Here is a 55,228-nt window from a genome sequence, read left to right as displayed (position 1 = left end):
GGTGGTGGAGGAGCGGATCAAGCAGCTGCGGCTGGAGATCGACTTCGTCCGACGGCACTTGGCCGCCGTCGACGCCGCCACCACCGCTACCAGCACCGCCGCCAGCACGAGCAGCAACAGCACCACCTTCAGCGGGAACGGAAACGGGGGAACCGCGTGAGAAGGGTGCTGATACTCGCGGGGGCGGTTGCGGTGGGGGCCCTGGTGCTCGCCGGCTGCTCGGGAGCGCGCAGCGACGACGCCTCCTGCCCGCCCCTGGTCGGGCCGCCGGCACCGAGCCCGTCGGCCGCCGTACCGACCGTTCCCGCCCCTCCCGCCGCTCCCGCCGTCCCCGTGGCGCCGCTCGCCACGGCGACCCGGGGGCACGCGACGGCGGGGCCGGGGGCGGGGGCCTCCGTCGCGCGCTCGGCGTACGAGTCGTACGAGCCGACGGCCGGGGACGGCACGATCCAACTCGCCAAGGGGTCAAGCGGGTCGAAGGGCTCGTCGGGCTCGTCGGGCTCGAAGGGATCCGGGTCCGGATCCAAGGGCTCCAAGACGGGGCGCACCGTGCACCACCACATCGACCGCTACGCCTCGGACGACAACGTCGGCAACGCACACAGCCACTGCGCCGGCGTCCCGACGCCGATCCCGACGCCAACGCCGACGCCGCCCCAGGCGCTGCCCCCGACACTGCCCACGCCGCCCGCGCTGCCCACGCCGCTCAAACCGTCAGCCATCCCGGCCGTCCCTGCGGTACCGGCCGTGCCGACCAAGCGTTGAGAGTTCGGTCCCTCGGTCAGTCCAGGACCGGGTCCAGTCCCAGGGCCCGGTCCTGTTCCGCCTCCGCCTCGCGGCGGACCAGCCGGAACCACATGAAGACCACGAAGCCCGCGAAGACGAACCACTCCAGGGTGTAGCCCAGGTTCTGGAACGCGCGCAGGGTGAGCCCGTCGCCGCCCTGCGGCTGCACGGTCGGGACGGGGGTCAGGCCGGCGGGTGCCGCGTCGGCGGCCACCCAGCCGTCGTACCAGCCGTCGTACTCGAGCACGTTCAGCAGCGAGGCCCGGTTGATCATGCCCAGCTGCCCGGCCGGCAGCCCGCCGGCCACCGCGCCGTTGGCGCCCACGGCCTCGTTGGCCTGCAGCCGCCCGGTCACGGTCACCTGCCCGCCCGACGGCGCCCCGGCGCTCGCAGCCGCGCTCGCAGCCGCGTCCGCGCCCCCGCCCCCGCCCGGCGGCCCGGCCGCCCAACCGCGCACCACCGCGACGGCGTGCCCGTCGGCGGTGCGCAGCGGGGTGAGCACGTAGTAGCCCTGCTTGCCGTCGACGACCCGGTTGGGGACGAGGAGTTGGTGCTCGGTGTCGTAGCTGCCGGTCACCGTGACGGACTTGCCGACGGTCTCCGTGGTCACCTGCGGGGTCGCCTGGTTGAGCAGCGCGTCGATCGGCCGGGCCTCACCCGAAGTGGTGACGGCGTTCTTGGTCTCCTGGTGCGTGGACACCCGGCCCTCGAACCGGCCGAGCTGCCAGGAGCCCAGCCACACGCACACCGCCACGGCCGCCACGGCCAAAGCAGTGCCGCCCAGCCAGCGCGGAGTCAGGAGGAACCGGTACACACCCCCCACGGTAACCACTCCTCACACCCGCTCCGCCCCCAGGGGCCGCTGCTGACGCCTTCAGGCCGCCCGCCCCCGAACGAAGGTACGCCGATCGCGACGCGCAACCAGCAACGAACCCGGCTGCGAACCCGCCCGCGAACCCACGCCTCACCCCGCCGAAGTCGTGCCCGACGGCTGGGGCGCCGGGCTGCCGACCGGCTGGACGCCGCCGCGGTAGAGGGTGCCGCTGCAGGTCAGGGGCAGGGTCGTGGTGGCGGCGGCGGGGCTGCCGGGGGCGGGGGTGTGGGCGATGGTGGCGGTGGGCGGCTGGGTGGTGGGGTTGGTGGTCGCGCTGGCGGTGGGGCTGGGGGCGCCGGTGGGGGCCGCCGAGGGGGACGCGCTGATCTGGGGGTTGGCGCTGGGTGCGCCGGTGGCGCGGGAGGCCGGGGCGCCCGAGGCGGAGGCGGGGGCCTGGGAGCTCTTGGACATCTGGTTGGCGCCGGTGGGCGCGCTGGTGGCGCCGCCGGGGCCGGCGCAGCCCTGGTCGGGGATCCAGGCGAACGGCACCCGGTACCCGGTCTGGGGGGCGAGCACCGGCGGCTCCGTGTCCATCGCGGTCAGGCCGCCGGCCGGGTCGCCCGAGCTGTGGTCGGCGGTGCGGATGCGGCCGCGGTCGGTGCCGCTGACGTCGGTGACGGCCACCGCGCCCGGGCCGCCGACGCGGCAGCTGTGCCCGGAGACGTTGTAGACGGTGAACGAGCCGTAGACCCGTCCCGTCGCGTCGGGCGCGCCGACCTGTGCGGTGCCGCCGCCGAGGTCGGTCCGGGTGCAGAGCGGGACGATGCCGCCGTCGCCGGCGGCGGAGGTGCCGGTGGGCGAGGCGGTGCCGTCGGCGCGCGAGGCTTCGGCTCCGGGCGGGTGCGAGGTGGCGGCCGTCCCGACGGTCGGTGCGGCGTCGCCGGGGCCGCTCACTCCGGCGTGCGAGGCCGGACCGGCGCTGCTGGTGCCGAGGGCGGTGCCGCTGGGGGCCGTGGTCACCGGGCTGACGGTGTCGGCCGATCCGGGGCCGCCGGAGAGCCCGAGGTGCTCCCCTTCGTGCAGGACCGGCAGGACGATCGCGACGGCGAGCGCGAGGGCGGCGGCGCCGGTCCAGGCTCCGCGCCGGGCGGCCCGTCGGCGGGGTACGGCCCGCCGGATCCGGGGCAGTCCGCCGGCCGCGGGCTGGATCCCGGCGACGGCGTGGTGCAGCAGCTCCCGCACGGCGCGCTCGTCGGACGACAGCGCGTGCAGCCCTGAGAGCTCCGAGGACTCCGAGAATTCCGAGAGCTCCGAGGACTCCGAGGACTCCGACAGCTCCGCGAGCTCCCCGTCGGCGCCGTCCACGGGCGGCTGCCAGGCGCCGTCAGCCTCAGCCATGTCCGGCCTCCATCTGGGTGCGGAGGGCGGCGAGTCCCCGCGAGCCGTAGGCCTTCACCGAGCCGAGCGAGATGCCCAGGGTGTCGGCGACCTGCGCCTCCGTCATGTCCACGAAGTAACGCAGCACCAGAACCTCCCGCTGACGGCGTTGCAGACCACGCAGCGCGGCCTTCAACTGGTCGCGCTCCAGGGCATCGTAGGCACCTTCTTCTGCACTGGCCATGTCAGGCATGGGCTTGGGCAGCAGCCGGAGCCCGAGGATCCGTCGGCGCAGCGTGGAGCGGGACAGGTTGACGACCGTCTGCCGCAGGTAGGCCAGGGTCTTCTCGGGCTCGCGCACCCGGCGGCGGGCGGCGTGCACCCTGATGAACGCCTCCTGGACGACGTCCTCGCACGTCGAGAGGTCGTCGAGCAGCAGCGCCGCGAGCCGCAGCAGCGAGCGGTAGTGCGCCTGGTACGTCTCGGTGAGCAGGTCCTCGCTGGTACCCGCGTCGGTACCGGCACCGGAGCCCGCCGCACCCGGTGTGGCCGCCGTCATCTGGTCGTCTTCCGGCCTACTCGAAGGCCACGGGGTGTGCGACGGGAACGACACCGCGACCCTCGCCGGGATGCCCGGCCTTGCCCCCACCATCACGTTCGCCACGCCCGTTGGACACTCGATCCCCTGTCATGGTTGCCCAGCCCGGGGCCTATTCTTCCGCATGGGCGGAAGCCGCCTCCAGGGGATTCCCCCGGGATTCCGGACAGATTGTGTCGAGGAGCGGACACAGGTATGGACACAAGCTGACACATCGGGAGCGCGAAAGCCTGCCGAAGCCCTGGCGGCTACCCCCGCCCTACTACTCCACCGTCAGCTGACCGGCCACCGACTCGGCGATCTGCCGCAGGTTGAGCGCCGCCCCCTTGCGCAGGTTGTCCCCGCACAGGAACAGGTCCAGCGCGTCCGGCTCGTCCAGGGCCCGGCGCACCCGTCCGACCCAGACCGGGTCCGTGCCGACCACGTCGTTCGGCGTCGGGAACTCCCCGGCGGCCGGGTCGTCGTAGAGGACGACACCGGGGGCGTCCCGCAGGATGTCCTGCGCGTGCTCCTGGGTGACTTCCCGTTCGAACCGGGCGTGCACGGCCAGCGCGTGGGTGCGGACGACCGGGATGTGGACGCAGGTCGCGGAGACCTTCAGGGCGGGCAGGCCGAGGATCTTGCGGGACTCGTCGCGGATGGCCATCTCCTCGGCGGCCCACCCGCCCTCACGCAGCCCGCCGGTCCAGGGCACGGCGTTGTACGCGAGCGGGGCGGCGAACGGCCCGTGGTCGGCGATCACCGCGCGCAGGTCACCGGTCTGCCGGCCGACCTCGGTGCCGGCCACCAGCTGCCGGCCGGCTTCGGTGGCCGCGACCAGCGCGGTCTGCTCGCGCAGCGCCGCCTCGCCGGCCCGGCCCTCGCCGCCGGCGGCCTGGTAGGAGGCGACCACGAGTTGCACCAGCCCGTACTCGGCGTGCAGCGCGCCGACCGCCGCGATCATCGCGAGGGTGGTGCTGGCCGGGCTGGCGACGATGCCGCGCGGACGGATCCGCAGCGCGGCCGCGTTGATCTCGGGGACGACCAGTGGAACGTCCTCGGAGGTGCGGAAGGCGGCCGAGTCGTCGACCACCACGACGCCCTTGGCCGCCGCGATCGGCGCCCACTGGGCGGAGACCGTGTCGGGGACGGCGAACACGGCGAGGTCGATCCCCGTGAAGGCCTCCTCGGCGAGCGGGACGACCTCGACGGTCTCCCCGCGCACGACCGCCTTGCGGCCGGCCGAACGCGGGGAGGCGACGAGTCTGATCTCGCCCCAGACGTCCTGGCGGAGGGAGAGCAGGCCGAGCAGCACCTCGCCGACCGCGCCGGTGGCGCCGACGACGGCGAGGTTCGGCCGCCGGGTCATCGCCCGGTGCCCCGGCTCCGCTCCCTGGTCATCGCCCGGTGCCGCCGTAGACGACGGCCTCGTCCGACTCGCTGTCCAGGCCGAAGGCGCTGTGGACGGCGCGGACGGCCTCCGGCACGTCGTCGGCGCGGGTGACGACCGAGATGCGGATCTCCGAGGTGGAGATCAGCTCGATGTTGACGCCCGCGGCGGACAGCGCCTCGAAGAAGGTCGCGGTGACGCCCGGGTTGGAGCGCATGCCGGCGCCGACCAGCGAGATCTTGCCGATCGCGTCGTCGTAGCGCAGCGACTCGTAGCCGATGCCCTCCTTGACCCGGCCGAGCGCGTCGATGGCCTTCTGGCCCTCGCTCTTGGGCAGGGTGAAGGAGATGTCGGTCAGACCGGTCGACGCGGCGGAGACGTTCTGCACCACCATGTCGATGTTGACCTCCGCGTCCGCGATCGCGCGGAAGATGCGGGCCGCCTCACCCGGCTTGTCGGGCACGCCGACGACGGTGACCTTGGCCTCGGAGGTGTCGTGGGCGACTCCGGAGATGATGGCCTGCTCCATCTCGCCCCCTTCGGGCTTGTTCGGGTTGTCGTTGCTGACGATCGTCCCGGGGAGACCCGAGAAGGACGAGCGTACGTGAATCGGGATGTTGTAGCGCCGGGCGTACTCCACACAGCGGTCGAGCAGCACCTTGGAGCCCGAGGACGCCAGCTCCAGCATGTCCTCGTAGGCGATCCAGTCGATCTTGCGGGCCTTCTTCACCACGCGCGGGTCGGCGGTGAACACGCCGTCCACGTCGGTGTAGATCTCGCAGACCTCGGCCCTGAGGGCGGCGGCGAGGGCGACGGCGGTGGTGTCCGAGCCGCCGCGGCCCAGCGTGGTGATGTCCTTGCTGCTCTGGGACACCCCCTGGAAACCGGCCACGATCGCGATGTTGCCCTCGTCCAGGGCGGTGCGGATGCGGCCCGGCGTCACGTCGATGATGCGCGCCTTGTTGTGGACGGAGTCGGTGATGACACCGGCCTGGCTGCCCGTGAAGGACTGGGCCTCGTGACCCAGGGATTTGATCGCCATCGCCAGCAGCGCCATGGAGATGCGCTCTCCAGCGGTCAGCAGCATGTCGAACTCACGGCCGGCAGGCAGCGGTGACACCTGCTCGGCGAGTTCGATGAGCTCGTCCGTCGTGTCGCCCATCGCGGACACCACGACGACGACCTCATGGCCGGCCTTCTTGGCGTCAACGATTCGGCGGGCTACGCGCTTGATGCCTTCGGCATCCGCAACGGATGAGCCGCCGTACTTCTGCACGACAAGGCCCACGTGCGCTCCTCGACTTGTGTCGTTTTTCGGGGGCGCCAGGCCCCCGTACCCCCCGGGTGGAGGGGGGTGTGCGGTCTGCGCCAGTCTACCGAGCAGGGGTGCCCCGACCGGCGCTTTCCACATGATGAGACGACTGTTTCAGCAGGTGGTCGGCGGGACCGGGGGTCGACGGGGGCCCCACCGGCAGGTCTGCGGGCGATTCGGTGCGGGCCCGAAGAAACAGCCGACCGGGCGGCGGCGATCCAGCCGGATTTCCTTTCCGGGCGGACCGCTGAGGCGTTCGTCACAACCCGGCAATCGCCCCCGGGAGCCCGGGTGCCAACAGCCCGGAAGTCCGGAAGCCCGCAAGCCCGGTGCCCGCTACCCGGCACTTCGGCACCTCGGCACACGCACCCCCGCCAAGGCGGCTGCTACCGCCCCAACCCCAGCTCGGCCGCCATCAGGTCGCCGGCCTGCTGCTCCAGCTGCTCGTCCGTGAGCCCGTCGTCGTCGGTGTCCGCGCCGTCCGGCGCCGCGCCGATCGGGCTGTCCAGCCGGACGTGCGCGATCAGCGACTGCAGAGCCCGCAGCACGGCCGTGCAGGTCGTGCCCCAGTTGGAGAGGTACGAGAACTGCCACCACCACAGCGCCTCGCTGACGCGGCCCTCCCGGTAGTGCGTCAGCCCGTGCTGGAGCTCGCCGACCACACCGGCCAGGTCGTCCGAGATGCGGAAGGCGTTGGGCTTCTCCGGCGGGCCGTACGGGTCGAAGACCTCGTGGTAGACGTCGATCGGGGCGAGCAGCTCGGCCAGTCGCTCGCGCAGCTGCTCGCCGTCCGGCTCGGGGCCGGTGTCCGGCTCGAAGCGGTCCTCCGGGACGACGTCCTCGATGGCGCCCAGCCGGCCGCCGGCCAGCAGCAGCTGCGAGACCTCCAGGAGCAGCAGCGACACCGCGCTGCCCGGCTCGTCGCCCTTGGCGACCTCGGTGACGGCGAGCACGAAGCTCCCCACCGAGTCGGCGATCTGCACGGCGAAGTCGTCCGGCTCCGAGCCGTGCGCGTGGGGGTGCTGCGGGTTGGTCGTCCGGTCAGACATCGAGCAGTCGTCTCCCTTCGAAGGCGCGGCCGAGGGTGACCTCGTCCGCGTACTCCAGATCCCCGCCGACGGGCAGGCCGCTCGCCAGACGGGTCACCCTCAGGCCCATCGGCTTGCAGAGCCGGGCCAGGTAGGTGGCGGTCGCCTCCCCCTCCAGGTTGGGGTCGGTGGCCAGGATCAGCTCGGTGACCGTGCCGTCCGCGAGGCGCGCGAGCAGCTCGCGGATGCGCAGGTCGTCCGGGCCGACGCCCTCGATGGGGCTGATCGCGCCGCCCAGCACGTGGTAGCGGCCGCGGAACTCACGGGTGCGCTCGATGGCGACGACATCCTTGGGTTCCTCGACCACGCAGATGACGGCGAGGTCGCGGCGGGGGTCCAGACAGACCCGGCACCGCTCGGCCTCCGCGACGTTGCCGCAGACCGCGCAGAAGCGGACCTTGTCCTTGACCTCCAGCAGCGCGTGCGCGAGCCGCCGCACGTCGGTCGGGTCGGCCTGCAGCACGTGGAAGGCGATCCGCTGGGCGCTCTTGGGCCCGACGCCGGGCAGCCTGCCCAGTTCGTCGATCAGGTCCTGAACCACGCCCTCGTACAACGTCGCGCCTTCCTTCGGATGGTCGGTGGTGCACCGGTGCCATCATCCAACGAACCGGGCGTCGGGCGCATGGCCCGACGCCCGACCCCCACATAAATCACATGGGTCCACCGTCTGAACTTCAGAGCGGATGGGTCCGTCCACATCGTTCCCGATGGGCCCGTCGACTCGTTCCCGGTGGGCCCGTCGGCGCGGACCCGTCGTCCCGGTCGGTTCAGAACGGCAGGCCGGGGATGCCCCCGCCGAGGCCCTGGGTCAGCGGACCCATGCGCTCGGACTGCATCTTCTGCGCGGTCTGGTTCGCGTCCCGGACCGCCGCCAGGATCAGGTCCGCCAGGGTCTCGGTGTCCTCCGGGTCGACCGCGGCCGGGGCGATGGCCAGCGCCACCAGCTCACCGGCACCGGTCACCGTCGCCTCGACCAGGCCGCCGCCCGCCGTACCGGTCACCTTCGTCTCGGCCAGCTCCTGCTGGGCCTTCGCGAGATCCTGCTGCATCTTCTGCGCCTGCTTCAGCAGCTGCTGCATGTTGGGCTGGCCACCACCGGGGAACACGGCTCTCTCCTTGCTGTCATCGCTGTCGCTGCGGTGAGTCCTTCGTCACCGCCGAGCCTACGTGCTGCGCCCCGCTCAGGTACCCCGGTGGTGGATCTCCTCCAGCACCGTCGCACCCAACTCGCGGATGATCAGCTCCTGACCGGAGAACGCCTCCTCGTTGAGGTCCGGGTCGTCCTCCTCGGGGATGTCGTCCTCCGGGGCCACCGACCGCACCGGACGGACCGGCGGCGCCGCGGCGGGCGGCGGGGCCTGCACCGGCGCGGAGCGCACGGCCGGGGCCTGCACCGGCGGGGGCGCGACCGCGGGCGCGGGTGCCGGCACGGGGGCGGGCGCCGAAACAGCCGACGGAGCGGCGGCCGGACGGGCCGGGGCTCCCCAGCCGCCACCGCCCTGGGCACCTCCCTGGGCACCGCCGGGCGGGGCAGCGGCCGAGGTGGCTCCGGTGCCCCCGGACGGGTCGACGATGCACTCGACGCGCCAGTCCACGCCCAGCGCGTCGGCCAGCGCGGAGCGCAGCACGTCATCGCTGTTGCTGCCGACGAAGCTGTCCCGGGCGCCGGCGTTGATGAACGAGACCTGCAGCACGTTGCCGTCGAACCCGGCCACCTGGGCGTTCTGGCTGAGCAGGATCCAGGTGAAGCGGCGGCGGTTCTTCACCGCCTCCAGGATCTGCGGCCACAGCTGGCGGATCTGCGCGGCACCCTGCTGCGCGGCGGCCGACGGCTGCCCGCCGGGTGCGGCGGCCGCAGGAGCCGGGGCCGGCACGGGGGCCGGGGCAGGGGCCTGGGCTTGGACGGCCTGCGGCTGCGGTGCGGCAGGCACCGCGGGAGCCTGGGGAGCAGGGGCGGGGGCGCCCCCGGCGGGCGGGAAGCTGCGCGGGATCGGCCAGGCCCCCGGCGCCGGCCCGGCGGGCGCGGCCGGAGGCGGCGGAGCCTGCACGGGCGCTGCCTGCACCGGCGCGACCGGTACAGGCGGTACGGGTGGTACGGACGCCGCGACCGATTCCTGCCCCACGGACGCGGCCACCGGGCCTGCCGCCGGGACTACCCCCGGGTCGGCCACCTGCGCGGCCGTCGGCACCGCGGCGGCGAACCCGCCCGCCGCCGCCCGCCGCTCCAGCTTGTCCAGGCGCGCCTGCAGCGACAGCTCGTCGCTGTACGCCCCGGGCAGCATCACCCGGGCGCAGATCAGCTCCAGCTGCAGCCGGGGCGCCGCGTTGCCGCGCATCTCGGTCAGCCCGGTGTTGACGAGGTCCGCGGCCCGGCTCAGCTCGGCCGCGCCGAACGAGTCCGCCTGCGCCTGCATCACCGCGACCCGGTCCGCCGGGGCGTCGATCAGCCCCTTCTCCCCGGCGTCCGGCACGGTGGCGAGGATCACCAGGTCGCGCAGCCGCTCGAGCAGGTCGGTGACGAAGCGGCGCGGGTCGTGCCCGCCCTCGACCACCCGGTCGACCACCTGGAACACCGTCGCCCCGTCGTTCACGGCGAAGGCGTCCACCACCTCGTCCAGCAGCGCCGAGTCGGTGTACCCGAGCAGCGAGGTCGCCATCTGGTAGGTGACGCCGGCCTCGGCGGCCCCGGCCAGCAGCTGGTCCATGACGGACATCGAGTCACGCACCGAGCCCGCCCCGGCCCGCACCACCAGCGGGAACACCGTGTCCTCGACCTGGATGCCCTCCCGCCCGCAGACGTCCGCCAGGTAGTCGCGCAGCGTGCCGGGCGGGACCAGCCGGAACGGGTAGTGGTGCGTCCGGGACCGGATCGTCCCGATCACCTTCTCCGGCTCGGTGGTCGCGAAGATGAACTTGAGGTGCTCCGGCGGCTCCTCGACGACCTTCAGCAGCGCGTTGAAGCCGGCCGAGGTCACCATGTGCGCCTCGTCCAGGATGAAGATCTTGTACCGGCTGTGCACCGGCGCGAAGAAGGCCCGCTCCCGCAGATCGCGCGCGTCGTCGACACCACCGTGCGAGGCGGCGTCGATCTCGATCACGTCGATCGACCCGGGGCCGCCGGTCGCGAGGTCCCGGCAGGACTGGCACTCCCCGCAGGGCGTCGGCGTCGGCCCCTGTTCGCAGTTCAGGCAGCGGGCCAGGATGCGCGCACTCGTCGTCTTGCCGCAGCCGCGCGGCCCGCTGAACAGGTACGCGTGATTGACCCGGTTGTTACGCAGGGCCTGCTGGAGCGGAGCGGTCACGTGCTCCTGCCCGATGACCTCCGCGAAGGTCTCGGGGCGGTATCGGCGGTACAGGGCTAGGGACACACCCCCGACGATATCGGGACGGACCGACAAACGCGTCGCCCCGCACTCCCCCACCCCCGCCCAGCCCGCCCCCGGGAACGCAAAGACCCCCCGTGCACCCGCCAGAGCCCTCCTACCCTTGCTGCCTTCCGGCCCTGGGGGGGTTCAGAGAGATGACGCCACACGAGGGGCTGAGCCCCACACTACCGGATCCCAGCCCCGACGATCCACAGGCCACCCCCACCCCCCTGCCTGCGGGATAGGTGGTCGCGACCACCCCGAAACATGTACTAAGCTCTCCCACGGAGGATTCGCCTAGAGGCCTAGGGCGCACGCTTGGAAAGCGTGTTGGGGGCAACCCCTCACGAGTTCGAATCTCGTATCCTCCGCCTTTGCCTAGCAAGGCAGTTGAAGGCCCCGACCGGGTTCCCGGTCGGGGCCTTCTTCGTGCCGTGGTCTCAGTTTTGGTCTCAGTTCGGCTCTTGGGCCACAGCGGCGCGCCACTCGCCACCAGTCCTGCGGCACCGGACGCCCGGATGACTGCCGGGCGTCCGAGTCACTACGGCTCCGCTCAGACGGCCCAGCCGACCAGAGCGGCAACGACCCCGAGGACACCGGCCCCGAGAAGGGCACTCACCACCCCACGCTTGGCGGCGAGGAGCCAGAGCGCGGCTGCAGCGAGAACGGCGTATTGCCACGGGTGCTGGAGCGCCAAGGCGAGCGGGATTGCGGACCCCGCGATGGCGCCGATCACAGCGGGGCCGGCACCGGTGAAGAATCCCTGCACGCGGGCGTTGGCTCGGATCGCGTCGAAGCGGGGACCACCGAAGATCACGAACAGGAACGACGGCGCGAAGGCCACGACGGCGGCGAGGAGACCACCGGGCACCCCAGCGGCCGCGTAGCCGACGACGGCGACGGTTTGCACGACCGGGCCTGGGGTGATCTGGCCGAGGGCGACGGCGTTGAGGAACTGGGCGTCGGTCATCCAGTGGTAGTGCTCGACGGCGTCGGCCTGCATCATCGGGATGATGACGAACCCGCCGCCGTAGGACAGGGCACCCACCTTGAATGCCACCCACGCCAGCGCGAGCAGGCCGCCGGCGGTCGCAGGGGCGGCGAGGGCGAAAGGCAGCGGCCAGGCGTTCGCCCGTGCGCGGCCGGGTTCGGGAGCCGGGCGGGTGCGGATGGCCATCTCGATCAGGCCGCTGACGATGAGAACCAGGACCAGCCACGGTCCGGTCAGCGCGGCTGCGGTGCCGCCGACGAGCGCGTAGGCGAGCCAGCGGGTCCGGGCCGGGCGAGCGGCGCCGGCACGCTGCCAGCTGGCGGGGACCAGCGCGGTCGCGGCCTGAACCGCAACCGCGGCCACTGCGGCACCGGCACCTGCGGCGGCACCAAGCACCCACAGCGGCGGGTTGCCTGCCAGGAACAGCGCCGCGAGGCCGAGGATTAGAACCAGGCCGGGCACGATGAAGCAGAACCCGCCAACGAGCGCGCCAGGAAGGCCGCGAAGCCGCCACGCGGTGAAGATCGCCAGCTGCGTGGAGGCCGGGCCGGGCAGCAGGTTGGTCGCGGCGATGCCGTCCTCGAACTCGGCGGCGGCCATCCAGCCGCGCCGCTCGACGCACAGCTGACGCAGCAGAGCGATGTGGGTCGGCGGGCCGCCGAAGCCGATGCAGCCGATCCGCCCCCACTCACGCGCGATCGTGCCCAGCCCGACCTTCACCGGCCGCCGGCCCTGCTCCTGCCCGTCGCCCACCGAGGTTTCCTTCCATATCCGTGCCCCTTGCCGGGCGGGGCAGGGTACCGGGCGCGTGTGAACACCATGCAGTGGCACCCCCCATCGCTCGGGGCTGGACAATTCCCATGCAAGACCCAGGGGCCCGGCGGCGTCGCCGAGCCCCCTGGGTCCTGGGTGCTTTGGACTAACCCGGCACTCAGGCCGCGTCTTCGTCGGGCTCCTCTGGGCCGGACCCGACGTGGCCCCACAGAGCCGCGCCGATCTTCTTGCCGACGTCGTGCAGCATCGGCTCGGTGACGTGCTGGTAACGCTGGGCCATCGAGGTCGAGGACCAGCCCATGATCGCCATCACGATCCGCTCCGGCACGCCGAGCAGGAGGAGGACGGTCGAGGCGGTGTGGCGGGCGTCGTGGAGGCGGCCGTCACGGATGCCGGCCTCGCGCAGGAGCCGCTTCCAGTGGTGGTAGTCGGTGCTGGGGTTGAGCGGCTCGCCGGTCTCCGAGGTGAAGACGTAGCCCTTGTCCGTCCAGAGGTCGCGCGCGAGGGCCCGCTCCCGGTCCTGCTCCTCCTTGTGCAGCCGGAGGATCACGACGAGTTGCTCGGGCAGCGGCACGGCGCGTCGCCCGGCTCGGGACTTGGTGTCCTTGGTCTCGCGCCGGATCGGCTCCTTCTGCGGGCAGAAGCCGGGCTTGCGCCCGCAGCGGTCGCCGCAGCCGTGCCGGTACTTGGGCCGCAGCCGACCGCGCTTGACCCAGGCGACGCCTCGGGCGAAGTCGACGTCCTTCCACTGGAGCCCGAGCACCTCGCCCTGACGCAGACCGAGGGCGAGCGCGAAGATCCAGCGAGCGGAGTTGCGGCGCTTGCGCGCCGTGTCCATGAGCGTCTGGACCTCCTCGATCTCGAACGGCTCGACCTCCTCTTCTTCTTCTTCGAGCTTCGGGGCCTTGGCGATCGTGGCCACATTGCGGGTGAGATGTTGGCGCCGTACCGCCTCGCCGAGGGCTACCCGGACCGTGCGGTGGGCCTGGTGGGCAGTACCGGCGGCGCTGCCGCTGGCCTGCATCTTCTTGTAGAAGCGCTCCAGGTGCTCGGGCTCCAGCTTCTCCAGGCGGTGCGCGCCGAGGCCGGGAACGAGGAGATGCGCGGCCTGCTCAACGCCGGACACCAGCGCGACCGCTACGTGCTGCGGGTCGTCGGCAACGACCACACCCCGCGCAAGTTCCCCACCTTCGCCATGGCGGCCATCGCCGGCATCGGCGACCTCCCCGACACGATCATGGACCGCTCGATCGTGATCCGCATGCGCCGCCGAGCCGAGGGCGAGCGCGTCGCCCCGTACCGCACCCAGCGGGACCGGCCCGCCCTGCACGCGATCCGCGACAAGATCGCCCGCTGGACGGCATCCCTCGCTGACCGGGCCCTGCGCCTGGAGCCCGCCATGCCGGTCGAGGACCGCGCCGCCGATACCTGGGAACCCCTGGTGATCATCGCCGACCTCGCCGGAGGACCCTGGCCCCGCCTGGCCCGCCAGGCGTGCAAGCGCATGGTCGACGCCGAGGTCCAGACCGAGGAGGACAACCCCGGCGGCGCGCGGATCCTCGCCGACATCCGTCGGATCTTCCACGCCGCCGGTGAGCCGGACAGCATCGCCACCGACCAACTGCTGTTCAACCTCAACGGCGACCCCGAGGCCCCCTGGGCCGAGACCAGCCGAGGCGGGCTGACCCCGCGCGGCCTCGGCGCGATGCTCCGCGAGTTCGGCATCTCCTCCGGCAACGTCCGCATGCCCGACGGAACCCAGCGCAAGGGCTACCTGCGCCACAAGTTCCTCGACGCCTGGCGGCGCTACTGCCCCACCGTCCACCCCGTGACCGCCACCGCAGCGGGCAGCAGAGGCTGACCACCCTCCCCGAAATGCCGTCCCTGCCGTCCCAGCCGTAACACCGCAGGTCACCGCACCTGCCGCCAAAACGGAACGGCACCCCAAGACGGCAACTCCATCCGCACCAAGACGGATCAGGCCCACACCAAGACGGCAGACGTCCACTCCCACCAGCGGCCCGCCACTGTCCCCACCCGGGGCGCGAGCGGCGGGCCCTGGCCGGGACGGGAAACACATCCGTCTTGTGCCGTCCCAGCCGTCCCTGCCGTAAAACCGCAGGTCAAGACCCATGCCGCCGGGACGGATACGAGCCCCAAGACGGATAACGCACTGTCCCGAACCCGAACTCCGCCGTGTCCACGGCACCACCCGGGCAGCCGAGCCCGCCCCAGTCCGGGGCCTGTCCCGCAGGCCCAAGACGGCAAGACGGCAGAGACGGCAATCCCACAAACCACCACCGCCCGACCCGCGAGGACCACCTTCCGCATGACCGCCACCACCCCACCGCGTCTGCCCCGCCCGGACGCCGTCCTCGTACAGGCCGCCATCGCGGGCGCCCTGTCCTTCGCCCACTTCCACGACATCGCCGAAGCCGCCGGACAACACGGCTGGAAAGCCTGGGCCTACCCGGTCTCGGTCGACCTGCTGCTCGTCGCCGCCTGGCAGCGCATGCGGACCCTGCGCACCACCGGACGTCCCGCCAGCACCGCCTGGACCTGGTTCGCCATCGCCCTGACCGCCCCCTCGGCGCCAACGTCGCCACCGCCGGACTCCTCGACCTCGCCCACGTCCCCGCCTGGCTACGGATCCTCGTCGCCGGATGCCCGCCCTCACCGCACCCGCCCACACCCGCGCCGAACTACGAGCCGCCGCAACCGCGTTCAACCGCGCCACCCGATCCAAGGTCCGTGCCGAACACCAGCAGGCCGCAGCCCTCCGCACCGCCGCCAAGCAACTCCTGCACACCGCCGGCTCCGGTGAGGACGGCGCCACCGCCGCCGCCCTGCTGTCCACCGCCGTCTTCGTCATGATCGCCATTGCCCGCTGGCACCAGACCCGAGGCCACCAGCAGCAAGCCCACGCCGCCCAGCAGTCCCTCGTCCACCTGCGAACCGCCTACCGGCAGACCGCCGAGCCGGTCATCGCCGACCTCACCCGCCGCACCCCCACCCCCAAGACCACCGACCGCCTCGCTGCCCAGGTCCACGCCGCCGTCCCCGACCACGCCCAGCGCATCCTCGCCGATCCGTCCTGGCCCGCCCTGGCCACGGCGCTCGCCCAGGCCGAATCCTCCGGCCAACCACCCAGCCGAGCCCTCGCCGAGGCCGCCCAGCAACGGGAGCTCACCACCACCGACCGACCCGCCGAAGTCCTCCTCTGGCGCCTGCGCAACGCCACCAGCGACCGCATCGACCAGCGCACCCAGGCCGCACGCGCCCGCACCACCAGCACCACCACGAAGGCCACGCCCACCACACCCGCTGTGCCGACCGGCGCCAAGGCCGCCAACGACCCCACCCGCCGACACTGATCACTTCACCAAGGGCTCACGCGCCCTGAACCCCGCCCACCCAAGCCACACGAACGCCCGTGCGCACAGATGTCGCTTCGATGTCTTCTCCGGCGGCCGGGAACCATCCCGGCCGCCGTGCGTCTTGTGTGCTTGCCAACCGTCACCCAACACCGAAGGGCACCACTTGACAGCTGGGCTGACTGCCACGAGGCCATGATCGCCATGGGCTTCGACGGACTTCTCGCCGGAGCGGTCTGGTCCTGACGGGCGGTATCGCAGCGCGGGTGAGCACGCTCAAGCCGACGACGGCAGGGGCTCGGAATTTACGAGTCGCGCCACTCCGTCCACAGGTGCAGGACCGGCTCGCTGCAGCCGTTCAGGCCGCGATCCCCCGAACGCTCCCAGCTACGGCTCCAGGCGGTGGGGCCCGCGGAAGAGGAAGGTGACCTCGCGGATGGTGGGGAGGCCCAGGAGCAGCATGAGAAGCCTGCCAAGGCCGAGACCGAGGCCGCCGTGGGGCGGGGTGCCGAAGCGGAAGCAGTTCAGGTAGCTGGCGAGGGGCTCAGTCTCCATACCCTTCTCGCGGGCCTGGGCGATGAGACGCTCGTGACGGTGCTCGCGCTGGGCGCCGGTAGTGATCTCGATGCCCTTCCACAGCAGGTCGAACGACTCGGTGACGGTGGGGTCGTCCTCGGGCCTCAGGTGGTAGAAGGGCCGGATTGAGGCGGGGAACCGCGTCACGAACACGAACTCGTGCCCGGTCTCCTCCGCGATCAGGGCGGAGAGCTTGCGCTCGCCTTCGGGGTCGAGGTCTTCCTTGATGCCTTCGGGGTCCCATCCGGTGGCCCGGAGCTTGGTGAGGGCGTCAGCCATTGTGATGCGCGGGAACGGTGTCTCGGGGACCACGACTTGGGCGCCGAAGTGCTCGGTGATGGCGTCGCCGTGGCGCTCGGAGACCTGCTGGAGGACGCGCTGGAGGAGGCGTTCCTCGAAGGCCATGACGTCCTCGACGCCGTCGATCCAGGCGAGTTCGGCGTCGACGCCGGTGAACTCGGTGGCGTGGCGGGAGGTGAAGGACGGCTCGGCGCGGAAGACGGGGCCGATCTCGAAGACCTTGTCGATGCCGGCGGCGATGGCCATCTGCTTGTAGAACTGCGGGGACTGGGCGAGGTAGGCGGTGCGCTCGAAGTAGCCGACCTTGAACACCTCGGCTCCGGACTCGGAGGCGGTGCCCATCAGCTTGGGGGTGTGGAGTTCGGTGAAGCCCTCCTCGGCGGTGACCTCGCGCATGGCCTGCTCGACGGTGGTCTGCACCGCGAAGATCAGGTGCTGCGAGGGCCGGCGGATGTCGAGGAAGCGCCAGTCGAGTCGCTGGTCCAGACCGGTGTGCTCGTCGATGGGCAGCTTCGGCTCGGCCGGGGAAACGACCTCGACGCGCTCGGGGACGATCTCCAGGCCGCCGAGCTTGACCTGCGGGTTGGCGACGACCTTACCGGTGATCTTCACGGCGGACTCGGCGGTGATGCTCTCGAAGGCTGCCTCGATCTCGTCGCCTTCGCCGCCTCGGGCGTGGGTGACCTGGACGAGGCCGGTGTGGTCGCGGACCAGCACGAACTGCATGCGCCGCTGGAGGCGAAGTGTGTTGATCCAGCCGTAGACGGTGACCGTCTCGTCGAGGTGGCTGGGCAGGTCTGCGACGAGGGTGCGCGTCATGGCTGGCAACTCCCTGGTTGCGGGCGCGTTGGTCGCGCCAATGGCGTCGGACGGTAGACGGCCGCCCGGGGGGACTGGCTCACCATAACCGAACCTGTCCCTCCCGTGCGGCCGGATTGAGCCGTTCGCGATCACGCGAGGCTGAACACGCCGGAGAAGACCGGGAGTTCGTAGCGGTCGATGATGTCATTGAAGCCGACGTGGACGTCGATCAGTCCGTCGAGGTCGTACTGGAACGGGATGTCCATCTGCTTGACGACGAACGGGGTGAGGACGGTCGGCGCGGGGCACACGCCCAGGTCGGCGATGGTCTCCAGACCGCGGAGAGTGTCTTCGGCCGGCTCGATGCCGGCGAGCAGGCAGCTGCCGACTTCGAGGCGACCGAAGACGTCGACTGCGTCGGCGAAGACGGCTGTGTAGTCGTCGAAGGTCAGGGTGCCCTTGTAGCCGTGGACGTAGCGCTGGCGGTAGTCGTTGTTGACGATCTCGACGCCGGAGTTGAAGCGGCTGATCCCGGCTTCGCGCAGCGTGGTCAGGTAGTCGTGGCGGTGGGCTGCGTCGCGGCGCATGCGGTCGGGGATGACCTGGGAGACGTAGATGCCTCCGGTGTAGCCGATTCGGCGCAATGTCGATCCCCGTTCCAGGGTCGCGTTCACGCGATCCGAGCGGGGTTGTCGTACGACAACCTTGGCCCAACCGGGCAGCACGAAGTCCCCGACCGGGAATCCGGTCGGGGACTTCGACGTCTACGTCTCGACTTCTGGCTCACCACGCTCGGGCCAGACTCTGGCCCCGCCTGCTTTCGAACGCGAGTTTCAGACAGCCACGAGTCGGACGCGGTCACCACACAGCTTGGTCATGTCATCGATATCCGACGTAAGCAACACGACAGGCCGCTGCTGCCGCAGCGCCATCTCAGCCACTGCCGCGTCGATCGCGTACTTGTGACCGTGGAGACCCGCGGCGATCAGCATCGTGGAAGCCGCTCGGGCCTCCTCGTCCCCCACGTGCACGATCCGTAGTCCAGAGAGAATCCACCGGAGGCGAGCCTGGTCGGTCCGGCTGTGCACGGCTTCGATGATGGTCAGAGCGCTGATCACCACCTCCATCCCGCGCTTCCGGGCCTCCGCGACCAGCGCGATGGCAGACTCGTGGTCGCTGAGTAGTTTGGAGAGACCCTCAGAGTCGAGCACCAGGGTGCCCTCGTGGCTCAGCTTGCGACGGGCCATCCACCCTCCTCTGTGAACACCTCGTCGAAGATCTGCCGAGCCCGATCCTGCTCAGCAGACGAGATCGGTCCCTTCCGGCGCTCATAGTCGGCCAGGTACTCGTCGAGGATCTGACCACGCAGCTCGCGCTCCACGGCAGCGGTGATGAACGCCGAGAACTCACGCTTGCCCACACGCTGGCGGATCGCCTCGGCCGTACCTTCGGGCAGGGAGAGGCTGACCCTGGTGGCCGGCCCCTCACCGATGCTGTAGGGCATCTCAGTCATGGATCTAGATTATCAAAGAAGTAGGAATTAGGGGCCCCTGGTCTGGACTCCTGGTCGGCGTGGTTGCAGTTTTGGTTGCATTCACCTCCGTCCAGCGCCGTCCGGGGTCCAGCGAGCGAGGCGTTCAGTCGCAGGTCAGGCCGCCCACGGGCACCCCCGAACACCCAGGCGAACAGTTGGAAAGCGTGTTGGGAGCAATCCCTCACGAGTTCGAATCTCGTATCCTCCGCCTTGATCGAAGGCCCGGGCCGCTCAGCGGTCCGGGCCTTCGTCGTTGCGGGGTTGCCGTCGATCCTTCTCCGGTGGGTTCGGACCCAGCCGATGGCATCCGAACACCACGGTCTTGACCAGCGGGAACGGCGGGCGCCCCCGGGGAATCACCCAGGCCGGGCTCAGAGCCAGCCGCGGTGGGCCGCCTTGAGGCCCGCCTCGAACCGGCTGGTGGCGTCCAGGCGCTCCATGAGGGCGGCCATCTGGCGACGGACGGTTCGCAGGGAGACCCCGAGACGCTTGCCGGCGGCCTCGTCGGTCAGGCCGGTGGCGAGGAGTTTCAGCAGCTCCTTCTCGGTGGGGTTCAGGCCGGTGTCCGCCTCGCGCTGACGGTCCGCCCCGAGCGGGACGGCGGTGTCCCAGGCTTGCTGGAACAGGACGAGCAGCGCGGCCACGATCCCCTGCTCGCGCGTGCAGAGCGCCCCGCGGCCGGTGTGCGTGGGGTCGATCGGCAGTACGGCGACCTGCCGGTCGAACACCAGCATGCGAGGTGGCAGGACCGGGGCGGTACGCACCTGTCCGCCGGCGTCCGTCATCCACTGCGCGTACGCGAGGGTGGCCTGATCGTTGCGCACGCTGTCCTGGTAGAGCGTCATCAGGGTGACACCGCGTCCCAGCGCCTCCGCGTCGAGCGGCCTGGACGCGTCGAGGCTCTCCTGGGACCGGCCGCCTCCGGGCATCACCGCCAGGCATTCGCCCTGCAACTCCTTGGCCAGCAGCCTCAGCTTCGCCTGGACCGCCTCCATCCCGACCAGGCGCTCCGAGCCGCGCGCGGCAGCGGCTCCCGATCGCAGTTGGGCGCAGTCGGCCACCGCGCGGACCATCTCCGCCTTCTGCGCCGCCAGTTCGTGCTGGCGGCGGGCGAGCTCCTCCTCCTGCCGAAGGAGCATCAGTTCCAGTGCGACCGGGGGCTCGACCACGCGCAGCCCGGTCGGGTGGAAGGGGGAGTCACGCACGATCGTGAGATCGGTGAGTTCGTCGAGCGCCTCGCGCACCGTGGTCTCCGGCAGGGCCAGCTGCGCGCACAGCTCCGTCACCCCGACCTCGGGGTCGGTGAGCATCCCCCGGTAGACGGCCTCGACGGCCCGGTCCAGCCCCAGCATTTCCAGCATGGAAGCGCCCCCCGCCTGCCACTGAAAGTTCGTTGCCCAGCTTCGCAGGCGATCCTTCCAGCAAGGGACAGCAGTGGCAACCAAGTCCGGCCCACCCGGACCCGGCGGCCGGAGGTGCCAAGAGGCGGCGAGAGGCACCGAGAGGCACCAAGGTGACAGGCCCATTGGCCCGTTGGCGCCAGGCCGAACCCATTCCGCTGGGCCCCTCCGGGCAGCAAGATATCGATCACCGGCACGGCGGAGGGAACGAAACCCGCTCGCCGGGACCGCTCCGAGGCCTCCCGCCTCCCCACACACTTCACCGACAGGGATACCGCCATGCCTAACGCCGCTCGCCTGCTCAAGGTCTCCGCCGTCACAGCCGCGCTGTTCCTCGGCGCCGCGCCGGCCGCGCTGACGGCTACGGCCGGCGCGCAGACGACGGCGGCGGCGGCGAGCGTCACGGCGAGCTCCATCGGCTGGGACGTCACCCCGGCCGGCTCGGCACTCAGCGGCGGCCCGCAGGCCGACAGCATCGGTTGGGACTGACCGACCGTGCATGTCGTTCACCTGACCCTGCACCAGGTGGAGCGCACGGGCTCCGAGGAAGCCGACGCGCACATCGTGCACGATGCCCTGTGGGCGCACGCCGAGCCGCGCCACGGCCTGGAACACGTCCGCGCCCGTGCCGGTCCGCACGGTATCGACCTCGTCCTCTTCGTCCGGGCCGGCAGCCGGAGTGAGGCAGCGGCACAAGCGTGCGAGCTGATCGGCTTCGCCACCAGGTCACAGATCTCTTCCCGGTACGTCATACCGCTGCTCGGGCGGTAAGGCTCCGCCCTCCCCGCAGAGCCCTCCCGCGCAGAGCCCTCCCGCGCAGAGCCCTCCCGCAGGGCCCCCAGAGCCCTCTTCCCACAGGCTCCCCGCGCCCTGGCGCGGCCTCCGCCGCGCCACCCGTCATCGAAGGATATATGTCATGAGCATGTCTATACGTCGCCTCAAGCAGACCGGTCTCGCCGCGATCGTCGCCGCCACCGCGGTGAGTGGCCTGATGGTCGCCCCGGCCCACGCGAGCACGACGTCCTCGATCGCCGCCACCGCGACCGCCGAGGTCGGCAACGGGCCCTGCGCCCACGGCGGTTACTCGTCCGGGCTGAACAGCCAGAGCAGCAGTTGCGACGGCTCCGGCGGCCAGTCCCAGGCCTGGTGCGCGGACTTCGTCGGCTGGGTGTGGTCCCAATACGACGTCGCCCACCTCTCCGCGATCGACAACACCGCCGCCAGCGTCTACGACTACGGCAAGACCTACGGCACCCTCCACGGCACCCCGCAAGTGGGGGACGCCGTCGTCTACGACTACGACTCCTCCAGCGACCACGCCGAACACGTGGCGCTGGTCACCGCGGTGGGCGGCGGCTCCATCACCGTGGTCGGCGGCAACGAGGGCCACTCGCACGGCTACACCCAGGGCATCGTGCAGCAGGAGAGCACCTCCAGCTACGCGGTGGGCGACGCGCCCTGGGGCGGCCAGACCATCAGCGGGTACATCAGCCCGGTCGTGAAGCCCTCCGTCACCTTGAACTACTCGCAGACGGTGGCCGGGGACTACAACGGCGACAAGGTCTCCGACCTGTTCGCCAAGGACTCCGCCGGAAACCTCTCCGTCTGGACCGGCAACAAGGGCGCGGGCTTCAGCACCAAGAAGCAGCTCACCAGCGGCTGGAACTTCACCCAGACCGCCACCGCCGACTTCACCGGCGACGGCACGGCCGACCTCATCGCCAGCGACAGCAGCGGCAACCTCTACCTCTGGACCGGCAACGCGGGCGGCGCGTTCAGCACCAAGAAGCTGCTGACCAGCGGCTGGAACTACACCCAGACCGTGGCCGGCGACTTCCGGGGCACCGGACACGCCGACATCATCGCCCAGGACGCCAGCGGCAACCTCTACCTGTGGCCCGGCAACGGCAACGGCACCTTCGGCGCCAAGAAGCTGCTGACCAGCGGCTGGAACTACACCCAGACCACCGCCGCCGACTTCACCAGCGACGGCATAGCCGATCTGGTCGCCCGGGACTCCTCCGGAAACCTCTACCTCTGGAGCGGCAACGCGGGCGGCGCGTTCAGCACCAAGAAGCTGCTGACCAGCGGCTGGGACTTCACCCAGACCACCGCGGGTGACTTCACCGGCAGCGGCCACGCCGACCTGATCGCCCGCGACGACACCACCGGCACCCTCTACCGCTGGGCCGGCAACGGCAGCGGCGGCTTCGCGGCCAAGGTCCAGGTCACCACCGGCTGGTAGCGCCTGCTGGTAGCGCCTGCTCCGCCGCTCGCCCCCGGTGTCCCGCGCTGACGCGCTGCGCGGGACACCGGCTGCCCGACTCCCCACACACGCCCTGACCACGATCGGAAGTCCCGTGCGCCTCAACAACCGTAAGAACCGTCACGCCCTGGCCCTGGCCGTCGCCGCCTGCACCGCCCTGGTCGCCTCGTTGGCCGGCACCGGCAGTGCCGCCGCCGCCTCCGTCAGCACCTGGGAGAAGGTCGCCCAGTGCGAAAGCAGCGGCGACTGGAGCATCAACACCGGCAACGGCTACTACGGCGGCCTGCAGTTCGACCTCAGCACCTGGAACGCCTACGGGGGCCAGCAGTACGCCGCCTATCCCCACCAGGCCACCGAGAACCAGCAGATCACGATCGCCGAAAAGGTCCTGGCCGCACAGGGACCCAGCGCATGGCCGCAGTGCGGCGCCTCGAACGGCCTCGGCACGGACAAGCAGAGCCCGTTCCCGTCCGTGACGCTGAACTACTCGCAGACGGTGGCCGGGGACTACAACGGCGACAAGGTCTCCGACGTGTTCGCCAAGGACTCGGCCGGCAACCTCTTCGTCTGGACCGGCAGCAAGGGCGCGGGCTTCAGCACCAAGAAGCAGCTCACCAGCGGCTGGAACTACACCCAGACCGCCACCGCCGACTTCAACGGCGACGGCATCGCCGACCTCATCGCCAGCGACAGCAGCGGCAACCTCTACCTCTGGACCGGCAACGCGGGCGGCGCGTTCAGCGCCAAGAAGCTGCTGACCAGCGGCTGGAACTACACCCAGACCACCGCCGCCGACTTCCGGGGCACCGGACACGCCGACATCATCGCCCAGGACTCCAACGGCAACCTGTACCTGTGGCCCGGCAACGGCGACGGCACCTTCGGCGCCAAGAAGCTGCTGACCAGCGGCTGGAACTACACCCAGACCACCGCCGCCGACTTCACCGGCGACGGCATAGCCGACCTGGTCGCCAAGGACTCCTCCGGACACCTCTACCTCTGGAGCGGCAACGCGGGCGGCGCGTTCAGCGCACCCGTCAAGCTCACCGACGGCTGGAGCTACAGCCAGACCACCGCAGGCGACTTCACCGGCAGCGGCCACGCCGACCTCGTCGCCCGTGACGACACCACCGGCACCCTCTACCGCTGGGCCGGCAACGGCACCGGCCACTTCGCTGCCCCCATCTCCCTCACCACCGGCTGGTAGTCGCCCTCACCACCGGTCGGCGCTGGCCCTCACCACCGGCCGGCAAGCGCGGCGCAGCCCGTAACACCGCGCCCAGCACCAGGGCCAGGGCCAACACCAACACCAGCACCAGCACCAGCACCAGGGCCAGGGCCAGGGCCAGCACCAACGCCAGGATCAGCACGAAGGAGTCATACCAGTGAAACGCAGCAGCAGGGCCACGCAGCAACGTCCGCGCACACCGGGAGGCCGAGCAGCAGCAGTGGCCACGGCCCTGTGCTGTGGACTCGTCACGGCCCCTTTCGCGGCCGCCGCCCCGGCCGTCGCCAGCACCACCGGCTGCGCGGCCTACCCGACGCCGTCGGCGGCCACCAGCCGGCCCAGCCCGGCGACTTCGCCGTGGACGGGCAGCTGGGGCACCGCCCTGAGCACCGCCGGACCGGCCGCGCAGTCCGGCGTGTCAGGCCGGCAGACCCTGCGGATGGTCGTGCACAGCAGCATCGCCGGTGACAGCGCCCGGATCCACCTGGCGAACACCTTCAGCTCGGCCCCGGTCACCATCGGCCACGCGACGATCGCCGTCCAGGGCTCGGGCGCGACCCCGGCGGCCACGCCCGCCACGCTGACCTTCGGCGGCGGCCAACAGACCGTCATCCCGGCCGGTGGTGACGTCTACAGCGACCAGGCCGCCTTCCCGGTCACCGCCGACGAGAACCTCCTGGTGAGCATCTACCTGCCCGATCCGGTCAGTTCTGCGCCCTACCACCCGGACGCCCTCACCACCTCGTACACCAGCTCCCCCGGCGACAGCGCCGACCACGCCGCAGGGGCCGGCAGCACCGGCTTCACCACCGCCTACTACCACTGGGCCTACCTGAGCGGACTCGACGTCACGGCGGCCGGCAGCGGCGGAACGGTCGTGGCCATCGGGGACTCGCAGACCGACGAAGGCCACACCACGGCCGACACCGACCGCCGCTGGGTCGACGACTACGGCAGGGCGCTCCAGGCCCAGCCGAACCCGATGGGCGTGGTGAACGAGGGGCTCTCGGGCAACCGTCTGCTCACCGATGTGACCGGGCAGAAGGCTGCCTACGGGGCCAGCGCCCTCACCCGGTTCGACCGCGACGTGCTGGCCCAGCCCAACGCCCGCTCCGTGATCCTCTACGAGGGCATCAACGACATCTCGCTCGACGGCGCGACGGACGCCGCCCTGGAAGCCGGAATCCAGCAACTGTCCAGGCGGGCACACGCCAAGGGACTCAGCTTCAGCGTCGCCACCATCCCGCCCTTCGAGGGCAACAGCATGTACTCGGCGGCCAAGGACAACGTCCGGCAGTGCGTCAACGCCTACATCCGCACCACCTCCGACATCGACCACTACCTCGACTTCGACCAGGCCACCCGCGATCCGCTGGCACCCAGCCACCTCTTCGCCGGGTACTACAACCGGGGTGACGACCAGCTGCACCTCAACGACAACGGCAGCCAGGTCCTGGCGAACACCATCGCCGCCCCGCCGGCGTCGCCCCCCGTCCCCCCGAACTTCTCGCAGCAGGTGGCCGGCGACTTCCGGGGCACGGGCCACGCCGACCTCATCGCCCGGGACCCGGCCGGCAACCTCTACCTGTGGCCCGGCAACGGCGACGGCACCTTCGGCAGCCGCGTGCTGCTCACCGGCGGCTGGAACTTCACCCAGACCACCGCCGCCGACTTCAACGGCGACGGCATAGCCGACCTCATCGCCAGCGACAGCAGCGGCAACCTCTACCTCTGGACCGGCAACACGGGCGGCACGTTCAGCACCAAGAAACTGCTGACCAGCGGCTGGAACTTCACCCAGACCACCGCCGCCGACCTCACCGGCACGGGCCACGCCGACCTCATCGCCCGCGACTCCGCCGGCAGCCTCTACCGCTGGCCCGGCAACGGCGACGGCACCTTCGGCAGCCGCGTCCTGCTCACCGGCGGCTGGAACTACACCCAGACCACCGCCGCCGACCTCACCGGCACGGGCCACGCCGACCTCATCGCCCGCGACGACGCCACCGGCACCCTCTACCGCTGGCCCGGCAACGGCGACGGCACCTTCAGCGCGAGGACGGCGGTCACCACCGGCTGGGCCCCGTTCTCCCAGACCACCGCCGGCAAGTTCCGCGGCACCGCCGCCGCCGACCTCATCGCCCGCGACGACACCACCGGCGATCTCGACGAGTGGGACAACACCGGCAACGCCTCCTTCACCCGACCCCTGCGCCTCACCGGCGGCTGGTAGGCAGCCTCCCTCCCCGCCGAGGCCTCGGAACCCTGCACGAACGCGGCGTTCAAGGCCCGGACCGCTCGGAGGCCCGGGCCTTCGTCGTGCCTCTGGGCTGGTCCCATGATCGGAGGTAGCCGGACCTGGCTAGTTCGGAGGAGCGTCGCGACGTCAGCGGTTACAGATCAACGTCGGCTGGCCCTGGCGACCTGTGCAACGCCACGGCGATGGCAGTGAGGTAGCGCTCGACGGGCCCCAGCGTGAGCAGGCCGCTGCCCGCGCCCGCGAGTTCGCCGGCCGCGGGCAGCAGCCGTGCCTGGACGCGCGTCAGCACGACAGGGTCGCCGACCTCCAGCGCAACCGTCGCCTCCAGGCAGCAGCACGCCTCGTACAGCAGATCCCTGGGCGGCTCCGGCAGTGCGCGTAGCGCGGCCTTCGCCTCGGTGTGGCGCCCGGCCTGCAGCAGCGCGAACGGCTCGGCCCAGAGGCGGTAAGGCCCCCAGTCGGCCTGCAGGTCGACCCCGGTCGATGCCGGCCCGGACAGCGTCCTGTTCGCGAGGCGCAGGGACAGCAGCGCGAGCGGCAGCAGGCCGCGCTCCAGGCCGGGCATGCCGGTGCCGTCCAGCCGCGCGGCGGCGGCCCGGTAGGCGCTCTCAGCCTGCGGAATCCGACCGGACGCGGCCAGCCGCAGCGCCCGGTACCACTGGGTGAAGTTCCCGACGAGCGGCAGTTCGTGACGCTCGGCCAGGCGGTCGGCAGCGGCGGCATGTTCATCCGCCGCTCGGAAGTCGGCGAGTGCGCTACGTGCCTGAAGCCGGATGAGGTGACCGAGCACCTCGAAGGTCGGCAGGCCGTGCCTGGAGGCCAGCGCGATCAGCTCCGCGCCGATCCCGTCCCGGCGCGGAGCGAGGCCGGCCCGGGCGAAGGACTGCAGGAACGTGCCGTTGAGCGCGAAGGCCAGCAGCGCGGGATCGTCGAGGCGACGGGCGATCTCCTCCGCCTCCCGGGCTGCTTGCGGCCCGCGCCGGTCCCCGCTGCCGCGCGTTTCCAACGCGATCGCGGCGAGCAGGCGGCCGCGCGCCGCGTCGTGAGCGCCACTCGGCAGAGCGGTGAGCGTGCGCTCGGCGGCTGCGACGATCTGCTGCGCCAGCTGGGGATCGTCGCTGCGGGTCCAGATCGCGGGGACGTCGAACGCGCCGATCACCCGGGCGGTCAGTTCCGGGTCGCCGGACTCCTCCGCCGCCGTGATGGCCGCCATGCGGTGTTGCCGAGCAGCCTCCAGCCCACCGCCCCCGGTCACCGCGAGGCTCCGGAGCAGGCTCATCGTGGTCTCCAGCCGGGCGCGGGCACCGACAGCGACCGCACGGTCGTAGGTCGTAGCCGCCTCTGTCCACAACCGGGCGGCCGTCGCCTCCGGATCGGCTGGAAGGTCGAGTCCGGGCGCCTGGGCAAGGATGTCCGCCTCCAGGCGGCGCAGGTGCGGGCCCGGGTCCACGCCCAGCCGGCCGACCAGCGTCGCCCGCGCCCGGCGCAGTACGCCCAGCGCGTCTCCCTGACGGTCCATCCGGTACAGCGCCAGCGCCAGCAGCCGCCAGGCGTCCTCGCGCCAGGGGTGGTCGACAAGGTGCGCGTCCAGATCGGGGACCGCCTCGGCAGCCAGGCCCAGCGCCAACTGTGCCCCGGCTCGCCGTTCCACCGCCTGCATCCGCAGCTCGGCAAGGCGGGAACGCTCGCCACGAGCCCACTCCTCCTGCGCGAACTCGGCGTAGGCAGGCCCTCGCCACAACTCGAGTGCCTCCTCCAACCGCGACAACGCGTCCTCGGTCGACAACTTCGTGGCAGCGCCGAGAGCCGCCTCGAAGCGCCAGGCGTCCACGGCGTCCGGCTCGGCTCGCAGCACGTACCCGGGACCGTCGGTGACCAGCAGGCGGGCGGGGGCGCGGGGCGGACGGTCCGGTTCCAGGGCTCGCCGAAGCGCTCCGACGAAGGTCTGTACGGCGCCCACCGCGCCGGGCGGCGGGTCCGTCCACAGATCCTCGACCAGGCGGCCGACCGGGACCACGCGGCGGCGGGCCACGATCAGGCGGGCCAGGACTGCGCGGTGCCGCGGCCCCTTCAGCGCGAGCGCACCGCCACCGCCCTCGGCCTTGACCGGCCCGAGCACACCGAAGGTGATCCGCTCCACATCCCACCTCCCCGACCGCCCCCTGCCGCCACGGTACGCGCTGATCGGCTGCTGATTCGCGCCCGGCACGCTCGAGGTGTCCGTCACCTTCAGAAAGGGCGAACCATGGCACCGACCATTCCCGGCTTCGAATACCGCCGGGTCCCGGTCACCGACGACGTCGCGCTCAACGTCGCCGTCGCGTGCTCCGGCAGCCCGATCGTGCTGCTGCACGGCTTCCCGCAGACCCACCTGATGTGGCGGCACGTGGCCGCCGATCTCGCGGCCGACCACACCGTCATCTGCCCCGACCTGCGAGGCTACGGCGCCAGCGACAAGCCCGCCGACACCGACGGCACCACGTACTCCAAGCGCACCATGGCCGCCGACATCGTGGCGCTCGCCCGCGCCCTGGGCCACGAGCGTTTCGCTCTGGCCGGGCACGACCGCGGCGCTCTGGTCGCCTTCCGCGCCGGCCTCGACCACCCCCAGGCGGTCACCCACCTCGCCTCGCTCGATGTACTGCCGACGCTGGACATGTGGGACGTCATGCACGGCACCGCCGCGGCCGTCGGCTTCCACCTCTACCTGATGGCCCAGCCGGCCGGCCTGCCCGAGCAGATGATCCAGAGCAGCGCGGATGCCTTCTTCGACCACTTCCTCGACAGCTGGACGCGCGACCCGCGGGCGATCCCGGCCGAGATCCGCACCACCTACCTGGCGGCATCGCGCGCGGCCGTCCCCTCCATCGTCGCGGACTACCGCGCCTCCGCCGGCATCGACGTCGAACACGACCAGGCCGACCGAGCCGCCGGGAACCTGCTGCGCATGCCGGTGACCGTTCTCCAGCAGGACTGGGGCGCGGTCCTCGGCTTCGACGCCACCGCACTGTGGAGCGCCTGGGCACCCGATCTGCAGCACATCACCGTCTCCTGCGGCCACTTCATGGCGGAGGAGGCCCCCGCCGACGTCACTGAGGCCATCCGGTCCCTCCTCACCCGCCGCTGAAGGAATTCCGCCGCCCTGGCTACCAGCCATAACGATGGCCCCGACCGCCCAGCGGTCGGGGCCATCGTCGCTTCGTTGGTCTCAGTTTCGGTCTCACTCGGGTTCGATGCCGCCAACCCCCACCAGCCTTACGCCGCCGACGAGTTGGCGGGCCTTTGGGGCTGGGCGGTGCGCTTGCGCGGTCAGCACCGCACCGACGCGCTCGCGCTGCTCGGGCTGGGCACCGGCTACGGCCTGATGCCCAAGGAGCTGATCGGCTCCCCGTCCCGTTCCTGCGGCGCGGGAGCGGGACGGCCGCGGTCCCTGGGCATCGGTCCACCGGGTCCACCCTGTCCACCGGCCGCCAGGGCGAGCGCGGCACCGAGGACGGCGGGCACGGCGAACAGGACGAAGTTCCACCGAGGTGCCAGGTCGGCCGCGAGGATCCAGCCGCCGAGCGTGGGCCCGGCGATCGCGCCGATGCGGCCGACGCCGAGCACGACGCCCACCGCGCTGGCCCTCGCGGTCACCGGGTAGCTGCGGGAGATGTACACGTTGATCAGTCCCTGGACCCCGACCGCCCCGCAGCCGCCGAGGAACACGATGCCGTAGAGCACCGCGAGCGGCAGCTTGGCGCTCATGGCGATGATCGCGGCGGCTCCGAGGACGAAAGCGGCCGTGACCGGTCCCTTCGAGCCGACCCGGTCGGCCAGCAGCGCCATGGCGAGCCCGCCAACGGTGGCGCCGAGGTTGAGCAGCACGAGGAAAGTCTGCGAGGACTGCAGCTGACGGCCCGCCACCTGCATCAGCTGCGGCAGCCAGGTGTTCATGCCGAAGATGAGCAGGAACGAGAGGGCCGCCATGGCGCAGAAGACCAGTGTGCTGCGGAGGTAGGGCGATTTCAGCACCAGACGCACGCCGCCGCTGCCGGCAGCCGGGGGCGAGGCGCTCACCGCCCGGTGGTGCTCGGTGGACTCGGGCAACCAGGCGTAGGCCACGGGCAGCAGGAGCAGGCCGGCCAGGCCGCCGACCAGGTACTCCAGCTGGAAGCCGCGCCCGCGCAGCAAGGTGTTGGCGGTGAGCGCCGCGAATGAACCACCGACGGCCGTACCGCACTGCACGATCCCCGAGTACAGGTTCTTCCGTTTCTCAGGGGCGAGTTCGAAGATGAGCGGGGCCATCGCCGGATAGATCGCGCCGACGCCGAACCCGACGACGAACCGGCCCGCACCGAACAGGGACGGGACGGGTGCCACGGCACAGGCGAACATGCCGGCGCTGACGACGGCGATGCTGACCAGGCTGGTCCGCCGCCGGCCGAACCGGTCGGTGAACTGGCCGACCAGCAGCGATCCGACGAGCATCCCGATGGGGGTGAGACTGCCGAGCAGACCGACCAGGGCGACGGTGAGGTGCCAGGGACGGTGGTGGAGCAGCAGCGGCGTGGTCGCACCGAAGGCGACCAGGTCGAAGCCTTCCAGCGCCATCACCGCCAGGCCGACAGCGAGTGCTGGTCCTGCCGACGACGAGGGACCGCGGGACGGTCGGCCGCCCGCGTGGGCGGATGCTGGTGTGCTCAATGATCCGACTCCGTTCTTGGCGGCGGTCACCCGGCCGCCGCGTCTGTCGCGGCACGGCACGCAGGGGCGACGGTGGGTCTGTGCGGCCGCGCTGACGCTGCGCCATGTCACCCGCCGGAGCGATCAAGTACGCCTGTCCAGGAGCGAGTTCTCCGGTGACTCGTGCGCCTCGGTCGGGCGGTCGGCATCGGAGCGGAGATCGGCGGACGGCTCGCCACCGCGCATCGTCAGCCATCCGAGCAGCGCGACGATGGCGATCGTGGTGACGAGGCTGATCCATCCGGTGCCCAGCCTCAGGCCGTCCTGACGGGACGAGGACAGCCAGTCCGTGATCGACGCTCCCAGCGGCCGGGTGATGATGTAGGCGGACCAGAACGCGGTGACGGTGCCCAGACCCGCCCACCGCCGCGCGGCGGCGGGAACCGCGATGGCGATGGCGAACAGCACGATCGAACCCAGGTACCCCAGGTGCAGCAGGTTGGCGGTCAGATCGCCGGCGACGGTGCCGAACACGAAGGTGGTCATCACCATCGTCCAGTAGAAGCGCTCCCTGCGTGCGGTGGTGATGCTGTGCACCGCCAGGGTGCCCTCCCGGGCGTGCCACCTGGCGAAGACGACGGCGAGTACGACCGCGAGCCCCACCGTCGTCCCCAGGTACGGGAGGCCGACCAGGAAGACGAGGACATCGGCGATCATGGTGCCGAAGACGGCCACCATGGTCACGGCCGACCAGTAGATCCAGAGCCGGTAACGGGTGGTGCGGAGCTGGGCGATCAGTGCGATGGTCAACGCGAGGGCGCCGCTGCCCAGGGCGACTCCCGGATTCGTGTAGCTGACTAGGAAGTCCGAGAACGTCTCGCCCATCCCGGTGGTGAGGATCTTGATGATCCAGAACAGCACGGTGATTTCCGGCACCTTGACCGCGAGCTGCCGCGCGGATGCGGCGGCAGGTGTCCGGGCGCCGAGCACTACGACGCGCATGGTGAATCGTTCCCTCTCCGAACAGGTGGTGGCAGGAGGCGCAGGTAGGCGAACGGCAGCGCCCCTGTGGGTTCCGTCTAGCCGATGCCGAACACGCGCTCGGCCGTGCGGTGGCTGATCGCCGCCCGCTGATCGACGGTCAGCGACGTCTCCCGCAGGAAGGCCGGGGCGGTTGCCGGGTCCTCGTACGGGTGGTCGATGGCGGACATGACTCCGTTGTCGCCGAGCGCACGCAGGGCCAGGGCGAGTACGTCCGGATCGTCCGGGTCGTCCGGGTGCGCAGGGTTGCGGAGTTCTCCCGCGTGCGCGTCCGCGTCGCCATGGCGTCCTCGCCGGGAGCAGCGATGTGGCGCCGAGCCACCACCGACTGCGCGAGACCGGTCTCGAACAGGGCCCGTTCGATGTCTGCCAGGTATCGGTCGAGCTCGGCGTCGGGCAGCGGTTGATCGAAGGAGGCGATCATTGTATGGGTGATCATGGGTCAATTCTTGGCCGCGGATGCTGCGGGCGTCCAAGACCTGTTGGCTATTCAGCGATAACCTACAGGCATGGTTGAACTGGAGACCCGGGAGCTGGAGTACTTCCTCGCCGTCGCCGACGAACTGCACTTCGGCCGGGCCGCCGTCCGGCTCTCGATCGCCCAACCGGCGCTGTCGAAGGCGATCCAGCGGATCGAGTCGCGGCTCGGTGTGCCGCTGCTCGTCCGCTCCAGCCGGCGCGTCGAACTCACTCCCGCCGGGGAGGTGCTGCAGGAGCACGGGCGGCACGCGCTCAACGCGGTCAGCGCCGCCGTCCGGCGCGTCCGGCGCGCAGGCGACACCCGGGCCCACCTGCGACTGGTCCTCAAGCCGGGCGGCGACGCCGGTCTGCTCTCCGCGATCCTGGCCGAGTACGCCCACCAGCACGACGCCCACCGCGTCGACATCCTGTTCAGCGGTCCCGCCGACCGCTCCGACTTCCTGCGCGACGGCAGGGCCGACGTCGGCCTGCTCTTCGTACCGCTCGACGACCTCGACGGCCTGGCCCACGAGACGCTGCACACCGACGACCGCGTGGTCATCGTCCCCTCCGGACACCGCCTGGCCGGACGCGCCTCGGTGCGGATGTCGGACCTGGAGGGTGAGACGCTGCCGCGCTGGAAGGGCGTGCCCGGAGGCGGGGGTACCGGCCCCGAGGTCACCGACGTCCTCCAACTGCTCCACATGATCACGGCGAGACGGATGATCGGCGTCCTGCCCCGTTCCCTGGTCGAACCCGTCCCGCCCGGCCTGGTCTGCATCCCGGTGGCCGACGCCCCGCCCAGTCGCCTCGTCCTCGCCTGGAACGAACAGGACCACCGCCCGGCGGTCGCCTCGTTCGTGGCCGCCGCACTCAGACTGCGGCCCGAGGCCCGGTCCGGCCCCGACGACTCCGCCACTGCGCTCGGGGGCGCCTGACCTGCGCCCGGGGGCCCTGATCTCAACTCTCTGCGAGGCCGTCACTGCCTCACCGGTGCTCTTGCTACTCACACCGACAAGCGCTCGCGATCACCCTTCCGCTCTGCCTATGGCTATGCATCCGAGGCACAGATGCCCGGCAACGACCGGCCATCACCCGGGCGCTGGCTGAACATATCGGCTCGGTACGAGGGCCTAGGCCGATGACCAGCGGGAATGGGGAAGTGCGGCTGGAGTTCAGGTCCGTCACCCCGGTTGGGGCGGCTCGAACACGATGTCCCGGGTCGTCGCCTTGACTGCCGTGAAGGCGAGCAGCCGGGCGCCCTCGTCAGCGATGTCCTCCCGTTCGGTGGTCGTCAGGTTTCGGAACGGACGTACCGTCAGCGTCGCCGTGTCGCGCTTCGTGGCCACCCTCCAGGTCGCGGCGACGAAGCCGTCAACGAGTACCGCGCGGGGCATCTCCATGGTTCCGGCGAAGCCCTGGTCCGCGAAGCTCACGGTCAGGACGCGGGTGCGGTCGGCGTGGGAGAGCAGCAGGTTGTCGAAGTCGTAGAGGAAGCGCACGGGGGCCGGGGTGTCCGGGTGCGGGCGGGGCGCGTCGGGGAGGTCGTAGAGTTCGCGGCCCTGCTCGTCGCGGAAGACCATGAGCTGCAGCCGGAGTCCGTCGATCACCTCGGCGAGCCGGGTCAGCCCGCACCACTGCTGGACGTCGCGTACCGTCGCGGGCCCGAACGCGGCGAGGTAGCGCAGCACCAGCTGCTGCACGCTCGCCCCTTCGTGTACCGGGCGCCCGAGCCAGCCTTCCACGGGCGTGTGGGCGGCTCGCCCACTGCGGCCCCACAGCCCGCGTGGCGGGACCTGGACCAGCGGCACTGACGAGCGGACCCCCTGGGCCATCGCGGCCGGATCCCGGTCCGACCACCGCTCGGCCAGCGCCCGGCCCAACTCGCTGAAGGTCAGCGGCTTTTCGCCGAGCAGATCGCGGCCGGCGGCGGCCAGCTCGACGCGGTCCAGGCCGGCCAGGTGGCGGCCGAAGGAGCCCAGCGTGCTGCGCTCGATGACCGGCTCGACCAGGGGGCGCAGCCACAGGCAGTCGGCGGCGGTCACCAGGTGGATGGTCGAGCGCATCAACGCGATGCGTACCACGCCGGCTTCCCGGAGCAGGTCGGAGGTCCGCTCGGGTGTGTAGTCCACCAGGCGGGTCCAAAGTCCGACATACCAGGTGTGCGGGGTCTGCGCCTGGAGCCCCACCAGCCGTTCGAGCGCCTGCGGTACATCCAGTTCCCAGCGGCGCAACAGCAACTGCCGTTCCAGCGTGGCGCGGTTGAGGGCTCTGGCCGGCAGCAGCGTCATGACGTCCACTCGGTCCTGAGCTGTCGGAAGAAGGTCCGCACGTCAGCAACGAGCAAGTCGGGGGCCTCCAGCGCGGCGAAGTGTCCGCCCCGGTCGAACTCCGACCAGTGGGTGATGTTGTTACCCGTCTCGGCGTAGCGCCGGATCGCGACGTCCTCGGCGAAGACGGCGACCCCGGTCGGTGTGGTGGCGGGCGAGGAGTGCCAGGTGCCGGAGTGCATGTTCTCGTAGTACATCTGCGCGGCCGAGCCGGCCGTGCCGGTGAGCCAGTACAGCATCACGTTGGTGAGCAGCCTGTCCCGGTCGACCGCGGTCTCAGGCAGCTCGGCAGAGGGGAAGGTCCACTCCTTGAACTTCTCGACGATCCAGGCGAGCTGCCCGACTGGCGAGTCATGCAGTGCGTACGTCACGGTCTGCGGCCGGGTGGCCTGGATCTGGAAGTAGCCGCCGCCGTCGTCCAGGTAGTTCTTGAGCCGTGCCAGCCTCGCCGACTCCGCTTCGGTGAAGGTGGCCTTGTCCTCCTCCGCCACCTCCCCGAACGGGATGAACCCGAAGGTGGCCGCGTTCACGTGCACTCCGACGACCCGCCCGGTGGCGACCCGGCCCAACTCCGGGGCCACGAACGCGCCCAGATCGCCGCCCTGGGCGCCGTACCGCTGGTAGCCGAGCCGGCTCATCAACTCCGCCCAGGCGCCGGCGACCCGGCCGGTGTTCCAACCGGTCTCGCGGGTCGGCCCGGAGAAGCCGAAGCCTGGCAGCGAGGGGATCACAAGGTGGAAGGCGTCCGCCGGGTCGCCGCCGTGCGCGGCCGGGTCGGTGAGCGGGCCGATGACGTCGAGGAACTCCAGGACCGAACCCGGCCAGCCGTGCGTGAGGACCAACGGCAGCGCGTCCGGCTCGGGCGAACGCACATGCAGGAAGTGCACGTTCTGGCCGTCGATCTCCGTGGTGAACTGCGGGATCGCGTTCAGCTCAGCCTCGTACGTGCGCCAGTCGTAGGACGAATGCCAGTACTCGACCAGCTCCTTGAGGTAGCCCAGCGGCACACCGCGGCTCCAGCCGACGCCCGGCAGCTCGGACGGCCAACGGACGGCGGTCAGCCTGGCGTGCAGGTCGTCGAGGTCGTGCTGGGGGATATCGATCCGGAAGGGAGTGATCGTTTCGCTCATGACGAGAAAGCTATCGGCACCAGCGGACACCTTCTGTCCTAAAGAGCTGACAGGCTCTACGACATGAAGGAAACCTCCGCCCGCCTGCTCCGGTTGCTGACTCTCCTGCAGTCCCGTCGTGAGTGGTCCGGCCAGGACTTGGCCGCCCGTCTCGGGGTGAGCACCCGGACCGTCCGCCGGGATGTGGACAAGCTGCGCGACCTGGACTACCCGGTCAACGCGGTCAAGGGCATCGACGGCGGCTACCGTCTGGGCGCCGGGGCCCAGCTGCCGCCGATGCTCCTGGACGACGAGGAGGCGGTGGCCATCGCGGTGGCGCTGCGCACCGCCACCCGCAGTGGCGTCGCGGGCATCAGCGAGACGGCCCTACGCGCCCTGGTCAAACTAGAACAGGTCCTGCCGGCCCGGCTGCGGCACCGGGTCAGCGCCCTCCAGGCCTCCGCCGTACGCACCCCCAGCGAGGCCCCCGCCGTCGACGCCGAGGTTCTCACGACGATCGGGACCGCCTGCCGCGACCACCGGCAGCTGCGGTTCGACTACCTCGGCCACGGCGGCGACGCCAGCACCCGACTCACCGAACCGCACGAACTCGTGACCTGGGGCCCCCGCTGGTACCTCGTCGCCTGGGACCTCGAACGCGCCGACTGGCGCACCTTCCGTGTCGACCGCATCCACCCCCTCACCCCCACCGGCCCGCGCTTCACCCCACGCGAAATACCCGGCGGCGACCCCGCCGCACACGTCGCCCGCGGCATATCCCAACTGTGGCCCTGCCGGGCCACCATCCGCCTGCACGCCCCCGCCCACTCGGATGCCGCACGCACAGCCGCCACCTACGGCACTATCGAGCCCGTCGACGACAGGACCTGCCTCCTGCACGCCGGCGCCGACAGTCCCCGCTCACTCGCGTTCCTCCTCGGCGCCGTGGACGTCGACTTCCACGTCCAGGACTCTCCCGAACTGGCCGCCCACCTTCGCCACACCGCCGACCGCTTCCACCGTGCCACCAGGCCCCAGGAGACACCCTGAGAGCGCCAACCTGCCGCCCGACGCCCGATGTGCTGTCCGAGTGGCACGCCGGCGAAAGGCGCGTCAGGCCGCCCTACGGCACTGGCGTCCCGGGGTTGCCGACTTGAACCGCCCCGCCGAGGTGGGTGCCGTCAGCGTGCGGACGCCAGGAGCCGTCGCACCGCCGCCGGGGTGTGGCCCAGGTATTGGCGCATGGTCCGGGTCAGATGAGCCTGGTCGGCGTAGCCGAGGTCGGCGGCGAGGGTGCTGAGGCTCCGTTCGCCTGCCTCGATGCGGTCGAGGGCCCTGCCGATACGGACGCGGTGACGGTAGCGAGTCACCGACACGCCGAGCTCACGCGGGAAGGCCCGGCTCAGCCGGTAGGGAGAGACACCGAGCAACTCGGCCAGGGAGAACAGCGTGTCCGAGGCCGGGTCTGCTTCGGTGATCGCCTCGCGGGCGGCTGCCACGAGGCCCTGGTCGTGTCGGGCTCGGGCTTCGGCGATCGGTGTCCGGCCGGACGAGATCCGGCCGATGGCGGTCGACAGGAGAGCCAGCAGTTCCTCGGAGAGCGCGTAGTCGACATCTCCCGACTCGGAAGCGGCGAGCAGCCGGCGATGGGCCAGGTCCAGGCTTGGGTCGACGTAGACCGTGTGTGCGGCCTGCCCTGCGATCTCCCCGGCCAGTGAGCGCCACAGCTTCGGCGTCACGCTGATCGCCGTGCAGACGTCGCCGCCGGCGGGGTGAGCGAAGCTCTCCTCCTCACCCGGGGCCCCCACGTAGGCCAGGGTCGCGTCGATGTCGGCCGGCACGCCGGCGGCCATCCTGCGGAACCGGCCTCGGCGCACGAGCACCACCCGGTAGTCGCCTCGGACTTCCGGTACCGACCAGTGAGTGTGGTCGTCGTGGCAGGTCACCGAGCTGATGCCGAAGTCGGGGCGCGTGGCGAGAGGAGTGGCAGTGAGCACCCTGCGGACGCTACGCGGCGGGTCTGACAGCAGCGCAAGGATGTTCAAGACGGGGGCCTGCTGCCGGGAGCACGCTGGCGGGGTGCGAGGGGCCGTTCCCTTCGTGTCTCGCCAGTACCGACATTGGAGTCATCGGCATGCCTGTTCTCAAGCGGCTCAGCACTGTGGTCCTCGACTGCGCCGACCCGGCCGCGCTGGCCGCCTTCTACCAGAAGGCCACCGGGTGGGAGATCACCTACAGCGACCAGGACTTCGCGTCGCTGGGCGACGGCGACGGCACCCCGGTCCAGCTCGCCTTCGTCCGTGTCGAGGGCTACCAGGCGCCGGGCTGGCCCGACGGCGCCAAGTACACGCACCTCGACTTCACCGTCACCGACCTGGACGGCGCGACCGGGGAACTGCTCGACTTCGGAGCTTCCCGGCCCGAGTTCCAGCCGGGCGACGGTCAGTGGATCGTCCTCACCGACCCTGAGGGCCACCCGTTCTGCCTCACCACCGACACCACCGGCAACTGAGCCCCCACACAGAGGAGACCAACCCGTGGCATCCATCCACCGCGACATCCTGATCGACGACTCCCCCGAGAACGTCTGGGCCGCCATCCGAGACTTCGGTGAGGTCCACAAACGCCTCGCGCCGGGCTTTGTCACCGATACCCGCGTCGAGGGCGACATCAGGATCGTGACCTTCGCGAGCGGGATCGTGGTGCACGAGCTGATCGTCGACCTCGACGACGACGCCCGGCGCATCGCCTACGCGGTGGTCGGCGGCTCCATGGAGCCCACGCACCACCACGCGTCCATGCAGGTCCTCGGCGACACCGAGAACCGCAGTCACTTCGTCTGGACCATCGACGTGACGCCGGACAGCCTCGGGGAGCCCATCGCCGAGATGGTCGACCAGGGGATCCGAGTGATCAAGCGCACCCTTGATCGAGAAGCCGCCCCGACCCACTGATCAACCAGGCCGTCGACACTCGGCGTGGTTGCAGTTTTGGAAAACGTGTGGGAGCAATCCATCACGAGTTCGAATCTCGTATCCTCCGCCTCGCCCACCAGGGAACGACGAGGGCTCCGACCGGTGAACCGGTCGGAGCCCTCGTCGTTCCCTGGTGGCAGTTTTGGCTGCAGTCACGGCCACTGAGCACCGAGGGCGACGTGAGGCGCTCTGCCCGCGATGGCCGCGCTACGCGCACGCCCCGCCGCCGGGCCCGGAGCGAAGGGCAAGCAGTGCGGGAACGAAGGAGACCACGGCAAGGGCCGCAAGCAGGCCGGCAGAGCCGCCGACAGTCGGAGCGAGTGAGGCAGCGGCCCGGGGAGCAAGCGCTCCGGCGACGGTGACTGAGGCAGCGGGGAGCTGGGCCCACAGCCCTTTACCGCCGTCGGCGCCCGGGCCCTCAGCAGTCGCTCGTCAAGTGCTCGCGCAGCCAGTGAAGGGCGGCCTGGCCCCGCTGCGAACCCCCGGGTGGCTCCCCCCCAGTGGGGAACGGGCGCAACGCCGACCGTCGACCTGCGCAACCGGCTGCCCCGCGTTCCGGCAGGACAAGCCGAGGATATTCAGCTAACCAATGCGATTTTATGATATTTCGCTGTACATCTGCCGTTCTACTGAAGTCCGCCTGGCGGATCGTGTCCTAACGTCAAGCGCCGGACCCCTGGGGTCAACTCTCTTGTTAGGCGATCGCCGGACAGAGCCTCAGGACCTGCGGGATCCCGCTGAACCCTCCGGATCAGAAGCCTCTCGACGCGATTGCGTAGGGCCTCAAAGGCCTGTCACGTGTTTCAACGAGAGATTGGTATCAGATGACACTGAAATTCTCCAGTTCGCCATTCTGGCGAACGCTGTCCGGCTGGATCGCGGCGGTGGCACTGATCACCAGTGCCGCCGTGGCGTTGACGCCCGCACGGGCACAGGCTGTCGCTTCACCCATTTCCCTGGGCACGGCGAGCAGTTTCGCGGTCCTGGGCGGTCAGTCGGTCAGCAACACCGGTCCTTCCGTGATCACCGGAGACCTCGGGGTGAGTCCCGGGACGGCCGTCAGCGGATTTCTGCCCGGCACGGTGAACGGAACCATCCACTCGGCGGACGCGGTCGCCCTGCAGGCCCAGAGTGACCTGACCGTGGCCTACAACAACGCCGCCAGCCAGGCCAAGGACGCCAGCCTCACCTCGCCGGGAGACCTCGGCGGCTTGACGCTGGTCCCGGGCGTCTACAACGCCTCCTCCTCCATCGGGCTCACCGGAACGCTCACCCTGGACGCGGGTGGAGACCCGAACGCCGTCTGGGTGTTCCAAGTCGGATCGACCCTGACGACCGCCTCCGCCAGCCGGGTGAACCTGATCAATGGCGCCGCACCCTGCAATGTCTTCTGGCAGATCGGAAGCTCCGCCACGCTCGGCACCAACTCCACCTTCGTGGGCAACATCCTGGCCCTGACGTCGATCACCGTGACCACGGGGACGACCATCGACGGTCGGGCCCTGGCTCGGAACGGGTCGGTGACGCTGGACACCAACACGATCACCCGTGAGACGTGTGCCGCCGGCACCACGGGTGGTACGACAGGCGGGACCACCGGCGGTACTACGGGCGGCACGACCGGCGGCACCACGGGCGGCACGACCGGCGGCACGACCGCCGGCACCACGGGCGGCACGACCGGCGGCACGACCGGCGGGACCACGGGCGGCACGACCGGCGGCACCACCGCCGGGACCACCGGCGGCACGACCGGCGGCACAACCGGCGGCACCACGGGCGGCACCACGGGCGGCACGACCGGCGGGACCACGGGCGGGACCACCGGCGGCACGACCGGCGGCACCACGGGCGGGGACAACTGCCCGCCGGAGCCCTGCCCACCGGAGCCCTGCCCGCCGGAGCCGTGCCCGTGACGGTGACTGCGAGGCGGTCGCCTGCTCGGTGAAGGTGACCTCCAGCGGCACACGACGATCCGCGTGGAATTCGTCGTGTGCCGCTTGGGGGCAGCCCCGGGCAGGCATTCCGAAGATCACAGCAACCTGCCTGCGAGGGGAGCAACGAAGATGGAAACGACTGGGCGCGGCACCACGCCTGGCACCGTTGGGCCACAGGATGTGGAGGAGCGCCCGTGCAGCGGGCTGGTCCACGACGCGGCCGCCGCCGGCACGGGACCGCACGTGCGACCTACGGCCGGGGCACCCAGCCAGCCCCCAGGATTCTCGGATCTGTCGCTCCCGCTGCGGGCGACCGTGAGCATCGCTGCGGCCCTGTGTCTGGCGGTCGCTCTCGTCCACGTGGTCATGGTGTTTCTGTACGTCGCCCCTTCGAACGAAGTGTCACAGCACTACCGCAAGCAGATCAATGCCTGGATCCACCCGCTGTTCGAACAGAACTGGCGACTCTTCGCCCCGGATCCGCAATCGGTCACCCAACAGGTTTCCGCGAGGACCCTCCACGTCTCCGCCGACGGCACCCACCAGGTCAGCGACTGGTTCGACATGACCGCCGTCGACGATTCCGCCGTCAACCACAACCCCTTCCCGAGCCGCACCTCCCAGAACATGCTGCGCCGCGCCTGGGACGCCTATGCCGGATCGCACGGAACCGATGACCGATCGAACTCAGAACGAGCCCTGATGCTGCAGAAGTACCTGCGCAACATCGCCGTGGACCGCGTATCCGCCTACCGGCACGACGCGTTCGAGGACATCGAGCTGCGGGTGATCACACGGCCGATCGCCGCCGACACATCAGTCGGCCCCCGTCCGAACGCACCGGCCCAGACCAGGTACCTGCCCTGGTGGAAGGTGGCATCCGATGGAAACTGAGCAAGCACCCCGCGTGGCGGCCACGCCGCACCACCCGGCCCCGCAGTCCTCGGGCACGCACGCGCAGCGGCTGCTCGATCGCCTCGGAGCGCCGCGCACCATCCTGACCAGGCCGCCGATCTCCCTCCACGCGGCGGCGGTGCTGCGCATCGGGTACGGGCTGCTCTACCTGGCCCTCCTACTGAGGGAGTTCCCCCACCGCAACGAAATCTGGGGTCCCGGCTCGCCGTGGACGCCCGCGCTGGCCACCGAGCTGTTCCACCAGACGGAATGGTCCAGCATCCTGACCCTGTCCGACGACCAGGCGTACTTCGAGGCCTGCTACGCGCTGGCTCTGGTCACCTCCGCGGTGTTCATGCTCGGTTGGCACACCCGGGCGGTGTCCGTCCTGTTCGCGATCGTGGTCACCTCCTTCCACGCCAGGGCCGTCTTCATGACGGACGGAGGCGACAACCTCATCCTGCTGATGGCCCTGTACCTGCCCTTCACCGCGTGCGGCCGACGCTGGTCCCTCGACGCACGCAGAGCCCGGATCCGAGCGTTCGCGGGCAAGGCCACGCGATCGACAGGACGCCGCGGAGCTCGCAACCTGGTATGTCAACTCGGTTACGTGCGCCAGCTCTTGACGACGGTGCTGCACAACTGCGGCATGTTCGTCATCGCGGCTCAGGTCTGCTTCCTCTACGGATCCGCAGGGCTGTACAAGGTGCAGGGCGGCTCCTGGGGAAGCGGAACCGCCCTCCACTACGTCCTGAACCTCGACCTGTTCCGGCCGTGGCCCGCGCTGTCGCTCCTGGTGGACAGCCGTCCGGTGCTGGTCGCCGTCGCGAGCTATGCGACCGTGCTCCTGCAAGTGGCCTTTCCGTTCGTCCTGTTCGGCAGGTACAAGTACCTCGTGCTCACCATGCTCCTCGGCATGCACGTGGGCATCGCGGTTCTCCTGGGACTCCCGGTGTTCTCCGGAGCAATGATCATCGCGGATGCCGTGTTCCTGCCGGACCGCTTCTGGACGTCCCTGGGACACGCGTGCCGGAGCACCCTGCGGCGAACAACCGAAGGCAGGGTGAGGACGTCGTCCACGGCGGAAGCTGCCCCCGTACCGCCGCAGACCGGATCGGCCGGCTGAAAGGCCGGCCCCGCAAGACAGGGACGGCGGAGCATGCCCGACACCATGTCGCCAGTGATCATCTACGACGGCAGCTGCGGCTTCTGTCGCGCAGCCATCCGCTTCCTCATGCCGCGCCTGGCCCTGGCCGGCGTGGTCCGACCCTGGCAGGGCGCAGACCTGACGGCCTACGGGCTGACCGAGGACCAGGCCAGGGCCCAGATGTGGTTCGTCCAGGGCGAGCAATGCCACGGCGGTGCCGCCGCCTTCGCGGTCTGGGCCCGGACCGGCAACGCCGGCGCCCGTGCCGCCGGACGCCTGCTGTCTCTGCCCGGAGTCACCCAGATGGCGGCCGGGGCCTACTGGCTCGTCGCCAGGAACCGACATCGGATCCCTGGGCCTTGGGAGCACACCTGCACGCTCTGAGCGCCGACTGCCCAGCCGGCTCTGGCCGCGCCGTTGGCGCGGGAACGCCATCGACCATGGCAGTCAACGCCCATGCCGATGAAGCCTCCCGATCCCGAGGGCCGTTCGTCCCTGTTCAGGCGGTTGCGCCGCGTGGTCGGCCGTTCGACGGCCGGGCGCGAATGGAGGCGGGGCAGCACTCTCGAACTGTGGCAGCGGTCGCTGGGCATCGCGGCACTCCGCGAGGCCGTCGAGCGCGGGGAACTCATCGCCATCCGGTAGTGCGGGACGCGAGTAGGCGGTCATCGTCAGCATGCCGCGACCATGCCAGGTTCGGGCCGAACCGAGAGTAGCCTGGCTATCACCGAAGGCACTTCGTATGCCGGCACTGACTCTGGCGTCGTCTCCGGCGAACGGCTATCCCGGACCCGGCCCCGGTCGGGTGCGGAGACAGGGCCTTGATCATGACTGCGATCCTGGATCGTGCGACGACGCCTGCCACTCCCGAATCCCCCCTGCGGCTGTCCCTCGCACCCGTCGGCGTGCGGGCCGGTCGGCTGGACGGGGCCTGGTGGCCCCGGTCGCGTGACCTTCTTCTCGAACTCCCCTCCCTGGCCGCCGAGCTCGACGCGCGGTGGGGCCGGGTCACCCGGATCACCGTGAACCCCGCGCAGTGGCCGACCGTTCCCCGGCGGATCCCGGTCGCGGGCCACACCGTCCACGCGGGCTGGTTCACCATCGAGCAGGACGAGCACATGATCACGGTCTGCTCGTACGCCCCGCGCCGGTTGAACCTGCTGGTCGTCCCGCCGCAGACGGACGCCGTCGATGCCGCCCGGCTGATGTCCGAGGCGGCCGATCCCGTGAACACCAGCACCGCGAGCGCCCTGCTCGCCACCGAGATGGGCGGCGGTGCGGCACAGCCGGAGGCCCGTTCCGACTTCCTGCCGTCGGCCGTCGCACCCTCCGACGGCGCTGGTGAGGCCGGCAGGCGATCGGACCTCGCCCGAAGCCGGGCCGCCTCCTGGCCGGTAACCGCTTAGAGGCAGATGGCAGGCACCCTGTACAGCCTGGGCCGGTGGGTCACTCGCGTGACCACTCGGTCTCGGCCTGGGGTTCGCCGGCGGCATCGGCCCCTTCCCAGAGGCGGATCCTGACCGCGCGGGGGCCGGGAGCGGGCTGGGAGAGGGTACGTACGAACACGTCCCGCAGGTGGTTGGCCGCCCGCTGGGGCGGCCCGTCATATTCCAGCGGATTCTGCATCGGAGTACCGCCCTGCCGGGACCAGCGGCCGTCGTCGGCCTGGGTCTCCAGAACCCATCGGTACTGCCGCATCCTGGCCTCCCGTGCAACGATCCCGCCCCCGAGAACCACGGTATGAGGGAGGTGGATCAACCGCGACCGGTGGACTCCGCCCGTGCGGCGGCTCGAAACGGCCGTCAGGTTTGGCCCCGACATACGCGCCCATACGTGGGGTGCGGGCCCCAGCCCACCGCCGACCCGCCGGTGGCCCCGGACAGACCTTGAAGGAGGCCGAAGTGGCACTCGTACTCTTCCTGATCATCGTGGCGATCGTGCTCGGGCTGGTCGGTGTCGTCGCCAAGGGCCTGCTCTACCTGCTGTTCATCGGTATCGCCGTACTGGTCGTCGCGATGGCCCTCTCCGCCGTCCGGTTCCGGCGCGGGGGTCGGACCGCGAAGCGCTGAGCCGCCAGGTGACCGCCGTCGGCTGAGTGGCGTTCCCGCGGTTCGCGCGGGGCGGATCGCCGTCAGTATTCGGACCCGCTTCGCAGGTAGGTGCCGGCGACCTGGAGCCACGCTCCGGGGCTGAAGCACGCCTCGATCCGGTGCGGGGTGTCCTCGAAGACCCGCAGGATGCGCAGCGCGCCGCTCGGATGCAGGTCGTACTCGAAGGTGACGCCGCCGTCCGCGCCGTCCTCGTACTGCAGGTCCAACGGCCCCTTCGACGGCTCCGCCGGTGCCCGGGCGTCAGCTGAGAGTTTCACGTAGACGGACATCGCGCTGTCCCACCTTCCTGTCTGTCCAAGGAAGCCAGCCTGCAAAGCTGGTGGTCTCAGGTCTCCTCGGCCGGTGACTCGGAGCCGATACCGGTGGCGATGAGGATCTGCCGTGCCGAGCCGGTACTTGTACCGGTCTCGACCACGCGTGCCATCGCGGCCAGGGGCGCCTCCTGGCTCATCGTGTCGCCGTCGAGGACGCCCTCCCGCGACTGCGTGGTCTCCAGGCGCGACAAGACCGTCCCCGGCTGCGCGGCCTGCCGGAACCGGTCCGGCAGAAGTCCTTGGTGGGAAGCAACGGCTTCGTCCGACATGGCTCGCCACCTGTTCGCGGGGACTGGCCGGGCCCGCTGAGCGAGGGCCGGTCCTTGGGGAGCGACGGCTCGGGCTGCCCCGACAATCCCACGGTACTCCGCCCGTGCCGGGCCGATCCGGCCGGCCGCGGGAGGCGCGGACGGGCGCCGGGGTGCCGGTGTCTCAGCGCCACTCGACCAGGACCAGGGTGGCGTCGTCGCTCGTGCGCCCGCCCCGCTTCTCCTTCAGGACGTGGGAGGGCGCCCGCACCACGGCCCGCATCCCGTCCTGCGCGTGCTCGACGCGGTTGACCCAGTCGACGAGCTGTTCCTCGCCGAACCGCTCCCCGCCCGCCTCACTGACATCGAAAAGCCATCGCAGCCAACGAGTACCGCATCGCGAACATCCGCGCCGGCTACGGCTACGTCATCTTCAACATCGGCGCCTCCGCCGACGATGGCCAGGACCGCGAGGTGGTCCGGGCCTTCCGTGTTCACCCTGCCCGCCCTTCGGCCTGAGTCCGGATCGGTCCTCAGGGCTTCCCCGCGAACATGGACACCGGGTGGTCTGCGGCCGTGGCCGGCGCAACCGAAGTTCTCCTCGGATCTTGGACAGGCCGACCGGCTCCCTGCTGCGGCGCTGTCGGATTGATCAGAAACCAACAGGAGGAGCCTTCACCGGGGTCGTCCGGTCCGCTTAGGATCAGTGGTCGCATCCGCTGCCCGGAGGCCCGTGGTGCTCCGAACCACGGGCCTCTGGCGGCAGGGGTCACTCGACGTACCGGGAGGTTGGTGATGTGTTGCCGCGGCCATGGTCCGGCTGGGTGGTCACCGTGCTGTCATCGGCTCCGGTGCATTGTGGGCGCGGCGGTAGGCCAGTGGTGACAGGCCCATGTACGTGTGGAAGTGCTTGCGCAGGGCGACCGGGTCGCCGAAGCCGCAGGCGGTGGCGATCCTCGCTACGGTGAGGTCGGTGGACTCCAGCAACAGGCGCGCGTGCGCCAGTCGCTGCTGCGCCAGCCACTTCAGCGGGCTGCTGCCCACCTCGCTGCGGAACCGCCGGGTGAAGGTGCGCTCGCTCATGTGCGCGTGCCGGGCCAGATCCTCGAGCGTGATCGACTCGGCCAGCCGGTCCAGCGCCCACTGCCGCGTCGCCGACGTGGAACGGTCGGTGTCCTGCGGGACCGGGTGCTCGATGAACTGCGCCTGACCCCCCTCGCGCCACGGCGCCACCACGCAGCGCCGCGCGGCGGCCGAGGCCACCGCCGCCCCGTGGTCCAGACGAATCATGTGCAGGCACAGGTCGATGCCGGCGGCTCCGCCGGCCGACGTCAGGATGCGTCCGTTGTCGACGAACAGCACGTCCGGATCGACCTGGACCTCGGGGAACAGCCGCGCCAGCGCGTCGCACAGCGCCCAGTGCGTGGTGGCTCGCCGACCATCCAGCAGACCGGCCGCCGCGAGCAGGAAGGCCGAGGTGCACAGGCTGACGATGCGGGTGCGCGGCCCTATCCGGTTCAGCGCCGTGGCGAGTTCCTCGGGGAGCGCGCCGGTCACGAGCAGGTGCTCGTCGGGCTCCTGCGTGGCGATGACGACGGTGTCCGCGGTCTCCAGCGCCGACTCGTCGTGGTCGACGACGATCCGGTAGTCCTCGTGCGTGCGCACCGGCCGGCCGCCGAGGGAACAGGTGCTGACGGAGTACAGACGGGTTCCGTCCGGTTCACACGCCTCATTGAACACCCGGGCCGGGATACCCAGGTCCAGAGGCAGGACTCCGTCGAGAGCGAGAACGGCAACGCGGTGCGGCATGGCCGGAATGGTACGACAGGTGACCCTCCGGCCACTCACTCGCCCCCACCGCCGACCGCGAGTCTTTCTTCCGCCGGGAGAACGGTCCCGGCGGAAGAAGGAGTGGGACGGACATGAGCGAGAACACCATGCAGGCGGTCACCGTCACTGAGTTCGGCGGACCGGAGGTGCTGACCGTCGAGAAGGTCGCGCGCCCCGAGCCGCTGCCGACCGAGGTGCTGGTGCGCGTGCATGCCGCCGGCGTCAACCCGGTGGACTGGAAGACCCGTGAGGGCCAGGGCATGGCAGGGTTGCAGACGTTCCCGCTGATTCTGGGCTGGGACGTGTCCGGGGTGGTGGAGGAGGTCGGCTTCGGCGTGACCACGCTGAACGTCGGCGACGAGGTGTACGGCATGCCGTGGTTCCCGCGCGCCGGCGGCGGCTACGCCGAGTACGTGACCGCGCCGGCCCGCCAGTGGGCCCGCAAACCGGCCACCATCGACCACGTGCACGCGGCCGCCGTGCCGCTGGCGGCGCTGACCGCCTGGCAGACCGTCGCCGACACCGCCAAGGTGCGGGCCGGCCAGCGCGTCCTGATCACGGCCGCCGCCGGCGGGGTGGGCCACTTCGCGGTCCAGTTCGCCCGGCACCTGGGCGCCCACGTGATCGCCACCGCCAGTGCTGCACGCCATCCATGGCTCAGGGAACTCGGCGCCGCCGAGACCATCGACTACACCACCACCCGCTTTGAGGACGTCACCAACGACGTCGACGTCGTCATCGACCTGGTGGGCGACGCCCACGACCGGACCAGCACCCGGTCGCTCAAGGTCCTGCGCCCGGGCGGCCTGCTGGTCGCCGTCCCGGCCGGTGTCTCCCCGGAACTGGCTGCGGCCGCCGAGGCGGCCGGGGTGCGGGTCACCCCTTACCTGGTCGAGCCGGACGGCGCGGCGCTGACCACGATCGCCGGCCTGATCGACGCCGGCCAGGTCGCCGTCGAGGTCGAGGAGACCTTCCCGCTGGAGCAAGCCGGCACGGCCCACGACCGGCTCGAAGCCGGCCGCACCCGCGGCAAGATCGTCCTCAGTGTCACCAACTGACCATTCCTGCATGTGAGTTAGGAGTCGCGCCGTGTACTATGAGATCCGCCGCTACCAGGCGCAACCCGGACGGCGCGAGGAGTGGGTCCGCTACATGGAGGACGTGGTCATCCCGTTCCAGTCGTCGCTGGGCATGGACGTGACCGCCTCCTTCGTCGACGCCCGGGACGAGGACGGCTACGTGTGGATCCGCCGCTTCGAGGACGAGGCCCAGAGTGAGGTCCTGTACGCGGCCGTCTACCAGCACGAGCGCTGGACGAACGAGATCGGGCCGGTTGTCCACAGCCTGCTGATCCCCGAGAAGTCCGTCATCACCCACGCGGTCCCCACCCCCGCCTCACCACTGAAGTGACCCGGCTCCGGCCGAGCGGCCGGTGCATCGGGAGGCTGGGCGTCTCCGGCGGCGACTACGCGCAGGACCGACAGGCCGCTCGGCGGTTTCTGGCGGTCCGGGCCTTCGTCGTTTCACGGTGGCGGGTTTGGTGGTCGTTGCCGCGCCCGGGCTGGCCCTCGGGGAGTCGGGCTTCGGTCCGGTGCCGGTGGTCGTGTGGGTCGGGGTCAGGCTCGGCGGCGGTTGCTGTCGTGGCGGAGGCGGTCGGTGTGGGCCGTGTAGGCGTCGAGGCGGGCGGCGAGGTCGGGGTGGCGGGTGCCGAGGTGGGGGCGGACGCCGGCGAGGGGCGCGAGGAGGTCGGCGGCATCGGCGGCGCCGAGGGCGGTGGTGAGGGCGGCCTGGGCGGGGCGGGCCGCGGGGGTCAGGTCTGCGAGGGCGGTGATCTGGGCGGCGAGGACGCGTAGGTCGGCGGCGTTCGCGCGGGCCCAGGTCGTGACGGCGCGCTCCGCGGCGCGGCGGTCGCGTACGGACTTGACGCGTTCGGCGCCGGTGCCGGGCGCGCCGGGGGCGTCGGCTGGGGGCCGCAGTCGCAGGTAGCGGTTCTCGGCGGCCTGGCGGCTGGCGACGCCCATGGGCTGGGCGAGGTCGGCCCAGGTGGCGCCTGCTGCCCGCGCGGTCTCGACCAGGCCGGCCTCCCAGCCGGCGAGTTCGGTCCGGAGTTCGCGCAGTAGCAGCAGGGCGGCCAAGGCCTGGTCGGGTCCGGTCTGCGGCGCTGGGCCGGGGCCGGCCTGGGGGGCCGGGGCCTGGGCGGTGCGGACGGCGTCGTCTATGGCGGCCAGTGCGGCGGCCGCGGCGAGGAAGGACGCGGGCTCGGGAGGCGGGTTGCCGCCGGCAGGGAAGGGCTTGGGCTGCTCTGGCATTCGGCGTCACTCTCCTGGCGACTCGCCTGGTTGTCATCGGATGGATGACATGTTAGAACGGATTCAGGTGAAGCGCACTGGCACCTATCAGTCCGATGGAGGTGTTTCGCGATGCTGATGCGCACCGACCCGTTCCGCGAGCTGGACCGCCTGACCCAGCAGTTCCTCAGCACGACCGGCACGTGGTCCCGCCCGACCCCCATGCCGCTGGACGCGTACCGCGCCGGCGACGAGTACGTGATCTGCTTCGACCTGCCCGGGGTGGACCCGCAGGCGATCGACATCGACGTCGAGCGGAACATGCTGACCGTGAAGGCCGAACGGCGCCCCCGCCGCGAGGGCGAGGACGTGAAGTGGGAACTGTCCGAGCGCCCGCTCGGCGTCTTCTCCCGCCAGGTCATGCTGTCCGACACGCTGGACCCCGAAGGGATCAGCGCCGACTACGACAGCGGCGTGCTGACCCTGAAGATCCCGGTCGCGGAGAAGGCCAAGCCCCGCAAGATCGCGATCAGCCACAGCGGTGACCGCAGGCAGATCCAGGCCTGACCCGCCTGACCCGCCTGATCCCGCCTGACCCTGCCTGCCCCCCAGGACCGGGCTGTTCCGCGCGGCCACCCCCCTCTGCCGCGCGGAACAGCCCGCGCCCCGGGCACCCCATCAAGCCCTGACCGTGGCGCCGACGGGCGCCGCCCGAACGGAGGGAGATGCGCGGTGACGCTTCGATGGGAGGCGTTCCTGGACCTGGTCCGGGAGCGCGGCGAATACGACACCCCCCAGGAGGCCGAGCGGGCGGCCCGCGTCGTCCTGGCCCTGCTCGGCGCCCATCTGGTCGGCCGGGTTCGCGCCGACCTGGCCGCCCACCTGCCCGAAGCCATGGCGTTGGTGCTGCTCAACCCGCTGCAGGCCGCGGAACCGCTCACCCCCGACAGGTTCGTCCGCGCCACCGCCGCCTGGATCGAGGGCGCCACCGAGGCCACCGCCCTGTGGGACATCGGCGCCGTCCTCAGCACCGTGGCAGACGCCGCGGGCGACGACCTCACCCAGCGCGTACTTCTCCAACTGCCGCCCGGCTACGACCTCCTCTTCGGTCGCCCGCACCCGGGACAGCGGCCCTGACCTACCCGTCCGTCCGTCCGCCGCATCCCGCGCGGCCCGACCTCCGGAAGCCACCGCCATGACCGGACACCGCCACCTCGTGCAACAGGTCCGCGACCTCGGTCGCTACGACACCGACCAGGAAGCCGAACGCGTCCTCCGTGCCGTCCTGGCCGCGCTCGGCGGCCAGCTCGTCGGCGAGGAACGCTGCGACCTCGCCGCCGCCCTGCCCGAGCCCGCCCGCCGGGCCTTCGCCACCCAGATCCCCCTCACCCAGCCGCTGGGCGCGCACGCCTTCGTCGACGCCGTCGCCACCACCCTGGACACCACCACCGACGCCGCCCGCTGGCACACCACCTCGGTGCTCGCCGCGCTCACGGAACTCGTCGGCCGGCCGCTGGCGGACCGCCTCCTCACTCAGCTGCCGCACGGCTACGCGATCCTGTTCGGCCGCGCCGACCTCACCACTGCCGCCTGAAACACCGGCCCGTCTGCCCCACCGGCCCGCCCCCAGCCAGGGATGGCGGGCCGGTGGAGCAGACGGGCCGCAACAGGTCGTCGGCGGCAGCTGCACAGCCCCGCCGAGCCCAGCTCAGGTCAGCTCAGGTCAGCTCAGGTCAGCTCAGGTCAGCTCAGGTCAGCTCAGGTCAACGCAGGTCAGCGAGCGGGCGGTCACTGGTCGGAGTAGCTGAGGTCTCCCACCGTCCAGCTGCTGATGTCCGCGATGGCGATGCGGTACATGCCCCCGGTGTGGGGCAGTCCGTAACTGCCCTGCAGGATGCGCGCGACGTGCAGGTGCAAGTGGGTGGGCCGTACGGCGGCCGTGCCACCGTCGCGGATGACGGGCGTCGTGAACAGGGCGGCGAAGGGCTTCAAGTGGTCGGAGGCCGCGAGGACTTCGGACACCCGCTCATGCCACAGGCGCTCCGGCGCCAGCCGGCCGGTGATGACCGCCCCTGGGACGACCACGGTCAGGGGCATCTGGTTGCTGCTCTCCGTCTCCACCATGGCGGCGATGTCGACGAGCAGCCCATCAGGGTTCGACATGAACCCGAGGATAGTGCCCGCCGGAAGCCGCCGGAAAGGACACCCCCGAACGGCCGTCCTCGGACGGACACCTCCGAGGCGGCCCCCGGACCGCCGCCGGTCCGGCCCCGGCCCGTCGCCGCCCGGCGCCCCGTCGAGCGCGCCGCCTCACGGCGGTTCCACTAGCTGCGGCCACCGCGTTGAAAAATGTGTGATGGCCGGGCAAGGTCCCGGGCGCGGCGCCTTCGGCGCCCCGGGGCCTCGGGGCGCTGCCCGGCGCCGGCCTCCGGCGACGGCCCACCAGGGCCACGCACATAAGGTCTTCCACTCGGGAACGGAAACCTGTGTTGGCGAGAGTAGACATTGCCCGGGGGCCTGTGTAGTGTTCCTGGTGTTGGAAGAGCAGGACAGCAGGGCGGGCAGACACGAACTGCCCGGGCAGTACCGCAGTTGGCAACACCAGCAGTGATGCAGGAGGCGTGCAGGTCGTCGGTACGCGGGGCCCCGGTCATGACAGGAGGGGTTCCTGGCGGAAGGCGGGTGACCTGCCAGGCGTCGCGGACCCGGTTGCACATGGGGCCCGGGGCGGTGGCGGTCGCGCACGCGCAGTACAGCAACACCAGCAGTACCGGCAGTACGCAGTAAGGAAGTACCAGCAGTACGCAGTAAAAGAAGTAGGCAGCAACAGCAGTACGCACGATGCACATCAGAGGAGAAGGGAAGGGTTCACCCCGTCGGATCGCCCGCCACGGCATGCAATCCCCGCCGGGCGGTCACCGCAGTAGCCATCATCATGGAACGTCATGGAAGAGGTGGTCCTCGGTCACGCATACGCGATCCCCGCGTCCTGCCCCTCCCCCGGGCAGTGCGGACGCCGCAGGCCGGCCCAACAGCCGGCAGCAGTAGTGCAGTAGATGGTGCAGTGAATCCTCATATCCCTGGGCCCCGGCGCAATTGCGCGCCGGGGCCCTCGACCCGTTTCCCGAGAAAGAAGGTGCTGGTGGAACAGACCACTCTCGCCACCAACCACGACACGGCGGACCACATGAGCGCAGAGACCAAGTTCGACGACGACGACTACCCCGCTTACACCATGGGCCGGGCCGCGGAGATCCTGGGCACCACGCCGGGTTTCCTCCGCAGCCTGGACGAGGCCAAGCTCATCAGTCCGCAGCGATCCGCCGGCGGCCACCGCCGCTACTCCCGCTACCAGCTGCGCATCGCCGCCCGCGCCCGCGAAATCGTCGACCAGGGCACTCCCCTCGACGCCGCCTGCCGCATCATCATCCTCGAAGACCAACTCGAAGAGGCCCTGCGCATCAATGCCGAACTGCGCCGGGACCACACCTAGCGTTCTCCGCCGGGAATCGGATCAAGATGTGCGGCGGCCAGGAGTTCCAGGATCCGGTCGCCGGTGTTGGTCCGGGCAAAAGGTCGGGGTTTGTCGCTCCATGACTTGGTCCAGGCGCGGATGTTTTTCTCCAGCGCCTGGACCGTTTCGGCTGTCAGCCTTTGGGAGCGGAACCCCTTTTCTCAGTTCAGCTGCTCGGCCAGCGCGAGGATGATTCCGCTCGGCCCCCGGAGGTAGCAGAGCAGGTAGCTGTCCTCGTAGCGCGTCACTTCGCCGACGAGTTCGGCGCCGTGCGGGCGGAGGCGGGCAAGGGTGTCCTCGATGTCGTCGACGGCGAACATGACGCGGTGCAGGCCCCGCGTGTTCGCGGGGGTAACGGCCGGCTCGGGGGTGATCGCCTTCGGGGCGTGATACGTCGCCAGTTCGATCCGGCCCGGGGCGTCCGGAATCCGCATCATCGCGATTTCGCTTCGCATGTCGTCGAGCCCGACGACGTTTCCCGCCCAGCGTCCTTCGATCTGCATCCTGCCTTCGAGCTCCATGCCGAGTTCGGTGAAGAAAGCGATCGCGGCGTCGAGGTCGTCGACGACGATGCCGACGTTGTCCATGCGCTGAATGGCCATGCCTCCGAGAATAGGGGGCCATTTCTCGGGGGTCACGTGGGCTTCCACCGTGCGGTAGGCGCATGTCATCATGCGATGACATCAGTTGATGACATCAGGCGATGACATGGCTTGAGCACTCGATCCCTGACGAAGGAGGGCACGTCCATGGAGAGCCCGGTGGGCCGGTCGGCGCGGCGGGAGCGGGCCCTGGTGCCCGTTCTGGTGTTCCTCAGTGCCGTGGTGGCGGTGATCAGCAGTCTCGGTGCGCCGATGATCCCGACCATCGCGGCCGTCGACCGGGTGTCGCTCTCCGAAGCCCAGTGGTCGCTGACCATCACGATGCTGGTCGGAGCGGTCGCCACTCCGGTGCTGGGCCGCCTCGGCGACGGTCCGGCCCGGCGTACGGTCACGCTCGGCGCGGCCGCGGTGGTGGTCCTCGGCAGTGTGCTGGCCGCGCTGCCGCTCGGCTTCGGGTGGCTGGTCGTGGGGCGCGCGCTGCAGGGCGTCGGGCTCGGGCTGACTCCGCTGGCCATCGCCACCGCGCGGGACAGCCTGCCCGCTGCGGCGTCCCGTTCGGCGGTCGCACTGCTCTCCATCACCACCGTCGCCGGGGTCGGCCTCGGCTACCCGATCACCGGTCTGGTCGCCGAGTCCTTCGGCATCCACGCGGGCTTCTGGTTCGGCGCCGCGATCAGCGCCCTGGCCCTGGTGCTGGCCGCCCTGGTCCTGCCGCCCACCACGGACCGCGAACGGCGCCCGCTGGACGCGCTCGGCGCGGTGCTGCTCGGCCTGGCACTGGTCGGACTGCTGCTGGTGCTCAGCGAGGGCGAGACCTGGGGCTGGGGCAGCGCCCGCCTGTGGACGGTCGCGGCCGCCTCCGTGCTGCTGCTGGCCGGCTGGATACGGCACGAGCTGCGCACCGCCCACCCGCTGATCGACCTGCGCAGCCTGGGCAACCCCGTCGTGCTGACCGCCGACGTGGCCGGGCTGGTCGCGGGCGTCGGGATGTACCTGCTGATGTCGCTGGTGATCCGCTACGTCCAGACGCCGGCGTCCACCGGTTACGGCCTGGGCGTCTCGGTCGTGGTCGCCGGGCTCGTGCTGCTGCCGTTCTCAGCGGTCAGCCTGCTGTCCAGCAAGGTGGTCCCGGTGCTCGCCCGGCGCACGTCGTCCGCCCTGGTCCTGCCGCTGGGCTGCGCCGTCTCGCTGGCCTCGATGCTGTTCTTCCTGTTCGCCCGCGGCCGGCTGTGGGAACTGCTGGTGGTGATGGGCATCGCCGGACTCGGCGTCGGCTGCACCTTCGCCGTGATGCCCGGGTTGATCGTCAACGCGGTGCCCGCCCGGGAGGTCGGCAGCGCCGTCAGCTTCAACCAGGTGCTGCGCTACGTCGGTTACTCCACCGGCAGCGCGCTCTGCGGGGCCGTGCTCCAGGCGCACACCGAGCCGGGGCGGCAGTTGCCCACCGACGGCGGCTACCGGGACGCGGCGCTGATCGGCTGTGCGGTCTGGGTGGTGATCGGGCTGGTTACGATCGTCCTGCCGCGGCTCGGTGCCGTGACCGCCTCCCGC

General features: G+C 71.1%; 57 protein-coding genes, 1 tRNA gene, 1 other RNA gene and 3 pseudogenes (2 of these 62 running past the window's edge). 29 read left to right on the top strand and 33 right to left on the bottom strand.

The features are described 5' to 3' along the window. Together AC0B61_RS04235 and AC0B61_RS04230 are read left to right on the top strand one after the other, a co-directional pair. Window positions 1–160: the end of a S9 family peptidase gene (locus AC0B61_RS04235; protein WP_471739076.1), read on the top strand. It extends 1,823 nt beyond the left edge of the window; only the last 160 of its 1,983 coding nucleotides appear in the window; the start codon falls outside the window, past its left edge; it ends in the stop codon at window positions 158–160. Then, on the top strand, window positions 157–765 hold the full coding sequence (locus AC0B61_RS04230) for a hypothetical protein (RefSeq protein WP_471739075.1): 609 nt from the start codon (window positions 157–159) through the stop codon (window positions 763–765). The genes AC0B61_RS04235 and AC0B61_RS04230 overlap by 4 nt, the downstream gene beginning before the upstream one ends. A gap of 16 nt (window positions 766–781) precedes the next feature. Here AC0B61_RS04230 and AC0B61_RS04225 read toward each other — a convergent pair whose 3' ends face one another. The 10 genes from AC0B61_RS04225 to ffs all read right to left on the bottom strand — a co-directional run bounded on the left by AC0B61_RS04225 (window position 782) and on the right by ffs (window position 10,887). Further along, window positions 782–1,600, bottom strand: a complete 819-nt coding sequence (locus AC0B61_RS04225) for an SURF1 family protein (protein WP_471739074.1) — start codon at window positions 1,598–1,600, stop codon at window positions 782–784. 150 nt (window positions 1,601–1,750) lie between these two features. Continuing rightward, window positions 1,751–2,998: a hypothetical protein gene (locus tag AC0B61_RS04220; RefSeq protein WP_471739073.1), complete on the bottom strand. Its 1,248-nt coding sequence runs from the start codon at window positions 2,996–2,998 to the stop codon at window positions 1,751–1,753. Continuing rightward, window positions 2,991–3,629 carry a SigE family RNA polymerase sigma factor gene (locus AC0B61_RS04215; RefSeq protein ID WP_471739371.1) on the bottom strand — a complete coding sequence of 213 codons (639 nt, stop codon included), beginning with the start codon at window positions 3,627–3,629 and terminating at the stop codon, window positions 2,991–2,993. Before AC0B61_RS04215 ends, AC0B61_RS04220 begins: the two co-directional genes overlap by 8 nt. A 208-nt stretch (window positions 3,630–3,837) precedes the next feature. Beyond that, window positions 3,838–4,923 (bottom strand): aspartate-semialdehyde dehydrogenase, encoded by a 1,086-nt coding sequence (locus AC0B61_RS04210; protein ID WP_471739072.1) that lies wholly within the window; start codon window positions 4,921–4,923, stop codon window positions 3,838–3,840. Window positions 4,924–4,951: 28 nt separating this feature from the next. After that, complete coding sequence (locus tag AC0B61_RS04205; protein ID WP_030246471.1) at window positions 4,952–6,232, bottom strand: aspartate kinase; 1,281 nt, start codon at window positions 6,230–6,232, stop codon at window positions 4,952–4,954. 410 nt (window positions 6,233–6,642) lie between these two features. Beyond that, window positions 6,643–7,305, bottom strand: coding sequence for a DUF5063 domain-containing protein (locus AC0B61_RS04200; RefSeq protein ID WP_471739071.1), 663 nt, complete (start codon window positions 7,303–7,305; stop codon window positions 6,643–6,645). Further along, entirely contained in the window at window positions 7,298–7,897 is a 600-nt protein-coding gene (gene recR, locus AC0B61_RS04195; protein WP_471739070.1) for a recombination mediator RecR, read from the bottom strand. The genes AC0B61_RS04200 and recR overlap by 8 nt, the downstream gene beginning before the upstream one ends. Window positions 7,898–8,111: 214 nt before the next feature. Then, complete coding sequence (locus AC0B61_RS04190) at window positions 8,112–8,450, bottom strand: YbaB/EbfC family nucleoid-associated protein (protein WP_471739069.1); 339 nt, start codon at window positions 8,448–8,450, stop codon at window positions 8,112–8,114. A gap of 75 nt (window positions 8,451–8,525) precedes the next feature. Beyond that, on the bottom strand, window positions 8,526–10,712 hold the full coding sequence (locus tag AC0B61_RS04185; protein ID WP_471739068.1) for a DNA polymerase III subunit gamma and tau: 2,187 nt from the start codon (window positions 10,710–10,712) through the stop codon (window positions 8,526–8,528). 78 nt (window positions 10,713–10,790) lie between these two features. Then, an RNA gene (gene ffs / locus AC0B61_RS04180) (signal recognition particle sRNA small type) lies at window positions 10,791–10,887 on the bottom strand. A 108-nt stretch (window positions 10,888–10,995) separates the two neighbouring features. On the opposite strand from ffs, the gene AC0B61_RS04175 reads away from it, so the two are divergent. Next, window positions 10,996–11,080 (top strand) — tRNA-Ser (locus AC0B61_RS04175). Window positions 11,081–11,262: 182 nt separating this feature from the next. Here AC0B61_RS04175 and chrA read toward each other — a convergent pair. Together chrA and AC0B61_RS04165 are read right to left on the bottom strand one after the other, a co-directional pair. Then, entirely contained in the window at window positions 11,263–12,453 is a 1,191-nt protein-coding gene (chrA, locus tag AC0B61_RS04170; RefSeq protein ID WP_471739067.1) for a chromate efflux transporter, read from the bottom strand. A gap of 178 nt (window positions 12,454–12,631) precedes the next feature. Next, window positions 12,632–13,597: pseudogene (locus AC0B61_RS04165) on the bottom strand (tyrosine-type recombinase/integrase); the annotation flags it as partial. Between AC0B61_RS04165 and AC0B61_RS04160 the strand changes: the two are divergent. From AC0B61_RS04160 to AC0B61_RS04150, 3 genes and pseudogenes are all read left to right on the top strand, one after another. Next, a pseudogene (locus tag AC0B61_RS04160) lies at window positions 13,565–14,335 on the top strand (DUF3631 domain-containing protein); the annotation flags it as partial. The pseudogenes AC0B61_RS04165 and AC0B61_RS04160 sit on opposite strands and share 33 nt — an antisense overlap. A gap of 468 nt (window positions 14,336–14,803) precedes the next feature. Beyond that, window positions 14,804–15,333: pseudogene (locus tag AC0B61_RS04155) on the top strand (DUF2637 domain-containing protein); the annotation flags it as partial. Window positions 15,334–15,344: 11 nt separating this feature from the next. Further along, window positions 15,345–15,848, top strand: coding sequence for a hypothetical protein (locus AC0B61_RS04150; protein ID WP_471739066.1), 504 nt, complete (start codon window positions 15,345–15,347; stop codon window positions 15,846–15,848). A gap of 387 nt (window positions 15,849–16,235) precedes the next feature. On the opposite strand, the gene aspS is transcribed toward AC0B61_RS04150, so the two are convergent. The 5 genes from aspS to AC0B61_RS04125 all read right to left on the bottom strand — a co-directional run bounded on the left by aspS (window position 16,236) and on the right by AC0B61_RS04125 (window position 20,420). Continuing rightward, a complete protein-coding gene (gene aspS, locus AC0B61_RS04145) occupies window positions 16,236–17,543 on the bottom strand; it encodes an aspartate--tRNA(Asn) ligase (protein WP_471739065.1) in 1,308 nt (435 codons plus the stop codon). Window positions 17,544–17,674: 131 nt separating this feature from the next. Next, window positions 17,675–18,169, bottom strand: a complete 495-nt coding sequence (locus AC0B61_RS04140) for a hypothetical protein (RefSeq protein WP_471739064.1) — start codon at window positions 18,167–18,169, stop codon at window positions 17,675–17,677. A 189-nt stretch (window positions 18,170–18,358) separates the two neighbouring features. After that, a complete protein-coding gene (locus AC0B61_RS04135; RefSeq protein WP_471739063.1) occupies window positions 18,359–18,772 on the bottom strand; it encodes a PIN domain-containing protein in 414 nt (137 codons plus the stop codon). Then, window positions 18,754–19,038, bottom strand: a complete 285-nt coding sequence (locus AC0B61_RS04130) for a hypothetical protein (protein ID WP_471739062.1) — start codon at window positions 19,036–19,038, stop codon at window positions 18,754–18,756. The genes AC0B61_RS04135 and AC0B61_RS04130 overlap by 19 nt, the downstream gene beginning before the upstream one ends. 392 nt (window positions 19,039–19,430) lie before the next feature. Continuing rightward, window positions 19,431–20,420 (bottom strand): LuxR C-terminal-related transcriptional regulator, encoded by a 990-nt coding sequence (locus AC0B61_RS04125; protein WP_471739061.1) that lies wholly within the window; start codon window positions 20,418–20,420, stop codon window positions 19,431–19,433. Window positions 20,421–20,738: 318 nt separating this feature from the next. On the opposite strand from AC0B61_RS04125, the gene AC0B61_RS04120 reads away from it, so the two are divergent. The 4 genes from AC0B61_RS04120 (at window position 20,739) to AC0B61_RS04105 (ending at window position 23,932) form a co-directional block, all read left to right on the top strand. Next, window positions 20,739–20,948, top strand: a complete 210-nt coding sequence (locus tag AC0B61_RS04120; RefSeq protein WP_471739060.1) for a hypothetical protein — start codon at window positions 20,739–20,741, stop codon at window positions 20,946–20,948. Between the two features lie 6 nt (window positions 20,949–20,954). After that, the gene (locus tag AC0B61_RS04115; RefSeq protein ID WP_471739059.1) at window positions 20,955–21,230 is read left to right on the top strand and encodes a hypothetical protein; all 276 of its coding nucleotides are present in this window, start codon (window positions 20,955–20,957) and stop codon (window positions 21,228–21,230) included. A 145-nt stretch (window positions 21,231–21,375) separates the two neighbouring features. Continuing rightward, window positions 21,376–22,704: an FG-GAP-like repeat-containing protein gene (locus AC0B61_RS04110; protein ID WP_471739058.1), complete on the top strand. Its 1,329-nt coding sequence runs from the start codon at window positions 21,376–21,378 to the stop codon at window positions 22,702–22,704. A 115-nt stretch (window positions 22,705–22,819) separates the two neighbouring features. Beyond that, window positions 22,820–23,932 (top strand): transglycosylase family protein, encoded by a 1,113-nt coding sequence (locus tag AC0B61_RS04105; protein ID WP_471739057.1) that lies wholly within the window; start codon window positions 22,820–22,822, stop codon window positions 23,930–23,932. On the opposite strand, the gene AC0B61_RS04100 is transcribed toward AC0B61_RS04105, so the two are convergent. Next, on the bottom strand, window positions 23,916–24,095 hold the full coding sequence (locus tag AC0B61_RS04100; RefSeq protein ID WP_471739056.1) for a hypothetical protein: 180 nt from the start codon (window positions 24,093–24,095) through the stop codon (window positions 23,916–23,918). The two genes, AC0B61_RS04105 and AC0B61_RS04100, sit on opposite strands and share 17 nt — an antisense overlap. Window positions 24,096–24,173: 78 nt before the next feature. On the opposite strand from AC0B61_RS04100, the gene AC0B61_RS04095 reads away from it, so the two are divergent. After that, complete coding sequence (locus tag AC0B61_RS04095; protein WP_471739055.1) at window positions 24,174–26,186, top strand: FG-GAP-like repeat-containing protein; 2,013 nt, start codon at window positions 24,174–24,176, stop codon at window positions 26,184–26,186. 160 nt (window positions 26,187–26,346) lie between these two features. Here the strand turns inward: AC0B61_RS04095 and AC0B61_RS04090 are convergent, their stop codons facing one another. Continuing rightward, window positions 26,347–28,353, bottom strand: a complete 2,007-nt coding sequence (locus AC0B61_RS04090; RefSeq protein ID WP_471739054.1) for an AfsR/SARP family transcriptional regulator — start codon at window positions 28,351–28,353, stop codon at window positions 26,347–26,349. 105 nt (window positions 28,354–28,458) lie between these two features. Here AC0B61_RS04090 and AC0B61_RS04085 point away from each other — a divergent pair, with 105 nt between their 5' ends. Beyond that, complete coding sequence (locus AC0B61_RS04085; protein ID WP_471739053.1) at window positions 28,459–29,340, top strand: alpha/beta fold hydrolase; 882 nt, start codon at window positions 28,459–28,461, stop codon at window positions 29,338–29,340. A 227-nt stretch (window positions 29,341–29,567) separates the two neighbouring features. On the opposite strand, the gene AC0B61_RS04080 is transcribed toward AC0B61_RS04085, so the two are convergent. From AC0B61_RS04080 to AC0B61_RS04070, 3 genes are all read right to left on the bottom strand, one after another. Next, the gene (locus AC0B61_RS04080; protein WP_471739052.1) at window positions 29,568–30,806 is read right to left on the bottom strand and encodes an MFS transporter; all 1,239 of its coding nucleotides are present in this window, start codon (window positions 30,804–30,806) and stop codon (window positions 29,568–29,570) included. A gap of 216 nt (window positions 30,807–31,022) precedes the next feature. Then, complete coding sequence (locus AC0B61_RS04075) at window positions 31,023–31,880, bottom strand: COG4705 family protein (RefSeq protein ID WP_471739051.1); 858 nt, start codon at window positions 31,878–31,880, stop codon at window positions 31,023–31,025. A gap of 77 nt (window positions 31,881–31,957) precedes the next feature. Beyond that, the gene (locus AC0B61_RS04070) at window positions 31,958–32,089 is read right to left on the bottom strand and encodes a hypothetical protein (RefSeq protein ID WP_471739050.1); all 132 of its coding nucleotides are present in this window, start codon (window positions 32,087–32,089) and stop codon (window positions 31,958–31,960) included. Window positions 32,090–32,428: 339 nt separating this feature from the next. Here AC0B61_RS04070 and AC0B61_RS04065 point away from each other — a divergent pair, with 339 nt between their 5' ends. Continuing rightward, window positions 32,429–33,316: a LysR family transcriptional regulator gene (locus AC0B61_RS04065; RefSeq protein WP_471739049.1), complete on the top strand. Its 888-nt coding sequence runs from the start codon at window positions 32,429–32,431 to the stop codon at window positions 33,314–33,316. Window positions 33,317–33,562: 246 nt separating this feature from the next. On the opposite strand, the gene AC0B61_RS04060 is transcribed toward AC0B61_RS04065, so the two are convergent. After that, window positions 33,563–34,669, bottom strand: coding sequence for a winged helix DNA-binding domain-containing protein (locus AC0B61_RS04060; RefSeq protein ID WP_471739048.1), 1,107 nt, complete (start codon window positions 34,667–34,669; stop codon window positions 33,563–33,565). Next, window positions 34,666–35,838: an epoxide hydrolase family protein gene (locus AC0B61_RS04055; protein ID WP_471739047.1), complete on the bottom strand. Its 1,173-nt coding sequence runs from the start codon at window positions 35,836–35,838 to the stop codon at window positions 34,666–34,668. Before AC0B61_RS04055 ends, AC0B61_RS04060 begins: the two co-directional genes overlap by 4 nt. Before the next feature lie 63 nt (window positions 35,839–35,901). Between AC0B61_RS04055 and AC0B61_RS04050 the strand changes: the two genes are divergently transcribed. Continuing rightward, window positions 35,902–36,867 (top strand): helix-turn-helix transcriptional regulator, encoded by a 966-nt coding sequence (locus AC0B61_RS04050; RefSeq protein ID WP_471739046.1) that lies wholly within the window; start codon window positions 35,902–35,904, stop codon window positions 36,865–36,867. Window positions 36,868–36,998: 131 nt separating this feature from the next. On the opposite strand, the gene AC0B61_RS04045 is transcribed toward AC0B61_RS04050, so the two are convergent. Beyond that, entirely contained in the window at window positions 36,999–37,814 is an 816-nt protein-coding gene (locus tag AC0B61_RS04045) for a helix-turn-helix domain-containing protein (RefSeq protein WP_471739045.1), read from the bottom strand. Between the two features lie 137 nt (window positions 37,815–37,951). Here AC0B61_RS04045 and AC0B61_RS04040 point away from each other — a divergent pair, with 137 nt between their 5' ends. After that, window positions 37,952–38,329 (top strand): VOC family protein, encoded by a 378-nt coding sequence (locus AC0B61_RS04040; RefSeq protein ID WP_471739044.1) that lies wholly within the window; start codon window positions 37,952–37,954, stop codon window positions 38,327–38,329. A gap of 25 nt (window positions 38,330–38,354) precedes the next feature. Continuing rightward, entirely contained in the window at window positions 38,355–38,771 is a 417-nt protein-coding gene (locus tag AC0B61_RS04035; RefSeq protein ID WP_471739043.1) for an SRPBCC family protein, read from the top strand. Window positions 38,772–39,612: 841 nt separating this feature from the next. On the opposite strand, the gene AC0B61_RS04030 is transcribed toward AC0B61_RS04035, so the two are convergent. Further along, the gene (locus tag AC0B61_RS04030) at window positions 39,613–39,756 is read right to left on the bottom strand and encodes a hypothetical protein (protein WP_471739389.1); all 144 of its coding nucleotides are present in this window, start codon (window positions 39,754–39,756) and stop codon (window positions 39,613–39,615) included. Here AC0B61_RS04030 and AC0B61_RS04025 point away from each other — a divergent pair. From AC0B61_RS04025 to AC0B61_RS04005, 5 genes are all read left to right on the top strand, one after another. Then, window positions 39,701–40,708 carry an ice-binding family protein gene (locus AC0B61_RS04025; RefSeq protein WP_471739370.1) on the top strand — a complete coding sequence of 336 codons (1,008 nt, stop codon included), beginning with the start codon at window positions 39,701–39,703 and terminating at the stop codon, window positions 40,706–40,708. The genes AC0B61_RS04030 and AC0B61_RS04025 overlap by 56 nt on opposite strands. Window positions 40,709–40,858: 150 nt before the next feature. Continuing rightward, the gene (locus AC0B61_RS04020; RefSeq protein WP_471739042.1) at window positions 40,859–41,623 is read left to right on the top strand and encodes a DUF5819 family protein; all 765 of its coding nucleotides are present in this window, start codon (window positions 40,859–40,861) and stop codon (window positions 41,621–41,623) included. Further along, on the top strand, window positions 41,613–42,749 hold the full coding sequence (locus AC0B61_RS04015) for an HTTM domain-containing protein (RefSeq protein WP_471739041.1): 1,137 nt from the start codon (window positions 41,613–41,615) through the stop codon (window positions 42,747–42,749). The genes AC0B61_RS04020 and AC0B61_RS04015 overlap by 11 nt, the downstream gene beginning before the upstream one ends. A gap of 33 nt (window positions 42,750–42,782) precedes the next feature. Next, window positions 42,783–43,154, top strand: coding sequence for a thiol-disulfide oxidoreductase DCC family protein (locus AC0B61_RS04010; protein WP_471739040.1), 372 nt, complete (start codon window positions 42,783–42,785; stop codon window positions 43,152–43,154). 443 nt (window positions 43,155–43,597) lie between these two features. Further along, window positions 43,598–44,176: a DUF5994 family protein gene (locus tag AC0B61_RS04005; RefSeq protein ID WP_471739039.1), complete on the top strand. Its 579-nt coding sequence runs from the start codon at window positions 43,598–43,600 to the stop codon at window positions 44,174–44,176. A gap of 40 nt (window positions 44,177–44,216) precedes the next feature. On the opposite strand, the gene AC0B61_RS04000 is transcribed toward AC0B61_RS04005, so the two are convergent. After that, window positions 44,217–44,468 (bottom strand): hypothetical protein, encoded by a 252-nt coding sequence (locus AC0B61_RS04000; RefSeq protein WP_471739038.1) that lies wholly within the window; start codon window positions 44,466–44,468, stop codon window positions 44,217–44,219. A 203-nt stretch (window positions 44,469–44,671) separates the two neighbouring features. On the opposite strand from AC0B61_RS04000, the gene AC0B61_RS03995 reads away from it, so the two are divergent. Continuing rightward, window positions 44,672–44,839 (top strand): hypothetical protein, encoded by a 168-nt coding sequence (locus tag AC0B61_RS03995; RefSeq protein WP_471739037.1) that lies wholly within the window; start codon window positions 44,672–44,674, stop codon window positions 44,837–44,839. 62 nt (window positions 44,840–44,901) lie between these two features. Here the strand turns inward: AC0B61_RS03995 and AC0B61_RS03990 are convergent, their stop codons facing one another. From AC0B61_RS03990 to AC0B61_RS03980, 3 genes are all read right to left on the bottom strand, one after another. Next, a complete protein-coding gene (locus AC0B61_RS03990; RefSeq protein ID WP_471739036.1) occupies window positions 44,902–45,150 on the bottom strand; it encodes a hypothetical protein in 249 nt (82 codons plus the stop codon). Window positions 45,151–45,206: 56 nt separating this feature from the next. After that, the gene (locus tag AC0B61_RS03985; RefSeq protein WP_471739035.1) at window positions 45,207–45,464 is read right to left on the bottom strand and encodes a hypothetical protein; all 258 of its coding nucleotides are present in this window, start codon (window positions 45,462–45,464) and stop codon (window positions 45,207–45,209) included. 807 nt (window positions 45,465–46,271) lie between these two features. Continuing rightward, entirely contained in the window at window positions 46,272–47,252 is a 981-nt protein-coding gene (locus tag AC0B61_RS03980; protein ID WP_471739034.1) for a GlxA family transcriptional regulator, read from the bottom strand. A 113-nt stretch (window positions 47,253–47,365) separates the two neighbouring features. Between AC0B61_RS03980 and AC0B61_RS03975 the strand changes: the two genes are divergently transcribed. Continuing rightward, entirely contained in the window at window positions 47,366–48,331 is a 966-nt protein-coding gene (locus AC0B61_RS03975) for an NADP-dependent oxidoreductase (RefSeq protein WP_471739033.1), read from the top strand. Window positions 48,332–48,362: 31 nt separating this feature from the next. Then, window positions 48,363–48,683, top strand: coding sequence for an NIPSNAP family protein (locus AC0B61_RS03970; protein WP_471739032.1), 321 nt, complete (start codon window positions 48,363–48,365; stop codon window positions 48,681–48,683). A 206-nt stretch (window positions 48,684–48,889) separates the two neighbouring features. On the opposite strand, the gene AC0B61_RS03965 is transcribed toward AC0B61_RS03970, so the two are convergent. Then, a complete protein-coding gene (locus tag AC0B61_RS03965; RefSeq protein ID WP_471739031.1) occupies window positions 48,890–49,582 on the bottom strand; it encodes a hypothetical protein in 693 nt (230 codons plus the stop codon). Window positions 49,583–49,693: 111 nt separating this feature from the next. On the opposite strand from AC0B61_RS03965, the gene AC0B61_RS03960 reads away from it, so the two are divergent. From AC0B61_RS03960 to AC0B61_RS03950, 3 genes are all read left to right on the top strand, one after another. Then, window positions 49,694–50,128, top strand: a complete 435-nt coding sequence (locus tag AC0B61_RS03960) for an Hsp20/alpha crystallin family protein (protein ID WP_471739030.1) — start codon at window positions 49,694–49,696, stop codon at window positions 50,126–50,128. Between the two features lie 165 nt (window positions 50,129–50,293). Next, window positions 50,294–50,698: a DUF2267 domain-containing protein gene (locus tag AC0B61_RS03955; RefSeq protein WP_471739029.1), complete on the top strand. Its 405-nt coding sequence runs from the start codon at window positions 50,294–50,296 to the stop codon at window positions 50,696–50,698. Window positions 50,699–50,756: 58 nt separating this feature from the next. Beyond that, on the top strand, window positions 50,757–51,155 hold the full coding sequence (locus AC0B61_RS03950) for a DUF2267 domain-containing protein (protein ID WP_471739028.1): 399 nt from the start codon (window positions 50,757–50,759) through the stop codon (window positions 51,153–51,155). 194 nt (window positions 51,156–51,349) lie between these two features. Here AC0B61_RS03950 and AC0B61_RS03945 read toward each other — a convergent pair whose 3' ends face one another. Then, window positions 51,350–51,724, bottom strand: coding sequence for a hypothetical protein (locus AC0B61_RS03945; protein ID WP_471739027.1), 375 nt, complete (start codon window positions 51,722–51,724; stop codon window positions 51,350–51,352). Between the two features lie 1,024 nt (window positions 51,725–52,748). Here AC0B61_RS03945 and AC0B61_RS03940 point away from each other — a divergent pair. Beyond that, the gene (locus AC0B61_RS03940; protein ID WP_471739369.1) at window positions 52,749–53,054 is read left to right on the top strand and encodes a MerR family transcriptional regulator; all 306 of its coding nucleotides are present in this window, start codon (window positions 52,749–52,751) and stop codon (window positions 53,052–53,054) included. Window positions 53,055–53,236: 182 nt separating this feature from the next. Here AC0B61_RS03940 and AC0B61_RS03935 read toward each other — a convergent pair whose 3' ends face one another. Next, window positions 53,237–53,677 (bottom strand): VOC family protein, encoded by a 441-nt coding sequence (locus AC0B61_RS03935; protein ID WP_471739026.1) that lies wholly within the window; start codon window positions 53,675–53,677, stop codon window positions 53,237–53,239. 147 nt (window positions 53,678–53,824) lie between these two features. Here AC0B61_RS03935 and AC0B61_RS03930 point away from each other — a divergent pair, with 147 nt between their 5' ends. Beyond that, a protein-coding gene (locus AC0B61_RS03930; RefSeq protein ID WP_471739025.1) for an MFS transporter crosses the window boundary here: on the top strand, window positions 53,825–55,228 show its 5' portion. 105 nt of this gene lie beyond the right edge of the window; only the first 1,404 of its 1,509 coding nucleotides appear in the window; it begins with the start codon at window positions 53,825–53,827; its stop codon lies beyond the right edge, outside the window.

It is taken from the genome of Kitasatospora sp. NPDC023385 (genome assembly GCF_055664045.1).
This window is presented reverse-complemented; position numbering and strand designations above follow the sequence as displayed.

Bases quoted from the DNA above. Each gene is read 5' to 3' on its own strand.
- AC0B61_RS04210 (WP_471739072.1), bottom strand. From the start codon at position 4,923: ATGACCCGGCGGCCGAACCTCGCCGTCGTCGGCGCCACCGGCGCGGTC.
- AC0B61_RS03960 (WP_471739030.1), top strand. From the start codon at position 49,694: ATGCTGATGCGCACCGACCCGTTCCGCGAGCTGGACCGCCTGACCCAG.
- AC0B61_RS03975 (WP_471739033.1), top strand. From the start codon at position 47,366: ATGAGCGAGAACACCATGCAGGCGGTCACCGTCACTGAGTTCGGCGGA.
- AC0B61_RS03935 (WP_471739026.1), bottom strand. From the start codon at position 53,677: ATGGCCATTCAGCGCATGGACAACGTCGGCATCGTCGTCGACGACCTC.
- AC0B61_RS04120 (WP_471739060.1), top strand. From the start codon at position 20,739: ATGCCTAACGCCGCTCGCCTGCTCAAGGTCTCCGCCGTCACAGCCGCG.
- AC0B61_RS04125 (WP_471739061.1), bottom strand. From the start codon at position 20,420: ATGCTGGAAATGCTGGGGCTGGACCGGGCCGTCGAGGCCGTCTACCGG.
- AC0B61_RS04110 (WP_471739058.1), top strand. From the start codon at position 21,376: ATGAGCATGTCTATACGTCGCCTCAAGCAGACCGGTCTCGCCGCGATC.
- AC0B61_RS04065 (WP_471739049.1), top strand. From the start codon at position 32,429: ATGGTTGAACTGGAGACCCGGGAGCTGGAGTACTTCCTCGCCGTCGCC.
- AC0B61_RS04080 (WP_471739052.1), bottom strand. From the start codon at position 30,806: ATGGCGCTGGAAGGCTTCGACCTGGTCGCCTTCGGTGCGACCACGCCG.
- AC0B61_RS04215 (WP_471739371.1), bottom strand. From the start codon at position 3,629: ATGGTGGGGGCAAGGCCGGGCATCCCGGCGAGGGTCGCGGTGTCGTTC.
- AC0B61_RS04130 (WP_471739062.1), bottom strand. From the start codon at position 19,038: ATGACTGAGATGCCCTACAGCATCGGTGAGGGGCCGGCCACCAGGGTC.
- AC0B61_RS03945 (WP_471739027.1), bottom strand. From the start codon at position 51,724: ATGTCGAACCCTGATGGGCTGCTCGTCGACATCGCCGCCATGGTGGAG.
- AC0B61_RS04050 (WP_471739046.1), top strand. From the start codon at position 35,902: ATGAAGGAAACCTCCGCCCGCCTGCTCCGGTTGCTGACTCTCCTGCAG.
- AC0B61_RS04000 (WP_471739038.1), bottom strand. From the start codon at position 44,468: ATGCGGCAGTACCGATGGGTTCTGGAGACCCAGGCCGACGACGGCCGC.
- AC0B61_RS04010 (WP_471739040.1), top strand. From the start codon at position 42,783: ATGCCCGACACCATGTCGCCAGTGATCATCTACGACGGCAGCTGCGGC.
- AC0B61_RS04220 (WP_471739073.1), bottom strand. From the start codon at position 2,998: ATGGCTGAGGCTGACGGCGCCTGGCAGCCGCCCGTGGACGGCGCCGAC.
- AC0B61_RS03965 (WP_471739031.1), bottom strand. From the start codon at position 49,582: ATGCCAGAGCAGCCCAAGCCCTTCCCTGCCGGCGGCAACCCGCCTCCC.
- AC0B61_RS04040 (WP_471739044.1), top strand. From the start codon at position 37,952: ATGCCTGTTCTCAAGCGGCTCAGCACTGTGGTCCTCGACTGCGCCGAC.
- AC0B61_RS03950 (WP_471739028.1), top strand. From the start codon at position 50,757: ATGACCGGACACCGCCACCTCGTGCAACAGGTCCGCGACCTCGGTCGC.
- AC0B61_RS03990 (WP_471739036.1), bottom strand. From the start codon at position 45,150: ATGTCCGTCTACGTGAAACTCTCAGCTGACGCCCGGGCACCGGCGGAG.
- aspS (WP_471739065.1), bottom strand. From the start codon at position 17,543: ATGACGCGCACCCTCGTCGCAGACCTGCCCAGCCACCTCGACGAGACG.
- AC0B61_RS04005 (WP_471739039.1), top strand. From the start codon at position 43,598: ATGACTGCGATCCTGGATCGTGCGACGACGCCTGCCACTCCCGAATCC.
- AC0B61_RS03980 (WP_471739034.1), bottom strand. From the start codon at position 47,252: ATGCCGCACCGCGTTGCCGTTCTCGCTCTCGACGGAGTCCTGCCTCTG.
- AC0B61_RS04200 (WP_471739071.1), bottom strand. From the start codon at position 7,305: ATGTCTGACCGGACGACCAACCCGCAGCACCCCCACGCGCACGGCTCG.
- AC0B61_RS04020 (WP_471739042.1), top strand. From the start codon at position 40,859: ATGGAAACGACTGGGCGCGGCACCACGCCTGGCACCGTTGGGCCACAG.
- AC0B61_RS04060 (WP_471739048.1), bottom strand. From the start codon at position 34,669: ATGACGCTGCTGCCGGCCAGAGCCCTCAACCGCGCCACGCTGGAACGG.
- AC0B61_RS04150 (WP_471739066.1), top strand. From the start codon at position 15,345: ATGATCGCCATTGCCCGCTGGCACCAGACCCGAGGCCACCAGCAGCAA.
- AC0B61_RS03940 (WP_471739369.1), top strand. From the start codon at position 52,749: ATGAGCGCAGAGACCAAGTTCGACGACGACGACTACCCCGCTTACACC.
- AC0B61_RS04085 (WP_471739053.1), top strand. From the start codon at position 28,459: ATGGCACCGACCATTCCCGGCTTCGAATACCGCCGGGTCCCGGTCACC.
- AC0B61_RS04135 (WP_471739063.1), bottom strand. From the start codon at position 18,772: ATGGCCCGTCGCAAGCTGAGCCACGAGGGCACCCTGGTGCTCGACTCT.
- AC0B61_RS04055 (WP_471739047.1), bottom strand. From the start codon at position 35,838: ATGAGCGAAACGATCACTCCCTTCCGGATCGATATCCCCCAGCACGAC.
- AC0B61_RS03985 (WP_471739035.1), bottom strand. From the start codon at position 45,464: ATGTCGGACGAAGCCGTTGCTTCCCACCAAGGACTTCTGCCGGACCGG.
- AC0B61_RS04015 (WP_471739041.1), top strand. From the start codon at position 41,613: ATGGAAACTGAGCAAGCACCCCGCGTGGCGGCCACGCCGCACCACCCG.
- AC0B61_RS04075 (WP_471739051.1), bottom strand. From the start codon at position 31,880: ATGCGCGTCGTAGTGCTCGGCGCCCGGACACCTGCCGCCGCATCCGCG.
- AC0B61_RS04070 (WP_471739050.1), bottom strand. From the start codon at position 32,089: ATGTCCGCCATCGACCACCCGTACGAGGACCCGGCAACCGCCCCGGCC.